The following is a 54,891-nucleotide window of genomic DNA, read 5'->3' as shown; positions in this document are numbered from 1 at the left end:
CGATCGATCCGAAGGCGGCGGGCGAGATCCCGTCCACCAAGGGCTCGCTCGGCGGCTGACATCTCCGTCTTGCGGCGAACGCTGCTGGCGGCATCACTGAATTCTCGAGAACGGGGCATCACCATGCCTGTCTACACAGTTCACGCTCCCTCACCCGCCGGAGCCGATCTGCGCGCGACCGACAAGTTCGTGCTCGTGCGCGACGGCTTCCATTTCTGGGCGATGATCTTCGGTCCGTTCTGGCTGTTGTGGAATCGGCTGTGGCTGGCGCTGATCGGCTATCTGATCTTCGTGGTCGCGTTCAACACGGGGCTGTCGAGCCTCGGCGTCGGGCGCTCCTCGATCTTCTTCGCCGATTGCATCGTCGCGCTGCTGATGGGCCTCGAGGCCTCGAGCCTGCGCCGCTGGACCTTGTCGCGCGGCAAGTGGCGGCAGCTCGACGTCGTCGTCGCCGACGACAGCGATACTGCGGAGCGCCGCTTCTTCGAGCGCTGGAGTCAGAAGCAGAACGGCATCGTCAATGATCAATGGGCCATCGATCGCGGCGGTCCGCCGCCGACCCGGGGCGTGCCGGGCCAGCCATTCTCGAACCCGCCGCCGCTTCCGGCCGGCGGCATCATTGGATTGTTTCCAGAACCGGGAGGGTCAAGATGAGCGTCGCCATCATCGATTACGGTTCCGGCAATCTGCACTCCGCCGCCAAGGCATTCGAGCGCGCCGCGCGCAGCCTGGAGAGCCCGCAAAAGGTCTTCGTCACCAGCGACCCCGATCAGGCTTACGAGGCCGACCGCCTGGTGCTGCCGGGCGTCGGTGCCTTCGCCGATTGCCGGCGTGGACTGGATGCCGTCAACGGCATGGTCGAGGCGATCACCGAAGCGGTCCGCGTCAAGGCGCGGCCGTTCTTCGGCATCTGCGTCGGCATGCAGCTGATGGCGAGCCGCGGCAAGGAACACGTCATCACCGAAGGCCTGAACTGGATCGGCGGCGACGTCGAGAAGATCACGCCGCGCGATGAAAGCCTGAAGATCCCGCACATGGGCTGGAATACGCTGGAGGTGCTCAAGGAGCATCCGGTGCTGGACAAGCTGCCGCTCGGCCCGAAGGGCCAGCACGCTTACTTCGTGCACTCCTATCATCTCAATCCCGCCAGCGAGGCGGACGTGCTCGCGCGCGCCGATTACGGCGGGCCCGTCACCGCGATCGTCGCGAAGGACACCGCCATCGGCACGCAGTTTCACCCCGAGAAGAGCCAGCGTTTCGGCTTGGCCCTGATCTCGAACTTCTTGCGATGGAAACCGTGATTCTCTTTCCCGCGATCGACCTCAAGAATGGCCAGTGCGTGCGCCTCGAGCAAGGCGACATGGCGCGCGCGACGGTGTTCAACCTCAATCCGGCTGCGCAGGCGCAGAGCTTTGCCGAGCAGGGTTTTGAATATCTCCACGTCGTCGACCTCGACGGCGCCTTTGCCGGCAAGCCGGTGAATGCCGACGCCGTCGAGGCGATGCTGAAGACGATCAAGATTCCGGTACAACTCGGCGGCGGCATCCGCGATCTCAAGACGGTCGAAGCCTGGCTCGACAAGGGCATCACCCGCGTCATCATCGGCACCGCCGCGGTGCGTGATCCTGAATTGGTGAAGTCTGCGGCGAAGAAGTTTCCCGGCCGCGTCGCGGTCGGGCTTGATGCGCGCGACGGCAAGGTCGCGGTTGAAGGCTGGGCCGAGACGTCGCAGGTCACGGCGCTGGAGATCGCAGAGCGGTTCGAGGATGCCGGCGTTGCCGCCATCATCTTCACCGATATCGCGCGCGACGGCCTGCTCAAGGGCTTGAACCTGGAGGCGACCATCGCGCTGGCCGATGCCATCTCCATTCCGGTGATCGCCTCCGGCGGCCTCGCCTCGATCGAGGACGTGAAAGCCATGCTGACGCCACGCGCGAAAAAGCTGGCCGGCGCGATCGCGGGCCGCGCGCTTTACGACGGCCGGCTCGATCCGGCTGCGGCCCTCACCTTGATCCGCGACGCGCGCAGGAGCTGACCCATGTTCAAGGTACGCGTGATCCCCTGCCTCGACGTCAAGGACGGCCGCGTCGTCAAGGGCGTCAACTTCGTCGATCTCAGGGATGCCGGCGATCCCGTGGAAGCCGCGATCGCCTATGACGCCGCCGGCGCCGACGAGCTCACCTTCCTCGACATTACCGCGACCCACGAGAACCGCGGCATCATGCTGGACGTGGTCCGGCGCACGGCGGAAGCCTGCTTCATGCCTGTCACCGTCGGCGGCGGCGTGCGCGAGGTGGGCGACATCAAGACGCTGCTGCGCGCCGGCGCCGACAAGGTGTCGATCAACAGCGCCGCGGTGTCGCGGCGCGAGTTCGTCAAGGAAGCTGCCGAAAAATTCGGCGAGCAGTGCGTGGTGGTCGCGATCGACGCCAAGCGCGTCAAGCGTCCGGGCGGTGACCGCTGGGAGATCTTCACCCATGGCGGCCGCAACTCGACCGGCATCGACGCGATCGAATATGCCCAGGAGGTCGTTTCGCTCGGCGCCGGCGAGATCCTGCTGACCTCGATGGACCGCGACGGCACGAGGCAGGGATTCGACATTCCGCTGACCCGCGCGATCGCCGACAGCGTTCCCGTTCCCGTGATCGCCTCGGGCGGCGTCGGCAATCTCGACCATCTCGTCGACGGTATTCGCGACGGGCACGCCACCGCCGTGCTGGCCGCCTCGATCTTCCATTTCGGGGAATTCACCATTCGCGAGGCCAAGGAGCACATGGCGCGGCGCGGGCTGCCGATGCGCCTGGATGCCTGACGACTCCGGTCCGTAACGATGCTACATTGGCGGATAGCGATGGCCGCCATGGTCCAATCTGTCGCCAAGCGTGTTTCCGAGTGTGTCCGATGCCGCGTTTCACGATCCATGATCTGGCCGAAACCATCGACGCCCGCGCGGCGGCCGGCGGCGAAGCGTCCTATACCCGCAAGCTGCTCGACAAAGGCCCCGAGCATTGCGCCAAGAAGTTCGGCGAGGAAGCAGTCGAAACCGTAATCGCTGCAGTCGAAAACGATCGCGCGCATCTGATCGCTGAAAGTGCCGACCTGCTCTATCATTTCCTTGTGCTGCTGAAGGCGCGCGGCATAAAGCTGGAAGAGGTCGAGGCCGCGCTGGACAAGCGGACCTCGATGTCGGGGCTGGAAGAGAAGGCGTCGCGCAAGGGCGGCTAAAGCATGATCCGGACCCGAAGGGCCGCGCTAGCGCAAAGTGCGAAGCGGTTTTCCGGAAAGATCATGCGTCAACAACAAACTAAAGCGCGATGACGAAATCTCATCGCGCTTTGGGCAAGGGCGAACAGATCGCAACGGAAAGGCGGCGTCATGGATATCCGCGCACCCGAGCAGCAGTACAATCCCTACCGCATCTATACGCGCGAGCAATGGGCGCGACTGCGCGACGATACGCCGATGACGCTGGAGCCGGGCGAGTTCGACCGGTTGCGCTCGCTGCACGACCGCCTCGACCTGCAGGAGGTCGAGGACATCTACCTGCCACTGTCGCGCCTGTTGTCGATCTACGTCGATGCGATGCAGCGGCTGTATTACGCGGAGCGCCAGTTCCTCAACATCCGCGACCGCAAGGTGCCCTATATCATCGGCGTCGCCGGTTCGGTCGCGGTCGGGAAATCCACCACGGCCCGCGTGCTCCAGGCGCTCTTGGCGCGCTGGTCGCCGCGGCCGAAGGTCGAGCTGATCACGACGGACGGATTCCTCTATCCCAACGCGGTGCTCGAGCGTCAGGGCCTCATGCAGAAGAAGGGGTTCCCGGAGAGCTATGACCTGCCGCTGCTGCTCAGCTTCCTCTCCGACATCAAGTCCGGCCGCGGCCACGTGCGGGCGCCGGTCTATTCACATCTGACCTACGACATCGTGCCGGGCCAGTGGGCCGAGGTCGACCAGCCAGACATCCTGATCGTCGAAGGCGTCAACGTGCTGCAGACCGGCAAGCTGCCGCGCGACGGCAAGGCGGTGCCCGTGGTCTCCGACTTCTTCGATTTCTCGGTCTATATCGACGCCGACGAAGCGGCGCTGCGGCAATGGTACATCAAGCGCTTTCTGGCGCTGCGCGATACCGCATTCACCAATCCGAAATCCTACTTCAACCGCTACGCGCTTTTGTCGGACGAGGAGGCCACCGCCACCGCGGTCGCGATCTGGGAACGCACCAACCTCGCCAATCTCGAGGATAACATCCTGCCGACCCGCCCCCGCGCGACGCTGATCCTGAAGAAGGGGGCCGACCACACGGTGGAGAGCGTTGCGCTCAGGCGGCTGTAGCAGAGCCGGGCAACTGAGCCGGTCGCAAATTTCTGAGCTGAGTACCTTTTGATGCAGACTAACTAAGGGTATTCCGTTATGGCCTTCCAAACGTGAGGGGCCATGGTTGATCGTCTCAGAAGCGCAGCAGAGCATCTTGAAGCGCCGACATGTCCGGACTGCCACGTCGAGATGAGGTGGTATCGCTCGGAATTGCTCGCGGACGAGCCGGACCCGGTCATCGCCCATCTTTTTGTGTGCCCGCACTGCAAGCGCGCCGCCCGGACAGACACGGTCTTCAAGGGCGCCCAGGGACCGCCCGGTCGACTTTCGGCGCCGCGATTCTTCGCACACGCGGCATAACGTCGTTGCCGATCTCGAGCTTGCTCCCCGGCGATGTCGCAGGGCATTGCCAGCGCTGCAAATGCGTACTTAGGCGGCGGTACAACAGTACCATCATGGGAACCAGTATGTTGCTCATCCGTTGAGCCATTCCGCCGTCCACTCGCCCCTGAGGATCCGAATGAATCGAACACCGCTTGACGAGCTCGACGACGGTCGTCGTCTCGAGTTGCTCGTCAACGCGATCGTCGATTACGCCATCTTCATGCTCGATACCGACGGAATCGTGCGGAGCTGGAACGCAGGCGCCGAGCGTCTCAAGGGCTATTCCGCAGCCGAAATCGTCGGCCAGTCATTCTCAGGGTTCTACACCCCGGAGGATCGTGCCGCGGGCCTGCCCGAGAAAGCGCTGGCGACGGCGCGTGAAAGCGGGCGCTTCCATTCCGAGGGCTGGCGGGTGCGCAAGGACGGCAGTCGGTTCTGGGCCCTCGTCGTCCTCGACGCGATCAGGGACGAGCAGGGTCGCCTGATCGGCTTTGCCAAGGTGACGCGGGACATCACCGAGCGGCAGCAAGCGCACGCCGAACTGCTCGAGAGCGAGCGACGCTATCGCCGGTTGATCGAGGCCGTGATCGACTATGCCATTTTCCAGCTCGATCCGCACGGCAACGTCGCGACCTGGAATCCAGGAGCTCAGCGCATCAAAGGCTATGCTCCGGATGAGATCATCGGGCAGCACTTCAGCCGGTTCTACACGCCGGAAGATCTCGCAAGCGGAGTCGCCAAACGGGCATTGGCGGAAGCTCGCGAGCACGGCCGCTTCGAAGCCGAAGGCTGGCGGTTACGAAAGGATGGAACGCGCTTCTGGGCGTCCGTCATCATCGATCGAATCGTGGGAGAGGCAGGCGAGATCATCGGTTTCGCCAAGGTCACGCGCGATCTCACCGAACGCAAGCGCGCGCAGGACGAGCTCAAGCAGGTTCAGGAGCAACTGCTTGCCTCGCAGAAGCTCGAGGCCGTCGGGCAGCTGAGCGGCGGCATCGCGCATGATTTCAACAACCTCCTCATGATCGTGCTGGGCAACATCGAGACCGCGGAGCGCAATGCCCGCCAATTGGCCGGCAGCGGCAATCTCCAGCGTGCTCTCGGCCACGCCAAGCGTGGTGCCCAGAGAGCTGCGGCGCTGACCAGCCGCTTGCTTGCCTTCTCGCGCCGCCAGGCTCTTGATCCGAAGCCGATCAACGTCAACAACTTCCTAAACGGCGTGCAGGACTTCCTGCAGCGCACACTCGGCGAGCGGGTCGAAGTTGAAACCGTCGGCAGCGCCGGCCTGTGGCAGATCGAGGCCGACGCAAACCATCTGGAGTCGGCGATCATCAATCTCGCCATCAACGCGCGCGACGCCATGCCGGACGGCGGCAAGCTCACTGTCGAGGCCGTGAACGTCTCGGCCGACGATGACTACAGCCGCATCAATCCCGAGCTGTCGCCAGGTCAGTACGTCGCGATTTGTGTGACCGACACGGGAATCGGAATGTCGAGCGAGGTGCTCGATCACGCGTTCGAGCCCTTCTTCACGACGAAAGAGCCGGGGCATGGCACGGGGCTCGGTCTCAGCCAGGTCTACGGCTTCGTCAAGCAATCCGGCGGGCACGTGAAGATCTACAGCGAGGTCGGTCACGGCACCAGCATCAAGATGTATTTCCCCCGCTACCTCGGCACGAGCCAAGCGGCTGCCAACGAGCCGGAGGGCGTGCTGCCCGAAGGCGAGAAGGTGGAGACGATTCTCGTTGTCGAGGATGATTCCGACCTCAGGACCTATGTGTGCGATGTCCTGCGCGACCTCAATTACCGCGTCCTGTCCGCACCGAGCGCTCAAGGCGCTCTGACCATTCTGCTCCAGGAGGAGCCGAGAGTGGATCTGCTTCTGACCGACGTCGTCATGCCCGGAATCAATGGTCGCGAGCTCGGAAGACGGGCGCAGCAGATTCGGCCGGGACTGAAGACTCTCTACATGACGGGATACTCCAGGAACGCCGTGGTCCATCAGGGCCGACTGGATGAAGGCGTCGATGTTCTCGAAAAGCCCGTTTCGCAGGCGAAGCTGGCGCTGCGTGTGCGCGAGATCCTGGACCGGCCGGCCAAGGGATGACGGTTACTTTCGGACCTCATCTCGCGCCTCCCCGACGACGAAGATGTGCCACGTCGTCAGAAACATCGCGGCGACGAGCGGGCCGATGACGAAGCCGTTCGCTCCGAACGTCGCTAGGCCGCCCAGGGTGGCAAGCAGCACGACATAGCTCGGCATCTGGATCGACTGGCCGACCAGGATCGGGCGGAGAAAATTATCGGCAAGGCCGATCACGAAGGTGCCGAAAGCGAGCAGGATGAGTCCCTTCGTGACCGAACCTGCAACAAGCAGGTAAAGCGCAACCGGAACCCAGACCAGCGCGGAGCCGAGCACCGGCAGCAGCGAGAGCAGCGCCATGAGGGCGCCGGCCAATAGCGGCGCCGTCAGGCCGAGCAGCCAGAAGATGAGCCCGCCGAGCGCCCCCTGAATCAAGGCGACGAGAACGATCCCCTTGATCGTTCCACGAACCGCCAGGGTGAAGACATCGAGAATTTCGGCGGTGTGGCTCGGGCGCAGCGGGAGCGCCTCGCGAATGCGGGCATTGAGCTCGTCGCCGTCGCGCAGCAGGAAGAACAGCAGGTACAGCATCACGAGCAGGCTTGCGACGAACTCCAGCGTCACCTGACCGATGTTGATCGCGTGGCCGGCCAGCTGCTGCCCGGCAGGGACGACCAGACCCGACAGGCGTTCCCTCAGGGACGAAAGGTCGATGCTGGCGAGTCGGTCCCCGAGCGATGCGGCCCAGGCAGGCAGCGCGGATTTCAGCTGTTGCAGGGGATGAGTGAGGCTGATCTCCCCGCTCTGAACGCTCTTGTACAGCTCTCCGCCCTGGTCGATGAGCGAAGCGATCACGATCGCCACGGGGATCAGGACCATGACGATCACCACGACGACGGTGATGAGGGCAGCAAGGTTGTGCTTTTCGGGCAGGGATTCCAGGACCCGTCGATAGAACGGGGCGAAGATGATGGCCAGCAGCGTGGCCCACAACACGGCACCGGAGAACGGCCACAGCACCCAGGCGAAGGCAAGGGAGATCGCGCCGAGCAGGATGAGGAATGAACGGTCTTCCGATGTTCTCACGTGTTCGCCAGCTCTTCATTCGTTCGCCAGACGTCGTCCGTAGCACAACATCGTGGCGGAGCGGCAGTCCGGGCCGGTTTTCCGGTCCCTCATTTGCCCGCTTTCGCGATCCAATCCGCAAGCTTGATGCGCCCTGCGAAGGTGGCCGGGCCCGAGCTGCCGGCCTTGTAGACGAAGGATTCGCCTTCCCCGACGTCGCCGGCCTCCTTGCCGAAGGCATCGGCGATGTTGGTCTTGTGGGTGACCAGGAATGTGTTGGTGCCGGCGTTCGGCGGCGCATCGACGAGCTGGCGCACGGCCTGCCCGGCCCTGGCATTGGCGCCGGTCGGGTTCGCCATTCCCGATGCGCTGGCGTTGCTGCTGTCGGTCAGCGCGTCGACCGGCTTGACCTCGCGGCCGGAGATCAGCTTGCCGGCCTCGACCGCGCGGTTGAGCCGGCTGGTGTAGACGTCGCCGATCGGGATCGCGAGGTCCTTGATCGCCGTCCCGATCTGGCGCGCCGCCTCCCTGCCCTTCTCGCTGAGCTGACGCTGGGCGCTCATGTCGTCGAACTTGAAGGGATAGACGTCCTTCTGGCTGTCGTCGGTGGCGGTGTGACGGAAGATAAGGACGTAGCCGCCCTGCTTGAGCGACGAGATGAGGTCCGGTGTATCGGCTGCTGCGTGCCGGAAGCTTCCGGCGAGGAGGACAATGAGGGCGAGGCGGCAAAGCACGTTCATGCGCAAGATCCTCTGTTGCAAATGCCCCTGAGGGATCGTGACGCGCAACGCGCGCAATTTCAATTGCGATCGCCGGATGCGATCAGGTTCCCGTGAGATCCGGAACCGTCGGGTGCCTGGACGCGGCGAGACCCGCCAGCGCCTCCTCGAGCTTCTCACGGTCGAGCGGCTTGATCAGAAATCCGTTCATGCCCGCCTCGGAGCAGGCATAACGATCCTCCACCAGCGTGTTGGCGGTGAGCGCCAGGATCGGCGTGTGGGAACCGCCCAGCACGGCCTCGTGCGCGCGGATGCGCTTGCTCGCCTCGATGCCGTCGAGCTGCGGCATCTGGATGTCCATCAGCACGAGATCATAGGGAGTGCCGGCCGATGAGGCGGCGAGCCAGGATTCCAGCGCGGCCTCGCCGTGGACGGCGATGACGACGCGGTGGCCGAGCTTGGCCAGCAGCGAGCGCATCAGCAAGGCGTTGATCTCGTTGTCCTCGGCAACCAGGATCGACAGGCCTTTCGCCGGCGCGGGGCCGGCGGACGCCGCCGGCGGCTCCGGCGCGAGATCGGGCGAGGCGACCTCCGGAGTCAGGGCAAGGCGCGCGGCGAGCGAGGCCGCGCGCAGCGGCCTCACCAGGAAGCCGGTGAAGGCGGGCGACAGCTTCTCGTGCCGCGAGCTCGACGTCAGCAGCACGAGGCGCTGCAACGCATGCGCGCGGGCGGCGTCACCGAGCCGGTCGGCCACGGCAGGACCGATCGCGCGATCGATCAGCACCGCGTGCCAGGAGCGTTCCGGCAGCAACGCCTCGGCAACCGCCGCATCCGCAACCAGGCAGGTCTGGCCGCCCCAGCGCTCGAGGCGCCGCGCGATGAGCGAGGCTTCGATGCCGTCGGCGACGAGCAGCATCGACTTGCCCGTGAGGTCGGGGCTTGGAAATGGCGTCTGTCCAGCGCCGCCTTGCGACGGCGGAAGCGGCACGGCCACCTCGAAGGTCGAGCCCTTGCCCGGCTCGCTTGAGAGCGTGATCCGGCCGCCCATGCGCTTGACGATGCGCTCGCTGATCGCAAGGCCGAGCCCGGTGCCGCCATAGGTGCGGGCGACGCGCTCGTCGGCCTGCTCGAACTCCCGGAAGATGCGCTGCTGGGCCTCGGCTGCGATGCCGATGCCGGTGTCGCGGATCAGGAAGCTGATCTCGTTCGGCCAGATGCCGGGCTCGACGATCAGCGCCGCGCCGCCACTGCTGGTGAACTTGATGGCGTTGCCGGCGAGATTGAGCAGCACCTGGCGCAGCCGGGCGGCGTCGCCGACCACTTCGAGCGGCAGGCGCTCGTCGACATAGGCGGCGATCTCGAGCGACTTCGCCTGCGCGCGCGGCGCGAGCAGCTCGGTGATTTCCTCGACCAGCGTCGAGAGCGCGAAGGGACGCTGATCGAGGTCGAGCTTGCCGGCCTCGATCTTGGAATAGTCGAGCAGCTCCTCGATCAGCGCCATCAAGGCCTCGCCCGAGGTCTTCACCGCCTTGGCATAGGTCGCCTGCTCCGGCGTCAGATTGGTGTCGAGCAGCAGGCCGCCCATGCCGATGATGCCGTTCAGGGGCGTGCGGATCTCGTGTGAGGCCATCGCCAGGAAGCGCGACTTGGCGCGGTTGGCGGCGTCGGCCTGGTCGCGGGCGTCGGACAAGGCGCGTTCGGTCTCGGTGCGGTCGGTGACGTCGCGTCCGACGCTCTGCAATTCGGCGGGCTGGCCGGCATCGAGGCGGACATAGCCCTCGCGCCAGGCAATCCAGCGCGCGCCGAGCGGCGTTGCGATCTTCTGGTCGTGGATGCGCGTGCCGTTGCTCTCGCGGGCGCTGTCGCCCTGCTCCAGCACGTCGAAATCGAAGCGCGTGCCGACCAGCGCGCTGCGCGCCTGTCCTGCGAGCGTGCAATAGGCCTCGTTGGCGAAGGTGATGCGGCCGTCGGTGTCGCGCAGCACGATGAGGTCGCCCTGCTGCTCGAACAGGCTGCGGGCGCGCTCTTCCGCCTCCTTCAGCTCCCAATTGCGGTCGATCAGTGTCTCGTTATGCGCGGCGAGCTTGCGCAGCCGCTTGCCCACGAAGCGCAGGCGCATGCTCAGCGTCGCAAGGCCGAGGCAGGCGAGCGCGAACAGGAAGCTGGCGCCGATCGCGAAGGCGTGGGGATCGTAGCCGGAATTGTCGGACCGGCTGCCGGACACGAAACCATAGGCGCCGCCGAACGTCGCCGAGAAGATCATGAAGGAGCGGATCGCGAAGGCGAGCCTCGGATGCCGCCGCCTGAAGCGACGCATGCGCACCTTGATCCGGAACGTCCGACCCATTGCAACCGACCCTTGGCAACCGACCCTTGCCTGAAACCCCGCCGCCGCGTGCGACGATGGCCCGCCGACCTTGCGAACAGCTTGCGGCTGCGGCCCCGCCTCCGAACAGGGTTGACGAGGTGTTAACGGGTCAAAGCATGATCCGGACCCGAAGGGCCGCGTTAGCGAAAAGTGTGCAGCGGTTTTCCCTCGCGACAAACGCGGAACGCGTTTGCGCGGAGATCATGCTCAAGACCAAAGCTCTAAAGCGAAGCCGCCTGGAAGCGGTTATGGCCGCCGCGAGCGCCGACGATCAGCGCCGCCGCCTCTCGCGGCGAGAACGTCCTCGAGCGCACAAAGATGCGGTAATCCGCCGGTCCTTCGCTGGAGAGATAGACCACCTCGCCACCGTCGACCGGCTGCGCAGCGATCGAAACGAGGCGCGTCGACGGATTGGCCCGGCAGGAGTCCGGCTCGGAGTCGAGGCCGTCGTCGACCACCGCGAAATCCGCAGCGTCGGCATCATCGGTGATCTGGACCCGCACCGTGGCCCGCGCGGGATCGTCGGTGAAGGCGACATGCACGCCTGCGGTCCAGAACAGCGAGGTGAGCTCGACCGATGTGTCGCCCAGCGCGATGCAGGGATGCGACACCGATCCGATCTCGGCGCGGGCGAACACCGCAGCCGCGAGCAGGGGAACAACCGAGGTCAGGACCTTGAAACGCAACATGACACTCTCTACTCGCCGGGCCCAGGGAACCCATAACCGAAACGCGTCGGGCCTTATGGTTTGCAGAGCGTAAAGGAAAGTCGTTACCGCCGGGTTGATGCGACGGCGCGCTCACGCCAATTGGCGCACATCCTCCGCGAGTGCGCGGTAGGACAGGGCTTCGGCAAGGTGCAGCCGGCCGATCTTGTCGGCATGATCGAGATCGGCCAGCGTGCGCGCCACGCGCAGCACGCGGTGATAGCCACGCGCCGACAGGCGCATCGTCTCGGCGGCGTCGCGCAGCAGTTTCTGACCCTGCGCATCCGGCTTTGCGATCTCCTCCAGCACGGAGGCGGGCGCCTCGGCATTGGTGCGGATGTGGGGCAGGCCCGTCTCGGCATAGCGCGCCAGCTGGATGTCGCGCGCCGCCGCCACGCGGGCGGCGACCTCGGCCGATCCCTCCGCCGGCGGCGGCAGGATCAAATCGGCGGCGGTCACCGCCGGCACTTCGATGCGCAGGTCGATGCGGTCCATCAGCGGACCGGAGATGCGCGCCTGGTAATCGCCGGTGCAGCGGTCGATGCGGCCGCGCTTGCAGGCATAACCGGGCTCGAACGCATTGCCGCAGCGGCAGGGATTCATCGCCGCGACCAGCATGAAGCGGGCAGGGTAGGTGACGCGATGATTGGCGCGCGACACCGCGACCTCGCCGTTCTCCAGCGGCTGGCGCAGCGAATCCAGCACGCGCGGATCGAATTCCGGTAGTTCGTCGAGGAACAGCACGCCCTGATGCGCCAGCGAGATCTCGCCGGGCTTGGCGCGCGCGCCGCCGCCGGTCAGGGCTGCCATGCTGGCGGAATGATGCGGCGAGCGGAACGGGCGCCGCGCCGTCAGCGCGCCGCCTTCGATCTCGCCGGCGACGGAGGCGATCATCGAGACCTCGAGCAGTTCGCCCGGCGACAGCGGCGGCAGGATCGAGGGCAGGCGCGCGGCCAGCATCGATTTGCCCGCGCCCGGCGCGCCGATCATGAGCAGGTGATGTCCGCCAGCGGCCGCGATCTCCAGCGCGCGCTTGGCGCTTTCCTGGCCCTTGATGTCGCGCAAATCGAGGGTCGAGGCGGCGGCCTCGTGCACCTTCGGCGTCGGCCGCGACAGCACCTGCGTGCCCTTGAAATGGTTGGCGATCTGGATCAGCGAGTGCGCTGCAACGATCTGGATGTCCGGGCTCGCCCAGGCCGCTTCGGAGCCGCAAGCCGCCGGGCAGATCAGCCCTTCCTCGCGCATATTGGCGCCGATCGCGGCGGGAAGGACGCCGGCCACGGGCGCGATCGAGCCGTCGAGGCCGAGCTCGCCGAGCACGGTGAAGCCGGTCAGCGCGTCCGGCGGGATCGCGCCGATCGCCGCCATCAGCCCGAGCGCGATCGGCAGGTCGTAATGGCTGCCCTCCTTCGGGACGTCGGCCGGGGCCAGATTGACGATGATCCGCCGCGCCGGCAGTGCCAGGCCCGAGGCGATCAGCGCCGAGCGCACCCGCTCGCGCGCCTCCGACACCGCCTTGTCCGGCAGGCCGACGATGGCAAAGGCCGGCAGGCCGGGCGCGACCTGCACCTGCACGTCGACCGCGCGGGCCTCGATCCCCTCGAAGGCGACGGTGGAAACCCGCTGAACCATGCCGAACCAGCCTGCCCTATCCTGCAATTAGGGGTAGCAGAGCGCGGCGGCTTTCGCAAGAACAATACAGGAACAATCACTCTGGCGCCCGGTCAAACCCTAACCAGGCGTAAACGGGAAGCCGACACTACGTCTCGAATGCCGCCTGCTCTCCTCAGCACATCCCAACGAATGTCCGCTACTCCTAGGTCTGCGGGATGGGCCGTGGTCTAACGGGTGAACAGTTCAAATGCTTGCAAATCGCCGGAGAAGCGAACGTCGGGTGTGCAGCCGTCTCGCCAAGATCCATTTTGGCGCGGGCTCGCTGCCGCGGGATTGCACGATCACGGATATTTCGGATGGCGGCGTGAAAGTGGTGGCGGAATTTCTGGAAGTGCCGCCGCAATTCACCATCATCTTCGCGCCTGATTATTCCCGCCAATGCCGCCTGCGCTGGCGCATCGGCTGCGAATTCGGCGCCGAGTTCGTCGATTGAGACGCGAAGGTTCGCCTCCTTAACGGGACTTTAGCGTTAATCGGTAAGCATCTCTGATCAGTTGTCGAGTGATCAGAGTATGTCCAAGCGTCCGTTCCTCGCCCTTCCTGCGGCGGGATATCTGTGTTCCGCCGTCCTGATCCTCGCCCTCGGGGGCTGCCAGACGGCCGGCATCGAGGACGTCACCGGCGCGCTCGGCGGCAAGCGGGAGAACGCCGCCAAAGCCGACAGCAAGGCCGACGCCACGCCGGAGATGGACGCGCTTCGCGAGCGTTATCGCGCCAAGCCCGGCGATCCCGCAATTGCTCTCGAATACGGCAAGGCGCTGCGTGGCAGTGGCCAGCGCGCGCAGGCGGTCGCGGTGCTCGAGCAGGCCGTGCTTGCCCGTCCCGGCAACAAGGCGCTGCTCGCCGGCTACGGCCGCGCACTCGCCGACAACGGCAATTTCCAGCAGGCCTTCGACGTCCTCGGCCGGGCGCATTCGCCCGAGGATCCCGATTGGCGCATCTTGTCGGCGCAGGGCGCGGTGCTCGATCAGCTCGGCCGCAACGAGGAAGCCCAGCAATATTACGCCGCGGCGTTGAAGATCGTGCCGAACGAGCCGACCGTGCTCTCCAATCTTGGCCTGTCCTATATGCTGCAAAATAACCTGTCGAAGGCCGAGCAGGTGCTCGGCCGCGCCTATCAGCGCAATCAGAACGATGCGCGGGTCCGCGCCAATCTGGCGCTCGTGCTGGGATTGCAGGGTCGCGAGGCCGAGGCCGAAATCCTCGTGAAGGCGGATTTGCCGCCGGACCAGGCCGCGGCCAAGGTCGCGGCGCTGAAGCAGCTCTTGGCGAAGAAGCAGCAGCGGGCGGACAAGTAATCCGCCCGTTCTGCTGTGGCGCCTACGACGCCTTGCGATGCGGGGCCGAGCTCCGTCCGGACTTGCCCTTCAGCTTCTTCAAGAGCGGTTCGAGCAGCGAGCGCTTCGGCTTCTTCACCTCGCCGCGGCCGGCGAGGCGGTTGGCCATGTTCTGGAACAGAACGGTGGTGCGGTGGGTCCTGGAGACCTCCGCGATCATCTGGCCGTTATTGGCCGCGGTCGAGAACAGTTTCGAATCGAACGGGATCACCGCGATCGGCTGGCTCTCCATGGTCTTGGCGAAGGCCTTGACCTCGATCTCCGCGCGCTTAGCCATGCCGACCTGGTTGATGCAGTACAGCGGCGGCCGGTCGTTCGGTCGCGCCGCCTTGAGCACGCTCAGCATGTTCTTGGTGTTGCGCAAGTTGGCGAGATCGGGCTCGGCCACGATCACGATGTCGTCGGCATTCACCAGCGCGCGGCGGGTCCAGCCGGACCATTGATGCGGGACGTCGAGCACGATGCAGGGCGTCGTCATGCGCAGCGTGTCGAACACCGCGTCGAAAGCCTCGGCACCGAAATCGTAGACGCGGTCGAGCGTGGCGGGCGCCGCCAGGAGGCTGAGGCGATCGGTGCATTTGGCGAGCAGGCGCTCCATCAGCGCCGTGTCCGGCCGGTCCTGCGACAGCACCGCATTGGCGATGCCCTGCACCGGGTCCTGGTTGTAGTCGAGGCCCGCGGTGCCGAAGGCGAGGTCGAGATCGATCACGACGGAATCGAGCGAGAGGTCGCGGGCGATGGTCCAGGCCAGATTGTGTGCGACGGTGGACGCGCCGACGCCGCCCTTGGCGCCGACCACCGCGATGACGCGGCCGGTGATGATGGCCTCGGAGGCCGAGAACAGGCTGCAGATCGAGCGGACCACGTCGAGCGTCTCGACCGGTCCCACCACGTAATCGTTGACGCCGCGGCGCACCAGCTCGCGATAGGGCGCGGTGTCGTTGGGGTTGCCGATCACGACGACGCGGGTGCCGGGATCGCAGACGCCGGCGAGGTCGTCCAGTCCCTCGAGGATATCGCGCGTGCCATCGGACTCGATGACGATCACGTTCGGCGTCGGCATCGATTCATAGGCTTCGATCGCGGCGGCAAGCCCGCCGTCCTTGGCACTGAGATGGGCCTTGGCGAGCCGGCGATCCTGGCCGGCCGCCGTCACCGCGTTGAGCGTCTGCTCGGTCTCGCAAAAGGCTTGCACCGAAATGCGAGGAACCGGCGCGATGTGTTCCTCGGGATGCTGCGGATCGTCCGCGTCTTCGTCATGGATGGCTGTCATCTGCCGGTGTCGCTGAGTTTGGCCTTGTCGGCTTCGGGATAGGTGGTCGCCGTCGTCGTGCCCTTGCGATAGCGCTCGAACGCGATGTCGCGCCGTGCGGTATAGGCGGGCGTCTCGGCGCGCGGTTGCTCGAGGTCGGCCGGGTTGTCGATCATCGCCGCGAGATTGCGCTGGCTCGCGCAGCCCAGATTGAAATAGGGCCGGTTCTCGGTGTAGCCGGCATTGAGGATGTTGGGCCCGACGTCCTCGGGCCACAGCCCGCAGGGGCCGGCCACCGCAGTGATCTTCGAATAGCTCAAGCGGATGGTCGGCAGCAGCCCGGGATCATCGGGGCGATAGGGCCGCTGGACGATGGCGCGCGACGGCACGCCGCCGGACGTGAGCACCGAGCGGATCTCCTGATAGCTCGCAGCAGCCGCGCGCGAATTGGCGGTGTCGACGGGCACGTCGACGACGACCGAGCCGCTGCCTTCGCGCATCCAGTCCCGCGCGATGCCCGCGACATCCGCATGCTGCGCAGCCGAGAGGCCGCCTCGGCTCTTGCCGACGAAGATCACGATCGACTTCTTGCCTTCCTGCACCGCGATCGGATGGCGCTGGCGATAATCGGTCGGCACCGTCTGGGTGACGATCTCGGTGGTGTTGCAGGCGCCGAGCATGACGGACAGCCCCGCCAGTGCCAGCGCGATTTTCGAGCTGCGACGTCGATCGGCCGATAGTGTCGTCATCGCATGGTCCCCTCTTGCCCCGTGTCTTGCCCGGTCCCCGAACCGTCCGTCTCAGTCGATGATGAAGCCGAAATCATCCGGCGTGCCGGCGACCGGATCGACACGGCTCGCGATGCCGTAGAGGCGGTTGACCCGGCCGAGCAGCGCCCTCTGCGCGTCCGAGGCCGGCGCGAAGCCGTCGTCGGGTCGCGACAATTCCTTCTGGGCGACCGCGCGCACCACATAGGGCGTCACAATCACCATCAGCTCGGTCTCGTTGTTGACGAAGTCCTGGCTGCGGAACAGCGCGCCGATGATCGGCACCTGATCGACACCGGGCAGTCCGTTGATCGCCTGCTTGGTCTGCTGCTGGATCAGGCCGGCCATCGCCATCGAGCCGCCGGAGGGAATTTCCAGGGTGGTTTCGGCGCGGCGGGTCTGGATCGATGGAATGGTGATCGAGTTGCTGGTGGTCGAGGACACCGACTGCGTCAACGTGATCGAGTTGGTGTTCGACAGCTCCGAGACCTCGGTCATCACGCGCAGGCTGATACGGCCTTCGCTGAGCACGACCGGGGTGAAGTTCAGGGAGATGCCGAACTTCTTGTAGGTGACCTGGGTGGTGCAGACGTGAGTGACCGGATCGCAGGCATAGCCCCCGGGAATCGGGAATTCGCCGCCGGCGACGAACGTGGCGGATTCGCCCGAGATCGCGGTCAGGCTCGGCTCGGCCAGCGTGCGCATGACGCCGGCGCTCTCCATCGCCCGCATGGTGGCGTTGACGGTGGCGACGCCCTTGGCGAGCCCGGTGACGCCGAGCCCGTTGCTGCCGACGATCGGCCCGCCCGATACCGAGAACGGGTTTGAATTGTTGAAATTCACCACCGCGGTGCCGGCGTTCAGGCTGGCGCTGAGATCGACGCCGAGCTGCTTGACGATGTCGCGGCGGACCTCGCCGACCACGACCTTGAGCATGACCTGGTCGCGGCCGCGCACGACGATGTTGTTGACGACCTTGTCCGCGCCGCCGACCAGCTTTGCGGCGACGTCGCCGGCCTGCTGGGCCTCGACCGGGCTCGACACCGAGCCGGTCAGCATCACGCTGTCGCCGACGCCTTCGATCTGCACGCCCGGCAGCGACTGGCGCAGCGCCGCACGCATGCCGTTGAGGTCGCGCTTCACCGCGATGTCATAGGAAGCGACCTGCTGGCCGTCGGCGGCGAAGAACACGACGTTGGTCTGGCCGACCTGGCCGCCGATGATATAGGCGCGCTGGGCCGAGCGGATCACCGCATTGGCGATCTTGGGATCGGCCACCAGCACGTCCTTGACCTCGCGCGGCAGGTCGATGACGACGGACTTGCCGATGCCGAGCGACAGAAAGCGCGACCGCGCCGACGGGATCGTCGCGACCGACGATACGCTGAGATCCGAGGCCTGCAGCGGCGCCTGGTCCCCGACCGGCACCTCCGCGGCACTGAGGACGCCGGGCGCCGCGAGCAGCCCCAGCATCAACATCGTCCCCGTCAGGCTTGAGCGCGTGCGCTTCCCCCGAATGCGCAGGCCCGTCCGATCGCCCCCGTCCTTCATGCTGTCCCCATTACCTCTGTGACGTCAGTTGCCGTGCCTGGACGCCATAACGGATCACGTTCACGCCGCCCGGGCGCTTGATCGCCTGGTCCTCGGGCGTGCCGTCGACTGCGTTGGCATCGACGATGCTGCGCAGCGCGAGTGTCAGAGTGCCGCCCTGGCGGGCGGCCGAAAGAGTGGCGATCTGGTCGGGCCGGAGCTCGAGCGTGACGGTCTTGCCGACCACCGCGTTCTGGCCCTCCTTTTCCTTCGGGGCCTGGTCGATCGCGAGCACGCGGATATTGGTGAGAATGACCTCGGACAGGACGAGGTCGTTGCCGCCGGTCGGGCCATTGCTGTTGCCGCCGTCCGGATTCTTCAGCCGGCGGGTCAGGACGATGTCGACGCGGTCATTCGGCAGGATGAAGCCGCCGGCGCCGGTTTCGGCCGAAATCTCGGTGGAGACCGCGCGCATCCCGGACGGCAGGATCGCGGCCATGAAGCCGGAGCCCTCGGCCTTGACCAGCTTCTGCTCGCGGATCGGCTCGCCCTGCATCAACGGCACGCGCGCGATCGAGCCTGCGATCTGGGTCGGTGCATCGGGCCTGCCGTCGCGGCGGATGAAGGCGCTGCTGGCGGTGGCCGCGGGCCAGGCCTGCCATTGCAGATCCCCGGGCTTCACGGCCTGGCCGAGCTGGATGTCGTTCTTGGCGACCAGCACCTCGACCGTCGGCAGCTTCTCGGCGACGGGCAGGGTGGCCGCGGGCGGATTCTGATAGCCGCTCGCCAGATACGCAGCGACGCCGCCGGCGCCGAGAGCGATGACGAGAACGACAATGCGTGCGGTATTCATACGCTTCTACTCTTACGCGGGGCACTCGAACCGCACCTGGCGTGTTCCCCCGTCTCGATGAGTAGGCAGCAAAAGTATAAGGGGTGTTGCGAGGCCGAACGCGATCGCCGGCCGCGATGCTGGTTTTCGGCAGATGGTGAACGTGGCGTTATCGGGCCGGCCAGCGGCCCCGTAGTTTCACCTATGGCGAAGGGCGCGTTCGAGCGACGCGCGCGGCGTCATGGTGAATACGTCGTTAGCGCGCGAGGCTACGCGCTGAGCTCTATTTCTTCCGCTTCGCTTCGATCACGTCCCAGATCTTCGCGGCGACATCCGGGCCGCCGAGCCGTGCGATGGCGCGGATGCCGGTCGGCGAGGTCACGTTGATCTCGGTGAGATTGCCGTTGATGACGTCGATGCCGACGAACAACAGGCCGCGCTCGCGCAGCGCCGGTCCGATCGTGGCGCAGATCTCGCGCTCGCGCGGGGTGAGATCGGTCTCCTGCGCCGCGCCGCCGCGCACCATGTTGGAGCGGAGGTCGTCGGCGGCCGGCACGCGGTTCACCGCGCCGGCGAACTCGCCGTCGACGAGGATGATGCGCTTGTCGCCGTGCTTCACCTCGGGGATGAATTGCTGGATCACCCAGGGCTCCCGGAACGTCACCGAGAACATGTCGAACAGCGAGCCGAAATTCATGTCCTGCGGCATCACGCGGAACACCGCCGCGCCGCCATGGCCGTGCAGCGGCTTCATGACGACCGCGCCGTGCCTGTCGCGGAACGCGTTGATCTCGTCGAGGTCGCGCGAGATCAGCGTCGGCGGCATCAGCTGCGGAAAATTCATCACGAACAGCTTTTCCGGCGCGTTGCGCACCGAGGCGGGATCGTTGACGACCAGCGTCTTCGGATGGATGCGCTCGAGGAAATGCGTCGAGGTGATGTAGGCGAGGTCGAACGGCGGATCCTGGCGCAACAGCACCACGTCGAAGCCGTTCAGCGCCTCGCGCTTGGGCTCGCCGAGGGTGAAATGGTCGCCGGGCTCGTCGCGCACGGTCAGGAGCTGAACCGGCGCGACTAGTTCCTCGCCGACCATCGAAAGCTTGTCGGGCGTGTAATAGGACAGGCCATGGCCGCGCTTCTGCGCCTCCAGGAGCAGCGCGAAGGTGGAATCGCCCTTGATGTTGATGCGGGCGATGGGGTCCATCTGGACGGCGACGTTCAGTTTCATGGGCTGCCTTTCAGGTCGAGGCGTCGAATGCCGCCAACACATGGCGCGGAAGCGAGCGCGGCGCAATCAGCATGGCGTCGAATCGCAATTCGAATTCGGCATGCTCGGGATGCGCTGCGAGCCAGCCTTGCGCGGCGTCGATGATGCGCTGCTGCTGGCGCGGTGTCACGGCGAATGCGGCCTCGTCCAGCGTGGCGCGGGCCTTGACCTCGACGAAGGCGATCAGGTTGCGGCGCCGCGCCACGATGTCGATCTCGCCATGCGGCGTGCGGTAACGCTTGGCGAGAATGCGATAGCCCTTTGCCATGAGATAGGCGGCGGCGCGGCTCTCCGCGGAAATACCGGTCTGGAACGCCGCCACGCGCTCGGGCGATGCGACCTTCGGTTCCGCAGGAATCTCACTCTTCGCCATCGCCGCCCCGCGAATCCTTTGCGAGCGCGAGCGCGCGGGCATAGACCTCGCGGCGCGGCCGGCCCGAGAGCGCGACCGCATGCGCCACGGCATCCTTGACGCTGTGCGCGGCGAGCTGCTCGCGCAACAGATTATCGAGCGCGTCCGACGTCAGAACCTCGGCGTCATCAGCGGGCGGCGCGATCACCAGCACGAATTCGCCGCGCGTCTCCAGCGCTGCGGCCTCGCGCGCCAGCTCGCCCAGCGTTGCGCGCGAAATCTCCTCATGCAACTTGGTCAGCTCGCGGCAGATCGCGGCCTCGCGCGGTCCCATGATCTCGGCGAGATCGGCCAGCGTATCCTGCACGCGGTTGCCGGATTCGAACATCACCAGCGTCGCGTCGATGCGGGCGAGCTCGGCGAGACGGCTGCGCCGCGCAATCGATTTCGCCGGCAGGAAGCCTTCGAAGAAGAAGCGATCGGTCGGCAGTGCGGCGACCGACAGCGCGGCCAGCACCGAGGACGGGCCGGGCAGCGCATATACCGCATGGCCGGCGGCGCAGACCTCGCGCACCAGCTTGAAGCCGGGATCGGAGATCAGCGGCGTGCCGGCGTCCGACACCAGCGCGACCGAGCCGCCCTGTCCGAGAGCTTCGAGGATCTTTGGCCGCGCGGCCTCGGCATTGTGCTCGTGATATGGCTTGAGCTGCGCCGTGATCGCATAGCGCTCGGTCAGGCGGCGGGTGATGCGGGTGTCCTCGCAGGCGATGACGTCGACGCCGGCGAGCGTCTGCAGCGCCCGCAGGGTGATGTCGCCGAGATTGCCGATCGGGGTGGCGACCAGATGAAGTCCCGGCGCGGCCTTCGGCGCCGCGAGCCGATGGGCATCGATGGAGAAACCGCGCGGGGCGGCGTCTTGAGCTTCAGGCGTATTTATCGGGGCCGGCTTTGCGCGCATAATGGAGTCAACTTAGGCACGATCGCTAGGGCTGGGAACCGGCTCGCCGAAAAAGATCGTGCCCAAAGATCGTATCCAGGTGAGGGGCGAGGAACGGACGGGAATGTGATCGGTCGAGATCGCGCCGGGAGGGAGTAAGGGCCCTCGCGCCATATTCGCGACGGAAACGCCGCCTTGATGAGTGAATGAGTGACGGCGAAAAGCTGCCAGGACAGGATTGCGGCCGCGTTAAACGGTTGTTATCCTTTTGTTTTGGTTAACTATTTGCCGACAAACTGCCTGAATCCGCGGCCCCCGTCGCGGAAAGCAATGTCGTGATCGGCCGGCGAACGGCAGGTCAGAAGAGAAGCTGCCATGGTCGGCCCGCGTCATCCAAAGTCTCACCTTCCGGAGCCCCGATCGCCAGGGGCGACCCGGCGGACTGCGCTCGGCCTGTTGCTCGGTGCGCCCGTGCTGTCGGCCTGCGCCGGCGTGCAGCAAAGCCTCAGCCAGTTTTCCAACCCGTTCTCGAGTTCCGCACCGCCGGCCCAGCCGGCAGGTCCGCAGCAGCAGGCGACGACCGCCGGCACCGGCGGCGTGAAGGTCGGTCTGATCCTGCCGCTCTCGGCCGCCGGCAATGCCGGGCTCGCAGCGCAATCGATGCGCAATGCCGCCGAAATGGCGCTGGCCGAGTTCCAGAACCCGAACATCCAGCTCCTGATCAAGGACGACAATGGCAGCCCCCAAGGCGCGCAGGCCGGCGCGCAGCAGGCGGTCGACGAGGGCGCCGAGATCATTTTGGGACCGTTGTTCGCACAATCGGTGCCGGCGGTGGCGCAGGTCGCGCGCACACGCGGCATTTCCGTCATCGCCTTCTCGACCGATTCCAGCATCGCCGGCCGCGGCGTCTATCTGCTCTCGTTCCTGCCGGAGTCCGATGTCAACCGCATCGTCGAATATTCCGCCGGCATCGGCAAGCGATCCGTCGCCGTGCTGGTGCCCGACAACGCCTATGGCAATGTCGTCGAGGCCGCGGTGAAGGCGGCGGTGCCGCGGCGCGGCGGGCGCATCGTCGCGTTCGAGAGATACGGCGCCGATCGCGCCACGCCCGCGCGCACCGTGGCGCAGCAGCTCGGCAGCGCGGATGCGCTGTTCATTGCCGATGACGGCGATGCCGTCGTGACGGTCGCGGATGCCATGACGGCCGCGGGCGCGAACCTGCGCAACATCCAGCTGCTCGGCACCGGCCTGTGGGACAATCCGCGCGTCTATGCCAGCGCCGCGCTCCAGGGCGGCCTTTACGCCGCGCCCGACCCGGCCGGCTTCCGCGCCTTCTCCGGCCGCTACCGCACGAAGTACGGCGCGGAGCCGATCCGCACCGCAACGCTCGCCTATGATGCGGTCGCCCTCGTCGCCGCGCTGGCGCGCACGCAAGGCGGCCAGCGCTTCTCCTCCGACGTGCTCACCAACCCTTCCGGCTTTGCCGGCATCGACGGCCTGTTCCGCTTCCGCGCGGATGGCACGAACGAGCGCGGCCTTGCCGTGATGAAGGTGACGCAAGGCGGCGGCGTCGCAGTGGCGGGCTCGCCGAAGAGTTTTGGGGCGTAGTTCAGGACAGGTGGGCAAGGCAGCTCCCGGCGGATCGGCCCGGCCGACCAGCCTACACCCAAACCGACTGGTCTCCGAACGCCAGAAGGGTACAGGGTGGGCAAAGCGAAGCGTGCCTACGCATTGTCTGCGATCGAGAGAGATGGTGGGCACGGCGCAAGTGCGCCTTTGCCCACCCTACAAGATCTCGCTACGCCGCCAGATCCGCGACCACGGCATCCAGCACCGGAAAACCGCTGCTGGTCACGCGCAACCGTCCCGTTGCATCCACCGTGATCGCGCCTTCCTCGCGCAGGAGCGCGATGCGGCGGGGGTCGAGTGGACGGCCGGCGAGGGCCCTGTAGCGCTCGGGATCGATGCCTTCGGCAAGACGCAATCCCATCAGCAAAAATTCGTCGGCGCGCTCCTCGCTATTGAGGAGCTCGTCGCTGACGATGCCGTCGCCGTTGGTCTCGACGCGCATCAGCCAGGCTTCGGGCCGCTTCTCGGTGGCGGTGGCGTGCCTGGTCCCGTCGATGTCGAGGCGGCCATGTGCGCCGGGGCCGATGCCGGCATATTCCTCGCCGCGCCAGTACACCAGATTGTGCCGGCACTCGGCGCCGCGCCGCGCGTGATTGGAGATCTCGTAGGCGGGCAGCCCGAGCTTGTCGCAGGTCTCCTGCGTCACGTCGTAGAGCGCGCGCGCGAGCGCTTCGTCCGGCGTCTTCAGCTTGCCGGCCTGGTGCAGGCCGAAGAACGGCGTGCCTTCCTCGATCGTCAATTGATACAGCGACAGATGCTCGGCCGCCTCATCGATGGCGTGCCGCAGCTCGCTCGCCCACATCGCCGGCGTCTGGTCGGGGCGGGCGTAGATCAGGTCGAACGAATAGCGGTCGAAGGCGCTACGCGCGATGGCGACGGCATCGAGCGCTTCGCGCGCGCTGTGCATGCGGCCGAGCGCTTTGAGCGAGGCATCGTCGAGGGCCTGCACGCCGAGCGAGACGCGGTTGACGCCGGCGCTGCGATAGCCGGCAAAGCGCGTGGCTTCGACGCTGGTCGGGTTCGCTTCCAGCGTCACCTCGACGTCGCCGGCGACGGTCCAGTGCTTGCCGATCGCATCTAACACCGCGCCCACGGTGGCAGGCTGCATCAGCGAGGGTGTGCCGCCGCCGAGGAAGATCGAGGTGACCTCGCGACCGGGCGCGCGCTCGGCAGTCGTTGCGATCTCGCGCGCGAAAGCCGAAGCAAACCTCGCCTCGTCGATCGCGGCGTGGCGGACATGGCTGTTGAAGTCGCAATAAGGGCACTTCGACAGGCAGAACGGCCAGTGCACGTAGACGCCGAACGCATCCTTGTCAGCGCGGCTCAAGGCAGATCTCCGCCAGTTTCCGGAAAGCGCGGGCGCGGTGCGACAGGCCGAGGCCGAGCGGCGGCAGGCCGTGCTTCTCGATGCTGGTCATCTCGCCGAAGGTGCGGCTGTGGCCGTCCGGCAGGAACATCGGGTCGTAGCCGAAGCCGGCGGTGCCGCGCGGCGGCCAGACCAGCGTCCCGTCGACGCGCGCCTCGACCTCTTCGAGATGATTGTCGGGCCAGGCGACGCAGAGCGCGGAGACGAAGTGGGCCTTGCGCTGGTCCGGCGTGGTGGCGCCGCGCTCCTGCAGCAGCCGCTCGATCTGCGCCATCGCCGCGTTGAAATCCTTGGACGGACCGGCCCAGCGCGCGCTGTAGATGCCGGGCGCACCGTCGAGCGCGTCGACCACGATGCCGGAATCGTCGGCGAAGGCGGGAAGCTTGGCTGCTTGCGCCGCCGCGATCGCCTTGATCGCTGCGTTGCTGCGGAAATCGCTGCCGGTTTCCTCGGGCTCGGGGAGGCCGAGCTCGCCGGCCGATACCGCCTCGATCCCGTACGGCGCGAGCAGTTCCCGCATCTCGGCGAGCTTGCCGGGATTGTGGGTGGCGATGACAAGCTTGTCGGTGATTCGGCGGTGCATGGGCCTATTGACTACGCCACGGCCAGTTTCTGCAAGTCCACCAGGCGCGCGATGCCCTTCTGCGCCAGGGCGATCAGCTTCAGGAACTCGTCCTGCGTGAACGGCTCGCGTTCCGCGGTGCCCTGCACCTCGATGATGCGGCCATCGCCCGTCATGACGAAATTGGCGTCGGTCTCGGCTTCCGAATCCTCGGCATAGTCGAGATCGAGCACCGGCGTGCCGTTGTAGATGCCGCAGGAGATCGCGGCGACGTTGTCGCGCAGCACGTTGGTCTTCACCATGTTGCGCGCCTTCATCCAGTTGAGACAGTCGGCGAGCGCGACCCAGGCGCCGGTGATCGAGGCGGTGCGGGTGCCGCCGTCGGCCTGGAGCACGTCGCAATCGACCGTGATCTGGCGCTCGCCGAGCGCTTCGAGGTCGACGATGGTGCGAAGCGAGCGGCCGATCAGCCGCTGGATCTCCACGGTGCGGCCGCTCTGCTTGCCGGCGGAAGCCTCGCGGCGGGTGCGTTCGGAGGTCGCGCGCGGCAGCATGCCGTATTCGGCGGTGACCCAGCCGCGGCCCTGGCCCTTCAGCCACGGCGGCAGGCGGTCCTCCAGCGTGGCGGTAACAAGCACATGGGTGTCGCCGAATTTCACCAGGCAGGAGCCTTCCGCATATTTGACCACGCCGCGTTCCAGCGTCACGGGGCGCAATTCGTCGGGCGCACGGCGGCTTGGCCGCATGGGAAATCTCCAAAACTCACGGGAAAAAGGCTGCTCGCGGTGCTTGTAGGTGGGGCGGGGGTGGGCGGCAAGGGCTTATTCACCGCCTGGCCGGCGGCCTGCAAACACCACGCTTGTCAGAAGCCACCCGGATGGACAAATTATAAGTATCTGAGAGGAGTTACCGTCTGTGGCCCATCACGATCCGATCCATCTGATCGCGCCGCGCGCAGGCCTTGCCCAGCTCAACGAGCGTTCCCGCGACATCTTTCGTCAAATTGTCGAAAGCTATCTCGCGACCGGTGAGCCGGTCGGCTCGCGCAACATTTCCCGGCTGATCGCCATGCCGCTGTCGCCGGCCTCGGTCCGCAACGTTATGGCCGACCTGGAACAGCTCGGCCTGATCTATGCCCCGCACACCTCCGCCGGCCGGCTGCCGACGGAACTGGGCCTGCGCTTTTTCGTCGACGCCCTGATGCAGGTCGGCGACCTCAACGAGGCCGAGCGCGCCGCGATCCAGAGCCAGCTCTCCTCCGTCGGCGAGGCGCAGTCGGTCGAGGCGGCACTGGACCAGGCCTTGATGCGGCTCTCCGGCCTGACCCGGGCCGCCGCCGTCGTGCTGACGCCGAAGTCCAATGCGCGGCTGAAGCACATCGAATTCGTCCGCCTGGAACCGGAAAAAGCGCTGGTCATCCTGGTCGGTGAGGACGGCCAGGTCGAAAACCGCGTGCTCACGCTGCCGCCCGGAGTTCCCTCCTCGGCGCTGACCGAGGCCGGCAATTTCCTCAATGCGCGGATTCGCGGCCGCACCCTGGCCGAGGCGCGGCTCGAGCTCGAGACCGCGCTCGGCGAGGCCCGTGCCGAGCTCGATCAGCTGACACAGAAAGTGATCTCGGCCGGCATCGCCAGCTGGTCCGGCGGCGAGAGCGACGACCGCCAGCTCATCGTCCGCGGCCATGCCAATCTGCTCGAAGATCTGCACGCGCTGGAGGATCTGGAGCGGGTTCGGCTGTTGTTCGACGATCTCGAGACCAAGCGCGGCGTGATCGACCTGCTCGGCCGGGCCGAGACCGCCGAAGGCGTGCGTATCTTCATCGGCAGCGAAAACAAGCTGTTCTCGCTGTCGGGGTCGTCCACCATCATCTCGCCCTATCGGGATGCCGCCGGCCACATCGTCGGAGTCCTCGGCGTGATCGGCCCGACGCGGCTGAATTACGCCCGCGTGATCCCGACCGTGGACTACGCCGCCCGCATCGTCAGCCGCCTTTTGGGGGGCTGACCGGCCTTTCCGCCGATCACGGGCGCTTGATTTTCGTGGGTTTAAGCACGATATCCGGGCCAACATCCCTGAAACGAGTTCGAGATCAGAGCCGATGACCGAGCAAGACCGGCAACCCCAAGACACGACTGCTGCGACCGGCGAGCCCGTGGTGTCGAAACCCTACATCATGCCCGACGATCCCGAGCCCGGCTCGGTCGAGACGTTGCAGAAGGAAGCGGCTGAAGCGCGCGACCGCATGCTGCGGACGCTGGCCGAGATGGAGAATCTGCGCAAGCGGACCACCAAGGAAGTCGCTGACGCCCGCCTCTACGGCATCACCGGCTTTGCCCGCGATGTGCTCGACATCGCCGACAATCTCCAGCGCGCGCTCGATGCCGTTCCGCCCGAGGCGCGTGCCGCGGCCGATCCCGGCCTGACCGCGTTGATCGAGGGCGTCGAGCTCACCGAGCGTTCGCTGCACAGCGCGCTGGAAAAGCACGGCGTGAAGAAGCTCGATCCGCAGGGCCAGAAGTTCGATCCGAACTTCCATCAGGCGATGTACGAAGTGCCGGATGCGTCGGTGCCCACGGGGACCGTGGTGCAGGTCATGCAGGCCGGCTACACCATCGGCGAGCGCGTGCTGCGCCCGGCGCTGGTCGGCGTCGCCAAGGGCGGCGCGAAGGCAGCACCGGCGGCGAACAACAACGAGTCGAGCAGCGCGGCGAACTGAGTCAAGACCCTCATGGTGAGGAGCCGCGCCTTTGCGCGGCGTCTCGAACCATGCAGGCCCGGCTGTTGCAGCGTGGCTTTCATCCTTCGAGACGCGCGAAGAAGCGCGCTCCTCAGGATGAGGGTCGTGCAATATTGCGCGCCGCCTTACGCGCTCGCCGCGATATCACCCGACTGAATCCGCTTCACGCCGGCCTTGGCCATATCGGCCCAGGCCTTTGCCAGCGAGCCCTGCGTGTCGATGCCGCGGCAGGCGTCTTCCACCACATAGACTTCGAAGCCGGCCTTGCGAGCGTCGAGAGCGGTCCAGGCGACGCAGAAATCCGTCGCGAGGCCAGCGACGAAGACGCGCTTGATCTTGCGGCCCCTGAGGTAGCCGGCGAGCCCGGTCGAGGTCTTGCCGTCGGCTTCGAGGAAGGCCGAATAGCTGTCGACGTCCTTGTGAAAGCCCTTGCGGATGATGAGCTCGGCGTGCGGGATCGACAGATCCTTCGACAGTGCGGCGCCATCGGTGCCCTGCACGCAATGGTCCGGCCACAGCACCTGCTTGCCGTAGGGAAGATCGACCGTCTCGAACGGCTTCTTGCCGGCATGAACCGACGCAAACGAAACGTGGCCCGGCGTGTGCCAGTCCTGCGTCATCACCACGTTCGCAAATGCCTTCGCCATCTTGTTGATGACGGGCACCACCTGCTCGCCTTCCTTCACCGCGAGGCTGCCGCCGGGCAGGAAGCAGTTCTGCACGTCGATCACGAGCAGCGCGGATGCATCGTCCGGCTTGATCGATGTGGCCGCGAACAGCGCGGCTGGCGCCAGCGTCGCAAGCGCCGTCGTTCCGAGCATTGCCAAGACTTGTCGCCGAACCAGCATGTCTACCTCCCCTCCAGGATGATCCAACGGGAGGAAGCCTAGTTCCGTTCGTATACGAACAGAAGCCTGAAAATGCAGCCGGGCTTGATGAGCGGTTGGGCTCTCGCGGCGTGTTCGGTGCACCTCTTCCGCTTGCGGGAGATGTCGACGCGAAGCGGCGGGTGAGGGTTCTCTCCTCTTGGGGGTTCTCGCCCGCGGAGGCACCCTCTCCCAACCCTCCCCCGCAGGCGGGGGAGGGAGCGCACCTCGCGCGTGACGGGCGCTATCCCTTCGGCTGAATCCCGTCGCGTACGGCGCGGAAGCGGGTGAAGGCGGCTTGCCACTGGTCGCGCGGGGCGCTGGCGATGATGCGCAGCGAGGCGCCGCCGGTCGAGAAGCGGATCCACTGCACCACGGTGACGGGGGTCTTGTCCTTGCCGCTGACGCCGTCGATCCTGGTCTCGAAACCCTGCTGGCCGTTGATGCGGATCGGCTCGGACATGGTGATGCGGGACTCGCGCACGCCGGGAATCTGGCGCGCCGCCTCCTGGGCGAAGCGGGCGCGGTCGTCGGCGGCTTGCGGGGTGGCGCCGATCAGGCCGAGGATCATGAACGGCCTCGACTCGTAGCCAACGCTCTCGTCGCCGTCGGCCAGGATGATGCTGGAGCCCGGCGCCAGCGTCCGGACGTCCTTGAAGTCCGCGAGATCGGTGATCTTGAACGGCAGCAGCGCGATCTGCTCTTCGGCCGACACCTGCCTGCGGGTGGTGGCGCTGGCAAACATCTGCCGTACCGCCTCGTCGGTGTAGATCTTGGTCGCATTCTCCGGGATCTGCACCGCGACATAGCCGGAGAAGCCGGCGCCGGGCACGATCATCGAGTAGCGCTTCACCGGCGTATCGCCGGCCTTGCCGTTTTCGGTGGTGAAATAGGCAAGACCCGCGGGGGTCTCGACCTTGTCCTGCTTGACGCCGCCGGTCCCGCCGGGATTGGCATTGAAGGCGCTCACGACCTCGCCATAGGCCGCCGGCGGCAGCTCGGTGACCAGCACCTTGACGCTGCCGTCCTCGCTCTCGAAGCCCGGAAAGGTCTTGGCCGTGCTGAGGCCGATCAGCGGCACCATGCCGAGACGCAAGCCGGGCGGAAACACGGCATCGGCGGCGAAGGCCGGCAGCGCGGAGGCGGCGAGGAGGGCGAGCGCGGCGAGGGGGCGGATCAGCTTCATGGCCACTCTGATTGGTTCACATTGAGGCCGTTCGATGGTCGGCCACCGGGCCGCTTTGTCGCGCGAAGCAGCTGCGCCGGCCGTGCGGTTGGCCCGCCTTTTAGCCGGTTTGGCCTCGCCGCAACAGGGCGGGCGGACCCGCGGGTGCGGGGGCTTGCCGAAGCCCGGACCTGTTAATAATTCCTCACCCGCAAGGGCGGTTGAGCCCGGATATCATCTTCCAAAACCCGATGTTTTAGCGGCAGAAACGTAGCTTCGGTCCTTGCGGGCCCCTCCCCCCCTCCTATATGAGCCTCAATCATCGCAATATCGCGGATGTTTGATCTTAGGGGGTTTCGGTTCGGGTGCCTCTTGGGCCCAGCCAACCTGCCGCAAAAAGAAGGATATCAGGACCATGGGAAAGGTCATTGGGATCGACCTCGGCACCACGAATTCGTGCGTGGCCGTGATGGATGGCAAGAACGCCAAAGTCATCGAGAATTCCGAAGGCATGCGCACGACGCCTTCGATCGTCGCCGTCACGGATGACGGCGAGCGCCTCGTCGGCCAGCCGGCCAAGCGCCAGGCCGTCACCAATCCCGAGCGCACCTTCTTCGCAGTGAAGCGCCTGATCGGCCGCCGCTACGACGACCCGATGGTCGAGAAGGACAAGAAGCTCGTTCCCTACAAGATCGTGAAGGCTTCCAACGGCGACGCCTGGGTCGAGGCCGACGGCCAGACCTACTCGCCCTCGCAGGTCTCGGCGTTCATCCTGCAGAAGATGAAGGAGACCGCGGAAGCCCATCTCGGCCAGAAGGTCGACCAGGCCGTCATCACCGTTCCCGCCTACTTCAACGACGCCCAGCGCCAGGCGACCAAGGACGCCGGCAAGATCGCGGGCCTCGAAGTGCTGCGCATCATCAACGAGCCGACCGCGGCCGCGCTCGCCTATGGCCTCGACAAGACCAAGGCCGGCACCATCGCCGTGTACGACCTCGGCGGCGGCACGTTCGATATCTCCATTCTCGAAATCGGCGACGGCGTGTTCGAGGTGAAGTCGACCAACGGCGACACCTTCCTCGGCGGCGAAGATTTCGACATGCGCCTGGTCGGTTATCTCGCCGACGAATTCCAGAAGGAGCAGGGCATCAACCTGCGCAACGACAAGCTCGCGTTGCAGCGCCTGAAGGAAGCCGCTGAAAAGGCCAAGATCGAGCTGTCCTCGACGACGCAGACCGAGATCAACCTGCCCTTCATCACCGCGGACCAGACCGGCCCGAAGCATCTGACGATGAAGCTCACCCGCGCCAAGTTCGAGGCGCTGGTCGACGACCTCATCCAGAAGACCGTCGAGCCCTGCCGCAAGGCGCTGAAGGACGCCGGCGTCACCGCCGGTGAGATCGGCGAAGTCGTGCTGGTCGGCGGCATGTCGCGGATGCCGAAGGTCCAGGAAGTCGTGAAGCAGCTGTTCGGCAAGGAGCCGCACAAGGGCGTCAACCCGGACGAGGTCGTGGCGATCGGTGCCGCGATCCAGGCCGGCGTGCTCCAGGGCGACGTCAAGGACGTGCTGCTGCTCGACGTGACCCCGCTGTCGCTGGGCATCGAGACGCTGGGCGGCGTGTTCACCCGCATCATCGACCGCAACACCACGATCCCGACCAAGAAGAGCCAGGTGTTCTCGACGGCTGAAGACAACCAGAATGCCGTCACCATCCGCGTCTTCCAGGGCGAGCGTGAAATGGCGGCCGACAACAAGATGCTCGGCCAGTTCGACCTGATGGGCATTCCGCCGGCGCCGCGCGGCATGCCGCAGATCGAGGTGACCTTCGACATCGACGCCAACGGCATCGTCAACGTGTCGGCCAAGGACAAGGCCACCGGCAAGGAGCAGCAGATCCGCATCCAGGCCTCGGGCGGCCTGTCGGAAGCCGACATCGAGAAGATGGTCAAGGACGCCGAGGCCAATGCCGAGGCGGACAAGAAGCGCCGCGAGGCCGTCACCGCCAAGAACGAGGCGGATGGCCTGGTGCATTCGACCGAGAAGGCTCTGGCCGAGCACGGCTCGAAGGTCGCCGAGAGCGAGCGCCGCGCCATCGAGGATGCCGTCAGCGACCTCAAGGAAGCGCTGAAGGGCGACGATGCCGAGGCGATCAAGGCCAAGACCCAGACGCTGGCGCAGGCTTCGATGAAGCTCGGCGAGGCCATGTACAAGCAGCAGGCCGAGGCCGACGCCAAGAAGGACGCGGCCAAGGACGACGTCGTCGACGCGGAATTCACCGAGGTCGACGACGACAAGAACAACAAGAAGTCCGCTTAAGCCCCGAGAGGGTGACGATGCGGACGGCTTGGACCCCACACGCGCTACCGGCCTCCTCCCTCGCGGGGGAGGCCGTCGTGTCGGGGCGGGCGGGCCAGGACTCCTTTCAGGACTCCTTCAAAGGCGGCCTCGTTACGATCGATCAATTCCCAGCCGTTATTCTCAACGCTGCGAGGCTGCCCTCTGCCGCAAGGCAGAAGGGCGCTTATATCGCCGCATGTCAGCGTTGTTCCGCGCCAACTTGAATCGCGATTGGATAGACCGAGCTCATCATGTCCACGTCCACCAAGCGCTGCTATTACGAGACCCTCGAAGTCGAACGCGATGCCGACGAAGGCAAGCTGAAGTCGTCGTTCCGCAAGCTGGCGATGAAATTCCATCCCGACCGCAATCCCGGGGATGAGACCAGCGAAGTCAAGTTCAAGGAAATCAACGAGGCTTACGAGGTCCTGAAGGACAAGGACAAGCGTGCCGCCTACGATCGTTACGGCCACGCCGCGTTCGAGCAGGGCGGCGGCTTCGGCGGCGGCGCTGGGTTCGGCGCGGGCTTCGCCTCCTCTTTCTCCGACATCTTCGAGGATCTGTTCGGCATGGCCGGACAGCGCGGCCGCGGCGGCCGCGAGCGCGGCGCCGACCTGCGCTACAACATGGAAATCACGCTCGAGGAAGCCTTCGGCGGCAAGACCGCGCAGATCGAGATTCCGGTCTCGGTGACCTGCGAGGCCTGCTCGGGCATTGGTGCCAAGGCCGGCACCAAGCCGAAGACCTGCTCGACCTGCGGGGGGCAGGGGCGCGTGCGGCAGTCGCAAGGCTTTTTCACGCTGGAGCGGACCTGCCCGGGCTGTCAGGGCCGCGGCCAGATGATCGAGGACGCCTGCCCGTCCTGCGCGGGACAAGGGCGGGTCACCCGCGAGCGGACGCTCTCGGTCAACATTCCGCAAGGCGTCGAGGACGGCACACGGATCAGGCTCGCCGGCGAAGGCGAGGCTGGCGTGCGCGGCGGGCCGCCTGGCGACCTCTACATCTTCCTCTCGCTGGCCCAGCACCAGTTCTTCCAGCGCGACGGCGCGGACCTGCATTGCCGCGTGCCGATCTCGATGGTGACCGCCGCGCTCGGCGGCGAATTCGAGGTCCCGACCATCGACAAGGCCAAGACCAAGGTGAAGGTGCCCGCCGGCACCCAGTCGGGCCGCCGATTCCGCATTGCATCAAAGGGTATGCCGGTGCTGCGGTCGCGCCAGATGGGGGACATGTACGTTCAGGTCATGGTCGAGACCCCGCAGAACCTGACCAAGAAGCAGCAGGAACTGCTGGCCGAGTTCGAAAAGCTCTCCTCCGGCAACACCCAGCCCGAAGCCGAGGGTTTCTTCGCCAAGGTCAAGGATTTCTTCGGCAATCGGGCGAATTGACTCGTCTTGACCGTATCGCCTTCGGCCTATACGTCTTTATGACCATTTTCTGACACGCCGCGGTCCCGCGGTCCCGTCCGGTCCCGACATGCCCTTGCCATCGTCCGCGCGTGCGTTGAAGAAGCCTCGTCTCGACGACGAGGTGCGCTTTCTCAGATCGTGGATCGAAAAGCCCCTGCACATGGGCGCAGTGATGCCGTCCGGCAAGCTGCTGGCGCGGACCATGGCTCATTACGTCGATCCCGATTCCGACGCACCGGTGGTCGAGCTCGGACCCGGCACCGGCGCCATCACCTCCGCGTTGATCGAGCGCGGCGTCGACCAGAAGCGTCTCGTTCTCGTCGAATACAATCCCGGCTTCTGCGCGCTGCTGCGCGACCGCTACCCGCAAGCCAAGGTGGTGCAGGGCGATGCCTATCGCCTGCGCGACACGCTCTGGAACGTCCTGAGTGCGCCGGCCAGCGCGGTGGTGTCCGGCCTGCCGCTCGTCACGAAACCGATGCTGACGCGGCTGCGGCTCATTCGTGACGCCTTCACCGCGCTCGCGCCCGGTGCGCCCTTCATCCAGTTCACCTATGCGGTGGTGCCGCCGATCCCGAAATCGCTGCCCGGCGTGTCCACAGAGGCGTCGGAACGGATCTGGATGAACCTTCCGCCGGCCCGCGTCTGGGTGTATCGCAAGCATTAATTCCGCCGGCTCCTCCTTTGCTCGGCGGGCTCGTTTCGCCGAACGCGTGGGATTGGATGCCAGCTCCCAAGATCCTGATTATTCCCGGCTCGCTGCGCACCGGCTCGCACAATGCGAAGCTGGCGGCGGTGGCGGCCTACGAATTTGTTCAGGCCGGCGTCGACGTCACCCGCATCTCGCTCGCCGATTTTCCGTTGCCGATCTATGACGGCGATCTCCAGGCCAAATCCGGCGTGCCCAAGCACGCGATCAATCTCAAGCGCATGATCGGTGCGCATCACGGCGTCCTCATCGTCTCGCCCGAATACAACGCCTCGGTGCCGCCGCTCCTGAAGAATGCGATCGACTGGGTCAGCCGCGTGCACGAGCTGCACGAGGCGCGCGGCGAGGTGTTCCGCAACCGCGTCTTCGCGCTTGCCGGCGCGTCCCAGAGCCGGTTAGGTGCCGCCCGTGCACTGCAGGCGCTGCGGCTGATCCTCTCCGCCTGCCACGCCAATGTGATTGCCAGCCAGCTCACCCTCGCTTTTGCCGACCAGGCCTATGACGATATGGACAGGCTGAAGAACGAGGGCGATATCGCCGCGCTGAAGGAGCTGGTGTCGCAATTGATCGACGTTTCCCAACGCATGATGTGAGGTGACATGACGCCAGCCGAGATCGCCCCAAAGGACCGCCTGATCGTTGCGCTCGATCTGCCGAGCGTTGATGCCGCGGAGGCGATGATCGCGAAGCTCGGCGACAGCGTCACGTTCTACAAGATCGGCTATCAGCTCGCTTATGCCGGCGGCCTGCCCTTGATCGCCAAGCTCGCCGACAGCGGCAAGAAGGTTTTCGCCGATCTCAAGATGCACGACATCGGCAACACGGTTGCGCGGGGCACCGAGAGTGTTGCGAAGCTCGGCGCGACCTTCGTCACTGTGCATGCTTATCCGCAGACCATGAAGGGGGCCGTCGAAGGCCGCGGCAGCGCCAGCCTGAAGATCCTCGCCGTCACGGTGCTGACCTCCTACAACGACGACGATCTGCATGCGGCCGGTTATCGGCTCAGCGTGTCGGAGCTGGTCGAGGCGCGTGCGCAGCAGGCGCAGGTGCTCGGCGTCGACGGCCTCGTATCCTCGCCGGAGGAAGTCGGGGCGTTGCGCAAGATCGTCGGCCACCAGATGCACCTCGTCACCCCCGGCATCCGGCCGGCAGGTTCGGCGACCGGTGACCAGAAGCGGATCATGACGCCGGGGCGTGCGATCACGGCTGGCGCCGATTATCTCGTCGTTGGGCGGCCGGTGCTGGAAGCCGCCGACCCCAAGGCAGTCGCGGAGGCGATCCATGTCGAGATCGCGCAGGCGCTCGGTTAACAACCAACAACAGGGAGAAGAAGAATGGCAAAGGGCTACTGGATCGGGCGCGTCGACGTGAACAATGACGAGGGCTACAAGCCCTACGCGATCGCCAACGGTCCGATCTTCAAGAAATGGGGCGGCCGCTTCGTCGTCCGCGCCGGCAAGTTCACCGCCGTCGAAGGCGCCAGCCGCAACCGCAACGTCGTGATCGAATTCCCCGATTACGAGACCGCGCTCGCCTGCTACAACTCGCCGGAATACCAGGCCAACATCAAGGTGCGCCAGCCGCACTCGGTCGCCGACCTCATCATCATCGAAGGGTACGACGGCCCGCAGCCGCAGGACGGCTAGGCTTTCTTTCTTACCCTCCCCCTCCAGGCCCTCCAGGGGAGGGTGAAGGCACGCGTCGCGCGCGTTGGCCTCGGTTGCCGGAACTGCCTCCCCCCGCTACAACGGCCTCCGGAGAGGATCACACCATGGCCGACATGCGGTTGATTGTTGCGGGAGCCGGCGGCCGGATGGGCCGGGCGCTGGTGCGGGCAATTGCCGACAGCGATGGCGCGGTGCTGGCCGGCGCGCTGGAGGCGCCGGGCTCGGAGCTGCTCGGCAAGGATGCCGGCGTGCTCGCAGGCCTGCCGGCTAACGATATCAAGCTCTCCGCCGATCTCTGGGCGATGTCGAAGGAGGCCGACGGCATCCTCGATTTCACGGTGCCGGCGGCGACCATCGCCAATGTCGCGATCGCCGCCGAGCGCGGCCTCGTGCACGTCATCGGCACCACCGGCCTGTCTGGCTCGGACAATGCCGTGATCAAGAGCGTCACCAACCGCGCGGTGGTGGTGCAGTCGGGCAACATGAGTCTCGGCGTCAATCTGCTCGCCGCCGTGGTCAAGCGCGTTGCCAAGGCGCTCGACCAGAGTTTTGACATCGAGATCGTCGAGACCCATCACCGCATGAAGGTCGATGCGCCCTCGGGCACCGCGCTGATGCTGGGCCAGGCCGCAGCGAGCGGCCGCGGCGTCACCCTGGATGATCATTCCGAACGTGGCCGTGACGGCATCACCGGCGCCCGTCGGCCGGGCCATATCGGTTTCGCCTCCTTGCGCGGCGGCACCGTGGCCGGCGACCACAGCGTGACCTTCCTCGGCCCGTTCGAGCGCCTGACGCTGTCGCATCAGGCCGAGGACCGCATGCTGTTCGCCCATGGTGCGCTCAAGGCGGCGCTGTGGGCGCACGGCAAGAAGCCGGGGCTTTACTCAATGGCCGACGTGCTCGGCTTGTCTGATATCTGAACTGAACAACACGGAATGCAGTGATGAGTGAACGTCTTCTCGTGCTCGTGCGCCACGGCCAGAGCGAATGGAATCTGAAGAACCTGTTCACGGGCTGGAAGGACCCCGACCTCACCGAGCTCGGCGTGAACGAAGCCAGGGAAGCCGGCCGCAAGCTGAAGGCTCAGGGCCTGGTGTTCGACGTCGCCTTCACCTCGGTGCTGACGCGCGCGCAGCACACGCTGGATCTCATCCTCGGCGAGCTCGGCCAGGAGGGTCTGCCGACCTCGAAGAACCTCGCACTCAACGAGCGGGACTACGGCGATCTCTCCGGTCTCAACAAGGACGACGCCCGCAAGAAATGGGGCGAGGAGCAGGTGCTGATCTGGCGCCGCTCCTACGACGTGCCGCCGCCCGGCGGCGAAAGCCTGAAGGACACGCTGGCGCGCGCGCTGCCGTACTACGTGCAGGAGATCCTGCCCGGCGTGCTCAACGGCAAGCGCACGCTGGTTGCCGCCCACGGCAACTCGCTGCGCGCGCTGATCATGGTGCTGGAGAAGCTCTCGCCGGAGGGCATTTTGAAGCGCGAGCTCGCCACCGGCGTGCCGATCATCTACCGGCTGAATGCGGATTCGACCGTGGCCTCGAAGCTGGATCTGGCGAGCTGAGTTTCGCCACCCTACGGCAGTGTGCTTGTTGCGTCTACTGCAGCCCCAGCTGTCCGGCCTCCCAGCCCAGCATCGCCTGCTTGCGGGTGATGCCCCAGTGGTAGCCGGTCAGCGTGCCGCTCTTGCCGAGCGCGCGGTGGCAGGGCACGACGAACGAGACCGGGTTCTTGCCGACCGCCGCGCCGACGGCGCGCGAGGCCTTCGGATTGTTGATGTTGCAGGCGATGTCGGAATAGGACACCGCGCGCCCCATCGGAATCCTCAAGAGCGTCTCCCACACCCGCACTTCGAAATCGGTGCCGATCAGCACCACGCGCAGCGGCTGGTCCGGCCGCCATAGTCTTGGATCGAAAACGCGCGCTGCGAGCGGCGCAGTGCCGTCGTGATCTTCCACATAGGTGGCGTTTGGCCAGCGCCGCGTCATGTCGGCGAGCGCGACCTTCTCCTCGCCGTGATCGGCGAAGGCGAGGCCCGACAGGCCGCGATCGGTGGCGATCACGATCGCGGTGCCGAACGGCGAGGGATGGAAGCCGTGGCGCAGGGTGAGCCCCGCGCCGCCGTTCTTCCATTCGCCCGGCGACATCGCTTCATGGGTGACGAAGAGATCGTGCAGCCGGCCCGGTCCCGACAGGCCGGAGTCGAGCGCCGCGTCGAGGATGCTGGCGGAATCCCTGAGCAGGTTCTTGGCGTGGTCGAGGGTGAGCGCCTGCATGAAGGCCTTCGGCGTGATCGAAGCCCAGCGGCGGAACAGATGGTGCAGCTCATCCGGCGTCACGCCTGCGGCATCCGCCATCGCCTCGATGGTCGGCTGCGCGCGCCAGTTCGCCGAGATGAAGGCGATCGCCCGCCGCACCGAATCATAGTCGCGCAGCGCGGCGTTCTGGGTGCCTGGCCTCGCCAGGCGCTGGTCATGTATCGCAAGGGTCATCATGAGCGGAAATGTAGGGGAGGGGGCGGCGCGAGACCACCCGATTTCCGACTTTGCTCAGGTCACCGGATGATAGGTCGGGCCCCGCCGCACGGCGTTGAGAGCTGCGACCAAGGCCTTGTAAAAACTTGCTTTTTCTTCCGGTCCGAGAAAGCCTGCGATGAGGAGGCGGCGGCCGCGGGAGATCAGATAGAGGTGCTCGATGCCGTATTCCTCGTCGACCTCCTGGTCGAGCCGGACCCAGAGCGGATTGAAGGTCCATTCGGCAATCTGGCCACGATGGCTGACGCGCCGCACCCGCAATTCCGACGGCGTCACCACGATCTCCTCGCTGGCTCGTGCCGCGCGAAAATTGACCTTGAAGGCCCACCAGATCACGAGCACGTCGAGACCGAAGAAACCGAACACCGGCCAGGCGCCCATCATCAGGAAAGCGAGGCCCGTGACGAAGCTGATTGCGCTCAGGAACAGCATCACGGCGAGAAAGCCGGTGCGGTTCAGCGAGCGGTGCGGCGTCAGCAGCGCGGAGAAGATCTGAGGCTCATCCTCGCTCTCAGACCGCGACCGCGCAATTTCGTTGCCTGTGCTCATCGTCCATCAGTATATCCCGATCATGGCGAAAATCACCCGCAAGCCGGTCCCGCGCAAAACGGCCGTGCCGAAGAAAAAGGCAAAACCGGACGCGACCAAGCCGAAAGCGCCCGCGAAGAAATCGCTCAAAGCCACGAAGCCGTGGACGCCGGCCGAGGTCCACGAGGTCTTCAGCCGCTTCCGCAAGGCCAATCCGGAGCCCAAGGGCGAGCTCGAGCACGTCAACCCGTTCACGCTCCTGGTCGCCGTGGTGCTGTCGGCGCAGGCGACCGATGCAGGCGTCAACAAGGCGACGCGCGCGCTGTTCGAGGTTGCCGACACCCCGAAGAAGATGGTCGATCTCGGCGAGGAGCGCTTGCGCGACTACATCAAGACGATCGGCCTCTACCGCACCAAGGCCAGGAACGTGATCGCGCTGTCGGCCAAGCTGCTCAATGAATTCGGCGGCGAGGTGCCGCGCACGCGGGCCGAGATCGAGTCGCTGCCCGGCGCAGGTCGCAAGACCGCGAACGTCGTGCTCAACATGGCCTTCGGCGAGCACACCATGGCAGTCGACACCCATGTCTTCCGCGTCGGCAATCGCACGGGGCTAGCGCCCGGCAAGACGCCGCTCGAGGTCGAGCTTGGCCTCGAAAAGGTGATCCCCGCCGAGTTCATGCTGCACGCGCATCATTGGCTGATCCTGCACGGCCGCTATACCTGCCTCGCCCGCAAGCCGCGTTGCGAGGTCTGCCTGATCAACGACCTCTGCCGCTGGCCGGAGAAGACGGTGTGAGCAACACTCAAGTCATTCCGGGGCGCCTCGAAGAGGCGAACCCGGAATCTCGCGATTCCGGGTCTGGTCCTTCGGACCATCCCGGACTGACGGCGGAAATTGGAGCGCTGTCGTGAGTCAACAAGAACAAGTAACGTCGCCGCCTTCCCCGATACCAAAGCCGAGTCAGCGGCCGGCCACGCCGCTCTGGAGCCGCTTCGCCATCCCGCTATTCGCGGTTTTCGTCGCGCTCGCCTTTGTCGCACTGGCGACGCTGCGCTTCGACGAATGGGTCGGCAACGCGGCGATCCAGACCACCAACGACGCCTATGTCCGCGCCGAGCTCACACGGCTTTCGAGCCGCGTCGCGGGCGAAGTGCTGACCGTCGCCGTGACCGACTTCCAGCGCGTGAAGGCCGGCGACCTCCTGATCCAGATCGATCCCGCCGACTATGATGCGCAAGTCGCGCAGGCCGAAGCCAATGTCGCCGCGGCGCAGGCTACGCTTGACAATCTGGCCAACCAGATCGAGCTTCAATACGCAACGATCGCGCAGGCGCAGGCGGCGCGGCTCTCGGCCGAAGCCATGGAGGTCGAGGCGCGGCAGGAGCAGGAGCGTCAGCAATCGCTGTCGCAGACCGAATCCGGCACGCGGCAGCGCTTCGAGCAGGCCGTCGCGGCTTACGCCAAGGCGCAGGCCGACGTACGCGCCAGCCGCGCCGTGATCGCAGCCCAGCAGCACCAGCTCGAGGTGCTGCAAGGCACGCGGAAGCAGCGCGCCGCCGACGTTGCGGCGGCCAAGGCGACGCTGGCTGGCGCCAAGCTCAAGCTCGGCTACACCAAGATCACGGCGCCGTTCGACGGCGTCGTCGGCGAACGCCAGGTGCAGCCCGGCGACTACGTCAATATCGGCACCAACCTCATCAACGTGGTGCCGCTGCCGAAGGTCTATGTCGTCGCCAACTACAAGGAGACCCAGCTCACGCACGTGGCGCCGGGGCAGCCGGTCGAGATCACCGTCGACAGTTTCCCGCGCGAAACGCTGCGCGGCAGGGTCGAGCGCATCGCGCCCGCAACTGGCGCGCAGGTCGCCCTACTGCCGCCTGACAATGCGACCGGCAATTTCACCAAGGTGGTGCAGCGCATTCCCGTGCGGATTGAGTTCGACGAAGGCCAACCGCTGCTGGCGCGCCTGGTGCCGGGCATGTCGGTCGTCACCCGTATCGATATCAGGGCCGGTCATGGAAGATGATGACAGCGACCGCGGACCGCTTTCCCGCGGCGGCGTCGCGCCGCAGCCGCTGTTTGCCGTCGCAGCCGTGCTGCTCGGCTCGTTCCTCGCCAATTTCGACAGCCGGCTAATCACGGTCGGCCTGCCCGATCTGCGCGGCGCGTTCTCGCTCTCCTTCGACGAGGGCGCCTGGCTCTCCACCGCCGGGATCGGTTCGCAGATCTTCATCGCGCCCGCGGTGGCCTGGCTCGCCACCGTGTTTGGCCTGCGTCGTGTGCTCGGTATCCCGAGCCTCGTCTACGCGGCAGTGTCGCTGATTGTCCCGTTCGCGCGCGACTATCCGACATTGCTGCTCCTCAGCGTCGTGCATGGCCTGCTGCTCGGCACCTTCGTGCCGGCGACGCTGATGATCGTGTTCCGCAATCTGCCGATCCGCTGGTGGCTGCCGGCGATCTCGATCTATGCGATCCGCGTCGGCTTCGCTCTGGACACCTCGACCTCGCTGGTCGGCTTCTATGTCGACCATCTCGGCTGGCAATGGCTGTACTGGCAGGGTGTCGTGATCGCGCCGCTGATGGGTCTGATGGTGTATTGGGGCACGCCCAGCGAGCCGGTGAATCGTGCGCTGCTGCGCGAGGCCGATTGGGGCGGCATGCTGCTGCTCGGTGCCTCCGTGTCGATGATCTATGCCGGGCTCGACCAGGGCAACCGGCTGGACTGGCTTGGCAACGGCACGGTGACGGCGCTGCTCGCCGGCGGCGCGGCTTTGTTCGTGGCCTTCCTCGTCAACGAGTCGCAGGTCAGACAGCCCTGGGCTCATGTCAACGTGCTGTTCTCGCGCAACATCGGATTGGGGCTGGTCCTGATCCTGCTCTACACGCTGACCAGCCTCTCCAATGCATCCCTGGTGCCGAACTTCCTCGCCACGGTCGGCCAGCTCAGGCCGGAGCAGAGCGGCCTGTTGCTGCTCACCCATGGCGCGCTGCCGATGCTCGGGCTGGTGCCGCTGTCGATCTGGCTGCTCAGGCATTTCGATGCGCGCGCCGTGCTGGTTGTCGGATTTGCCTGCTTTGCCGCGGCCAATCTCTGGGGCACGCAGCTCACCCACGACTGGGCGCGCGAGGATTTCGTCGGCATCGTGCTGCTGCAGGCGATGGGCCAATCGCTGACCCTGCTGCCGCTCATCATAACGCTGCTGTCCAATTCCGATCCGAGCCGCGCGACGTCGTTCGCCGCCTATATCCAGATCATGCGTCTCGGCGGCGCCGAAATCGGCGTGGCATTGATGGGGACGTGGCTGCGCGTCCGCGAGCAGGTCCACTCTTTCTATCTCGGCCAGAATCTTGGCGTCGGCGACGTCGATGTCGTGCGCATCCTGAAGCAGCTTGCCGACCACTTCGCCGCCCATGGCACGGGATCGGCGCAGGCGCGCGCGGTCGGCACGCTCGCGGGCTTTGTGCAGCGCGAGGCCAATGTGCTCGCCTATATCGACGGATTCTGGCTGTGCTTCTGGCTCGCGGTGGCCGCACTCGGCGCCGTCGCCCTGATCACCCGCGCGCCGCCCGGCCCGTTCACGCCGGCGCCGTTCGGCTTCGCCAAGATGCTGTTGCGGAAGTGCGGGATGCGCGTGGCCTGAGCTTAGGTCACCGCACCTGCCGCGCCGGCTCGATCAGCTCGGGCCGCGGGCCTGACAGGCGCTTGTGCATGTGGACCATGAAGGCCATGGCGAAGATCGGCGTCGCCAGATTGGCGATCGGGATCGAGACGAAGGCGGCGATGAACAGGCCGGCGGTGAAGATGGTGGCGGCATTGTCGCGGCGCATCGCCTTGGCTTCCTCCCGCGGGCGGAAGCGCATGGCGGCGAGCTCGAAATATTCGCGGCCGAGCAGCCAGGCGGCGGCGAGGAAGAAGATCAGGAAACCGGCGCCGGCGAACAGCACCAGGGGCAGCGCGGCGAGATAGACCAGGATGGTCAGGAGCGCGGTCTTGATGCCCTCGAGCATCGCCTGGCTGAACGGCAGCGCGGTGCCCGGCCGCTCGGCGGGATAGTGCTCGCGCTCGACGATGTCGGCGACGTCGTCGACGAACAGGCTCGCCACCAGCGAAGTGATCGCCGGCATCAGGAAGATGCCGCCGAACACGACGCCGAGGCCCGCCGCGATCGAGACGATCCAGGAGAGAACCTCGATCGACGAATGCCAGCCCGGGCCGAGCAGGCCTTCCAGCCACACCGCGCCGGAGGTCGCAAACCAGCTCAAGAGCCGCTGCAAGCCGATCGCCAGCACGATGATCAGCACCAGCGCAAGCCCGATCGACCGCCACAGGATCGAGCGCATCGGCGGCGAGATCATTTGCGACAGCGCCTTGATGGCGGCATCCAGCATGGAGGACCCTCTGAGGTAAACGACCTGCGAGAAGTAGACACCGAATGCGGCTTCGGCAAGGGCGGCTTTCCTACCCTCCCCTGGAGGGTGTTCAGACCGGGGACATGGTGGACGGGTGTTCGGAGACATCGTGGACACTTTCGACAGCAAAGCAAGGAGGCTGTCGGATGCCGTTCCGCGAGGTGTCTCGGATGGACGCGAGGTTGGAGTTTGTGATGTTGGCCTCGGAAGAGGGCAGCAATGTTCGGCAGCTGTGCCGTCGCTTCGGGATCAGCCCGACGACGGGCTACAAGTGGCTGGAGCGTTGGCGGCTGGACGGGGCGGCTGGACTTGTGGAGCAGCCGCGGCGCCCACAGACGTCGCCCGCGCGCAGCGCCGCGGCGATCGAGGCGGCCGTGCTTTCGGTGAGAGCCGAGCATCCGGCTTGGGGCGGACGGAAGATTGCCAGGCGGCTGAAGGATCTGGGACAGGAAGCCGTTCCGGCGCCTTCGACGGTCACGGCGATCCTGAGGCGACATGGGGTGGAACTTGGCAAATTCGGCGGCGGTTCGCCTGCCTTGATCCGTTTCGAACGATCGCGACCAAACGAGTTGTGGCAAATGGACTTCAAGGGCCACGTGGCCATGCACACTGGCCGACTTCATCCACTGACCGTGCTCGACGATCACTCGCGCTTCTCGGTTGCACTTGCGGCGTGCACCAACGAACGCACCGAGACGGTTCAGGAGCATCTCATCGCGGCTTTCCGCCGCTACGGCTTGCCCGAGAGGATGATCACCGACAACGGCTCGCCCTGGGGCGACGGACCGGGCAGCCCGTTCACCCCGCTCGGGGTCTGGCTGATCGAGCATGGCATCAAGATCAGCCATTCGCGGCCCTATCATCCGCAAACCATGGGCAAGGACGAACGCTTCCACCGCAGCCTGAAGGCCGAAGTCCTGTCCGGCCCGCCCTTCGCCGATCTCGCTGCTGCCGAACATGCCTTCGAGCGCTGGCGCACCATCTACAACACCCAACGGCCGCACGAGGCGCTCGAACTCGCTGTCCCTGCCAGCCGCTATCAACCCAGCCCGCGTGACTATGTCGAGACCATCGCTCCCTTCGAATACGCTCCGGGCGACGAGGTGCGCCGGATCCAGCAAGGCGGTCACGTCAGCTTCCGCGGTCGCAAAATCAAAGTCCCGAAGGCCTTCTACGGGAAGGCCCTCGCGTTTCGGCCAACGGCTCAGGACGGCGTCTTCAGCGTCGTCTTCAGAACCCAGACAATTGCTACCGTCGACATCCGGCCTCTCGACGGAAGCACAGAAAGTGTCCACGATGTCTCCGAACACCCGTCCACCATGTCCCCGGTCTGAACACAGGGGAGGGTAAGATCTGGCCTAATCATGCCGGTGCTTGCGCGCCTTCGCCTGTTTGCCGTCGCCGGTCGGGATCATCACCACGCGGCCGTAGCGTACGCCGCGTTCGGCGATGATGTGGTCGGCGAAATGCCTGACCTCGGAGGCGGCGCCGCGCAGCGCCGTCATCTCCATGCAATTGTCGTCGTCGAGGTGGACATGCAGCGTCGCCAGCGCGAGGTCGTGATGGCCGTGGAATTCCTGCACCAGCCGTTTCGACAGATCGCGCGCCGCGTGGTCATAGACGTAGACGAGACCGGCGACGCATTGGCCGGTCTGCGCGGTGTCCTCCGCGCTCTGCTGCAGGCCGGCGCGCGCGAGGTCGCGGATGATCTCGGAGCGGTTCTGGTAGCCGCGCGCCTCCGCCGCCGCATCGATCTCCGCCAGGAGATCGTCCTCGATCGTGATCGTAATCCGCTGCATCAGGTGCTCTCCGCGCATATCGCCGAATGGACCCGTTTTACACGGATTTGGCGCCGCTCACAGCCGCGTCGCACGCAGCCGCAGCGCGTTGCCGACGACGCTGACCGAGGACAGCGCCATCGCGGCCGCCGCGATGATCGGGGAGAGCAGCAGGCCGAACGCCGGATAGAGGACGCCGGCGGCGATCGGAATCCCGGCGGCGTTGTAGATGAAGGCGAAGAACAGGTTCTGCCGGATGTTGCTCATCGTCGCCTGCGACAGTTTTCGCGCCCGGACGATGCCGACGAGATCGCCCTTGAGCAGCGTCACGCCGGCGCTCTCCATCGCAACGTCGGTGCCTGTGCCCATGGCGATGCCGACCTCGGCCGCCGCCAGCGCCGGCGCATCATTGACACCGTCGCCGGCCATGGCGACGCTGCGGCCAGCCTTCTGCAGCTTGGTCACCACTGCGCTCTTCTGGTCCGGCAGCACCTCCGCCTCGACCTCGGCGATGCCGAGCCGGCGCGCCACGGCCTCGGCCGTGGTGCGGTTGTCGCCGGTCAGCATGATCACCTTGATGCCCTCCGCCGCGAGCGCCTTCAGCGCCTCCGGCGTCGAGGCCTTGACCGGATCGGCGATCGCGAACAGGCCGGCCAGCCGGCCGTCGACGGCCATGTTGATCACGGTGGCGCCGTCGCCGCGCAGCCGCTCGGCCTCCGCGTCGAGCGGTGAGGTGTCGATACCGATCGACGTCAAGTATTTTGCATTGCCGAGGACGATCGTCCTGCCGTCGACCTTGCCGGTCGCGCCCTTGCCGGTCGGCGAATCGAACTGCTCGACCTGGCCCAGGGTGAGCTGCTTCTCCTTGGCCGCGCGCACGACGGCGTCGGCCAGCGGATGCTCGCTGGCACGCTCGACGGTGGCCGCCAGCCGAAGGATGTCGTCTTCCGCGAAGCCGGACGCCGGCACGATCGAGACCAGCTTGGGCTTGCCCTCGGTCAGCGTGCCGGTCTTGTCGACAACCAGCGTGTCGATCTTCTCCATCCGCTCCAGCGCCTCGGCGTTCTTGATCAGCACGCCGCCCTGCGCGCCGCGGCCGACGCCGACCATGATCGACATCGGGGTGGCGAGGCCCAGCGCACAGGGGCAGGCGATGATCAGCACGCTGACGGCGGCGACGAGGCCGAAGGCGAGCCGCGGCTCCGGTCCGAACCAGGCCCAGGCGGCAAAGGCGGCGATGGCGACGACGATCACCGCGGGCACGAACCAGCCGGCGACCTGGTCGGCCAGGCGCTGGATCGGCGCGCGCGAGCGCTGCGCGTCCGCGACCATTTGCACGATCTGCGACAGCAGCGTCTCGCGCCCGACCTTGTCGGCGCGCATGATGAAGCTGCCGGACTGGTTCAGCGTGCCGGCGATGACTTTTGCACCTGCCTCCTTGGTGACCGGCATGGATTCGCCCGTCACCAGCGATTCATCGAGCGACGAGCGCCCCTCCAGGATGACGCCGTCGACCGGCACCTTCTCGCCGGGACGGACGCGCAGGTGATCGCCGGCGTGGAGCGTGTCGATCTCGACCTCGTGCTCGCTGCCATCGGCGTCGACGCGGCGCGCGGTCTTCGGGGCGAGCTGCAGCAGCGCCTTGATCGCGCCCGAGGTCGCATCGCGGGCGCGCAGCTCCAGCACCTGGCCGAGCAGCACCAGCACGGTGATGACGGCGGCCGCCTCGAAATAGACCGCGACCGCGCCTTCATGGCCGCGGAAATTGGCGGGGAATATCTGCGGCGTCACCGTGCCGAGCACGCTGTAGACATAGGCAACGCCGGTGCCCATTGCGATCAGCGTGAACATGTTGAGATTGCGCGTCAGCAGCGACTGCCAGCCGCGGACGAAGAACGGCCAGCCGGCCCACAGCACCACGGGTGTTGCGAAGACGAGCTGGATCCAGTTCGACAGCGTGGGATCGATCCAGCTGTGGGGGCCTGCGAGATGGCCGCCCATCTCCAGCACGATCGGCGGCAGCGACAGCACGCCGCCGATCCAGAACCGCCGCGTCATGTCGGCGAGCTCCGGATTGGGACCGGTCTCCAGGCTCGCGACCTCGGGCTCCAGCGCCATGCCGCAGATCGGGCACGTGCCCGGCCCGACCTGGCGGATCTGCGGATGCATCGGACAGGTGTAGATCGTGCCGGCGGGCAGTTCCGGTTCGCGCGCCTTCTCCTTGGCAAGATACTTGGCGGGATCGGCGGCGAACTTGGTGCGGCAGCCGGCCGAGCAGAAATGGAAGGTCTCGCCGTGATGCTCGAAGCGGTGCTTCGAGGTCGCGGGATCGACGGTCATGCCGCAGACGGGATCTTTGACCTTGATTGCGGCGTCGCCATGATGATGGTCGTGGCCGGCAAGACCGTGGCCGCCGCAGCACGAGGACGCCTCGGGCTTGGCCGCGGGCGCGGCAGCTTTCGAGGAACAGCCGCATCCGGAATGCGTTGCCGCGCCGTGACGATGCTCGTGCTCGTTGTTGTTGATTGCCATGTTCCGGCCTTTGTGCCTGGTCTTGTAACCTATACCCGGTAGGGGTATATAGGCCCCATGCGCAAGGACATCAAGGCATCCGTCGGAAAACGTCTCGGCCGGATCGAGGGCCAGGTTCGTGGTCTCTCGAAAATGGTAGAGGAAGACCGCTACTGCATCGACATCGTGACGCAAATCGCGGCGGTGCGCGCCGCGTTGCGCCGGGTCGAGGAAGAGGTCCTGAAGGATCACGTTGCCCATTGTGTCGAGCACGCCATCGCGAGCGGCGACAAGGCCGACCAGCGCGCCAAGATCGCGGAGCTGATGGCGGTGATCGGGCGGGCGGAGCGGTAGCACGGGCTCTCTCTGCCTTCGTCATTGCGTCGTCGCTCCTCGCAATGACGGTGGAGAAGAGCGTGCCCACCATCCGTCAGTGATCGCACGAGAACGTGGGCACGGCGCTGCGCGCCTTTGCCCACTTTACGCGACGACGAACCTACGCCGCCATCTCCCGCGCCCGCGCGCGATAGATCGCGAGTTCGCTGAGCTGCACGAAATGTTCGGAGAAGGCCGCGCCGGCTTGCGCGCTCACTTCTTCAGCCGGAATCTCAACCGGCGTCTCTTCGTCAATCGCCTCAGGAACGAGCGGCGGCGCCACGAGCGTTTCTGGAAACACACTGAAAGTGCCCGCTACCTCCTCGAGCGGCTTCTGCTTGTCGGCCCAGTGCAGGGCGGTGTAGTCGAATCCGTTGACGATGGTGGGCTTGACCACCTCGAAATAGGGCGAGATGTCGAAGTCGCGAGGCATGTAGAGCGAGGAATCGCGGATGTGCAGGATCTCGCGCCGCGCGGCGCGGCTGCCGGCCTTGGTGATCTTCGGCAGGATCGGGTAGCGCACGGCGTCGAAGGCCTGCGCTATCAGCGCCGAGCAGATGATCTTGGTCGGGTCGCCCGAGCCGATCGCGATCATGCGCCGGCGCCAGCGCTGCGGCACCGGCAGCGGAAACAGGTAGCGCATGAGGTCGACGATGTTCTTGGTGTCGTAGCCGAAGCCGATGCGGTTGATCGCATAGCGGCAGACCGTGGTGCGGTCCTCATAGGACAGCCCGACCGGGCGGCAGAGGCGGGTGTGATAGGGGAAATATTTCGACAGCGGCGCCGAGGTGACGCCTTCGCCGATATTGGCCTCGATCAGAACATGCGGCTCGCCGCTCGGCTCCTCTGCCCCCTCGATCGGACCGACATAGAGCGCGGCATGCGACCAGGTCGACTGCGTCAGGTACTTGATGATGCCGGATATGCGGTTGTTGCCCTCGACCAGCAGCACGTCGCCGGGCTCGATGATGCCGCGCAGATGCTCCGGGTCGCTCGGCGTGAACGGCTCGTAGCCCGGCACCTCCTTCGAGAGGTACGCGGCAATCACCTTGCCGACAGAATCCAGGACCGTCCCCATCTCAACCCCCCACGGCCTTTTCCGGCCGTCTTTTTCCCTTCTCTATCATGGTCGAAACGTGTTGCAATTCGGTTCATCACTCTGTGAGATCAAGCATGATTGATTCACCATGATGGTTGCTGCGCAACATCGGATACGGCAAGGTTCGCGGGCTGTTCCCGTTTGCTGCAAGTCCCCGGAAACCATGACATGACAATCACGCGCCGCGGCTTCCTTTCGGCGTCGGCGGCCCTTGCGGCGATGCCGGTGCTGCGCGCATCCGCCGCGCCCCTGCCGCGCGAGGCCGACATCGTCGTGATCGGTGCGGGGGCTGCGGGAATTGCCGCGGCGCGGCGTATCCTGGCAACGGGCCGCAAGGTCGTCGTGTTGGAAGCCGCATCGCAAGTCGGCGGCCGCTGTATTACCGACAGCACGACCTTCGACACGCCGTTCGACCGCGGCGCGCGCTGGATGCACAATCCCGACACCAACCCGATGATCCGGCTGGCGCGCAGCGCCGGGCTGGACGTGCTGCCGGCGCCCTCGGGCCAGAAGATGCGCATCGGCCGCCGCAATGCCCGCGCGGGCGAGACCGAGCAATTCCTGGCCGCCCTGGTGCGCGCCAACCGCGCCATCGACGAGGCCGGGCGGGGCAAGCTCGATACCTCCTGCGCGTCCGTGCTGCCGAAGGATCTCGGTGACTGGGCCGGCGCGGCCGAGTTCATGCTGGGCGCGAGCTTCGCCGGCAAGGACCTGAAGGAGCTGTCCGCGATCGACAAGGGACGCGCGCAGGACCGCAACGCGGCGATCGCCTGCCGGCAGGGTCTGGGCACGCTGATCGCCAGGCTCGCGGAGCAGGCGCCGGTGGCGCTGTCCACGGCGGCGAGCCGTATCGCCTGGAGCAACCGCGACGTCAGCGTCGAGACGCAGTCCGGCAAGATCGCGGCGCGCGCCGCCATCGTCACGGTCTCGACCAACGTGCTGACATCGGGCGTGATCAAGTTCGCCCCCGACATTCCCAAGCGGACGCTGGATGCGGCATCGAAGCTCAGTCTCGGCAGCTACGATCGCATCGTGCTGCAGCTGCCGGGCAATCCGCTCGGCCTGTCGCGCGACGACATCCTCGTCGAGCAGAGCAATTCAACCCGCACGGCGCTGATGCTCGCCAATATCGGCGGCTCCTCGCTGTGCTCGATCGACGTCGGCGGCTCCTTCGGCCGCGATCTCTCGGAGCAGGGCGAGAAGGCCATGGTGGCTTTCGCCAGGGAGTGGATCACAAAGCTGTTCGGCAGCGAGGCCGCGTCCGCCGTGCAAAAGACCAGCGCCACGCGCTGGAATGCAGCGCCCCACGTGATGGGCGCGATGTCGGCCGCCTCGCCCGGCGGTCAGCTCTCGCGAAAGACCTTGGCCGAGCCGATCGGCAATCTGTTCCTCGCTGGCGAAGCCACCCACGAGACGCTCTGGGGCACCGTCGACGGCGCCTGGGAAAGCGGCGAACGCGCCGCCGATGCCGCGCTGCGCAAGATCGGCGCGCTGAAGGACGAGCCGGCCGACGTGCCGACGCAGTCGACCAAGAAGCGCAGGGCCCCGCGGCAGTAGTTACCGCAACACCCCATCCAATGCCGGCAGCCCAAAGACCACCGCCATTGTGATCAGCGCGTAGCAGATGCCGCGAAACACCTTCTCGCTCGCGCGGCCGAACAGCGAGGCGCCGAAGGCGACGCCGAGGCCGTAGACCGGGCCGACGATCAGCGACAGCACCAGCGATTCGCGGCTGATCAGGCCAGTCGCCGCGTAGCTGATCATCGAGAAGAAATCCGAGGCGCCGAAGAACAGCACGATGTTGGCGCGCGCGACGATCGGCGCGATCGGACGGCCGAGCCAGTAACCGACGATCGGCGGGCCGCCGGTCTGCGCGAGCCCGCTGCAGAAGCCGGAGAGGCCGCCGATGCCGACCGACAGAAAGGCGTGGTCCTTGCCGCGATAGCGCCAGCCCGACAGCAACAGCAGCAACAGCGCGGCGACGAAGCAGGAGATGATCCAGCGCGTGGTGACGGGTTCGAGCACGCTGAGGAAATAGGTGCCGATGGGGACGCCGATCAGCGCGCCCAGCACGATCACGGCCGTGGCCTTGCGGTCGGCCTTCCGCCAGGCGTCCGGCAGCAGCGGTGCGGCCGCGGCGAAGTCGATGACGAGAAGCAGGGCTGCAACGAGCCGCGGCGCCGCGATGCTGCTCGCCAGCGGCATGAAGATCAGCGCGGAGCCGAAGCCGGAGAAGCCGCGTGCGGTGCCCGAAACGAAAGCGACGGCGCAGAGCGCCGCCGCAATGGTAAGGCTGACGTCGTTCGGGAGAAGGTCGGTGAGACTCATCCCCGCAATGTGCCGCCGGTTTTCTTGGTGACCTCCGCCACGAGCTTCGCCGCCACAGCCTCGATCTCCTGATCGGTCAGTGTTTTCTCGCGGGGCTGAAGCGTGACCGCGATCGCGATCGACTTCTTGGCCTCGTCGATGCCCTTGCCCTCGTAGACGTCGAAGACATTGACGCCGGTGATCAGCTTCTTGTCGACACCCAGCGCAGCGCGGACGATGTCGCCGGCCTTGACGGCGCGATCTACGATGAACGCGAAGTCACGCGTAACAGGCTGGAACGCCGAGAGCTCGATCAAGGGTTTTGCGCGCGTCGGCTTCTTCTTCGCCTCGGGGATGCGGTCGAGGATCATCTCGAACACGACAAGCGGCCCGTCGGCGCCGAGTGCCTCGAGCGCCCTGGGGTGCACTTCGCCGAAATGGCCGAGCACGTTCTGCGGCCCGATCTGGATCGTGCCGGAGCGGCCCGGATGCAGCCAGCCGGGCCCACCCGCCACGATCTGCAGCGCCTGCATCGGCGCGCCGGCGGCCGCCAGCACCGCCAGCGCATCGGCCTTGGCGTCGAACACATCGGCCTGCGCCGAGCCGGTCCAGTGCCGTCCCAGGCCTTCGGACGAAGCAAGGCCGCGGCGCACGCCGCTCGCCGCCATGAACTGGTCCTGCGGGCGATCGCCCTTGAAGACCTGGCCGACCTCGAACAGCGCGACATCGCCGAAGCCGCGATCGGCATTGGCCTGCGCCGCCGCGATCAGGCCGGCGAGCAGGGTCGGGCGCATGTCGGAGAGATCCGAGGCGATCGGGTTGGCCACCTCGAGCTCGCGCTGTCCGCCGCCGAACAATTCGGCCGCAGGCTTGGCGATGAACGACCAGGTCACGGCTTCGACCATGCCACGGCTCGCGAGCGCGCGCCTGGCGCGGCGGGTGCGCAGCTGCAGCGGCGTCAGCACCGGCTTGCGCGGCTCGTCGCCGCGCTCGAACGGTGTCATCGGCACCTTGTCGACGCCGAAGATGCGGACGACTTCCTCGACGATGTCGGCCTTGCCGTGCACGTCGGAGCGCCACGACGGCACTGCGATCTTCACCACCGGGCCGGGACCCGCCATCATGAAGCCGAGATGGGTCAGGATGCGCTTCATCTCGACCTGCGGCACCTCGATGCCGGAGAGGCGCTTGACCTCGGTGAGCGGGAATTCGATCAGGCGATCATCGCCAAAGGTCTTGCCGACCACGAATGTCTCGGACGGCGTGCCGCCGCACATCTCCATCACCAGCTTGGTCGCGAGCTCGATGCCGGGCACCATGAAGGCCGGATCGACGCCGCGCTCGAAGCGGTAGCGCGCGTCCGAATTGATGCCGAGCTTGCGGCCGGTCTGGGCGATGTTGATCTCGTTCCACAGCGCCGATTCGATCAGCACGTCGGTCGTGTTCTCGTCGCAGCCCGAGGCCTCGCCGCCCATGATGCCGGCGAGCGATTCGACGCCGTGCTCGTCGGCGATCACGCAAATGGCGGGATCGAGATTGTAGGTGCGGCCGTCGAGCGCCAACAGGCTCTCGCCGTCGCGCGCGCGGCGCACGACGAGATTGCCCTTCACCTTCCTGGCGTCGAACACGTGCAGCGGGCGCGCACGGTCGTAGGTCATGAAGTTGGTGATGTCGACCAGCGCGTTGATCGGACGCAGGCCGATCGCGGTCAGCCGCTTCTGCAGCCATTCCGGCGACGGTCCGTTCTTGACGCCGCGCACGAGGCGGAGCGCAAAACCCGGGCAGAGCGTTGCATCCTCGACCGTGACCTTCACGGGGCAGGGGAATTCGCCCTTGATCGGCTTGATGGTCGGATCCTTGAACTTGCCCATGTCGGCGGCGGCGAGGTCGCGCGCGATGCCGTGCACGCCGGTGCAGTCCTGCCGGTTCGGCGTCAGATTGATCTCGATCACGGGATCGCCGAGGCCGGCCCACTCGGCGTAAGCAGCGCCGATCGGCGCGTCCGCCGGCAATTCCATGATGCCGTCATGGTCGTTGGAGATCTGGAGCTCGGCCGCCGAGCACAGCATGCCGCGGCTCTCGACGCCGCGGATGGTGCCGATTCCGAGCGTGATGTCCTTGCCGGGAATGTAGGTGCCGGGCGGCGAGAACACGCTGACGAGACCCGTCCGCGCATTCGGCGCCCCGCACACGACCTGCACGGGCGCACCGCCGTCGCCGGTGTCGACCATGCAGACCCGCAGGCGATCCGCGTTCGGATGCTGCTCGGCCGAGATCACCTTCGCGATGGTGAAAGGCTTCAGCGCCTTCGCCTTGTCCTCGATGTTCTCGACCTCGAGCCCGATCATGGTGAGCTTGTCGGCGAGCCGCTCAAGCGGCTCGTCGGTCTCGAGATGGTCCTTCAGCCAGGAGAGGGTGAATTTCATGAGCTCAGCCCTCCCGCGAGCGTTGGCACTTCGAGCGGCTTGAAGCCGTAATGGGACAGCCAGCGGACGTCGCTGTCGAACAGCTGGCGCAGGTCGGCGATGCCGTATTTCAGCATGGCGATGCGGTCGATGCCCATGCCCCAGGCGAAGCCCTGGTACTCGTCGGGATCGATGCCGCAGGCGCGCAGCACGTTCGGATGCACCATGCCGCAGCCGAGGATCTCGAGCCAGTCCTCGCCCTCGCCGAAGCGGATCTCGCCCTTGTCGCGGCGGCACTGGATGTCGACTTCCAGCGACGGCTCGGTGAACGGGAAGAACGACGGGCGGAAGCGCATGTTGATGTGGTCGACCTCGAAGAACGCCTTGCAGAACTCGTGCAGGATCCATTTGAGGTGGCCGAGATGCGAGGTCTTGTCGATGACGAGGCCCTCGACCTGGTGGAATTGCGGCGTGTGGGTCGCGTCCGAATCGATGCGATAGGTGCGGCCCGGGCAGATCACGCGGATCGGCGGCTTCTGGCTCAGCATGGTGCGCACCTGCACCGGCGAGGTGTGGGTTCGCAGCAGCATGCGCGAGCCGTCCTCCTTCGGATGGAAGAAGAACGTGTCGTGCATCTCGCGCGCCGGATGGCCTTCCGGAAAATTCAGCTTGGTAAAGTTGTAGTCGTCGGTCTCGATGTCGGGGCCTTCGGCCACCGAGAAGCCCATGTCGGCGAAGATCGTGGTGAGCTCGTCCCAGACCTGGCTCAGCGGATGGATGCGGCCGGCCTCAGCCGGCGCATCGCGCAGCGGCAGGGTGACGTCGACGGTCTCGGACGCCAGCCGCGCATCGAGCGCCGCCGACTTCAGCACGTCGCGCCGAGCGGCGAGCGCCTGGGTGACCT

Annotated in this window: 53 protein-coding genes (2 of these 53 only partly in view); 27 read left to right on the top strand and 26 right to left on the bottom strand. The window is 66.2% G+C overall.

The window, feature by feature from the left end; translation table 11 throughout:
• The 8 genes from hisB to BDOA9_RS05990 form a co-directional block, all read left to right on the top strand.
• Nucleotides 1-59 carry the final stretch of an imidazoleglycerol-phosphate dehydratase HisB gene (hisB, locus tag BDOA9_RS06025; RefSeq protein WP_025033046.1) on the top strand. The gene continues 535 nt to the left of window position 1, outside the view, so only the last 59 of its 594 coding nucleotides appear in the window; its start codon lies off the left edge, out of view; it ends in the stop codon at nucleotides 57-59.
• Nucleotides 60-123: 64 nt separating this feature from the next.
• On the top strand, nucleotides 124-654 hold the full coding sequence (locus BDOA9_RS06020; RefSeq protein ID WP_025033045.1) for a DUF2628 domain-containing protein: 531 nt from the start codon (nucleotides 124-126) through the stop codon (nucleotides 652-654).
• On the top strand, nucleotides 651-1,301 hold the full coding sequence (gene hisH, locus BDOA9_RS06015; protein WP_025033044.1) for an imidazole glycerol phosphate synthase subunit HisH: 651 nt from the start codon (nucleotides 651-653) through the stop codon (nucleotides 1,299-1,301). Before BDOA9_RS06020 ends, hisH begins: the two co-directional genes overlap by 4 nt.
• Entirely contained in the window at nucleotides 1,298-2,035 is a 738-nt protein-coding gene (gene hisA, locus BDOA9_RS06010) for a 1-(5-phosphoribosyl)-5-[(5-phosphoribosylamino)methylideneamino]imidazole-4-carboxamide isomerase (protein ID WP_025033043.1), read from the top strand. The genes hisH and hisA overlap by 4 nt, the downstream gene beginning before the upstream one ends.
• 3 nt (nucleotides 2,036-2,038) lie before the next feature.
• Nucleotides 2,039-2,812 (top strand): imidazole glycerol phosphate synthase subunit HisF, encoded by a 774-nt coding sequence (gene hisF / locus BDOA9_RS06005; RefSeq protein WP_025033042.1) that lies wholly within the window; start codon nucleotides 2,039-2,041, stop codon nucleotides 2,810-2,812.
• 89 nt (nucleotides 2,813-2,901) lie between these two features.
• Nucleotides 2,902-3,225 (top strand): phosphoribosyl-ATP diphosphatase, encoded by a 324-nt coding sequence (locus BDOA9_RS06000; protein ID WP_025033041.1) that lies wholly within the window; start codon nucleotides 2,902-2,904, stop codon nucleotides 3,223-3,225.
• A 150-nt stretch (nucleotides 3,226-3,375) separates the two neighbouring features.
• A complete protein-coding gene (coaA, locus tag BDOA9_RS05995) occupies nucleotides 3,376-4,332 on the top strand; it encodes a type I pantothenate kinase (protein WP_025033040.1) in 957 nt (318 codons plus the stop codon).
• Nucleotides 4,333-4,834: 502 nt separating this feature from the next.
• Nucleotides 4,835-6,805, top strand: coding sequence for a hybrid sensor histidine kinase/response regulator (locus BDOA9_RS05990; RefSeq protein ID WP_042335545.1), 1,971 nt, complete (start codon nucleotides 4,835-4,837; stop codon nucleotides 6,803-6,805).
• A 3-nt stretch (nucleotides 6,806-6,808) separates the two neighbouring features.
• Here the strand turns inward: BDOA9_RS05990 and BDOA9_RS05985 are convergent, their stop codons facing one another.
• The 5 genes from BDOA9_RS05985 to BDOA9_RS05965 form a co-directional block, all read right to left on the bottom strand.
• Nucleotides 6,809-7,777 carry an AI-2E family transporter gene (locus BDOA9_RS05985; RefSeq protein ID WP_340162404.1) on the bottom strand — a complete coding sequence of 323 codons (969 nt, stop codon included), beginning with the start codon at nucleotides 7,775-7,777 and terminating at the stop codon, nucleotides 6,809-6,811.
• Between the two features lie 179 nt (nucleotides 7,778-7,956).
• Nucleotides 7,957-8,586 carry a histidine phosphatase family protein gene (locus BDOA9_RS05980; protein ID WP_025033037.1) on the bottom strand — a complete coding sequence of 210 codons (630 nt, stop codon included), beginning with the start codon at nucleotides 8,584-8,586 and terminating at the stop codon, nucleotides 7,957-7,959.
• A gap of 82 nt (nucleotides 8,587-8,668) precedes the next feature.
• Nucleotides 8,669-10,912 (bottom strand): PAS domain-containing hybrid sensor histidine kinase/response regulator, encoded by a 2,244-nt coding sequence (locus BDOA9_RS05975; RefSeq protein ID WP_025033036.1) that lies wholly within the window; start codon nucleotides 10,910-10,912, stop codon nucleotides 8,669-8,671.
• A 242-nt stretch (nucleotides 10,913-11,154) separates the two neighbouring features.
• Nucleotides 11,155-11,622, bottom strand: a complete 468-nt coding sequence (locus BDOA9_RS05970; protein WP_025033035.1) for a hypothetical protein — start codon at nucleotides 11,620-11,622, stop codon at nucleotides 11,155-11,157.
• Between the two features lie 111 nt (nucleotides 11,623-11,733).
• On the bottom strand, nucleotides 11,734-13,272 hold the full coding sequence (locus BDOA9_RS05965) for a YifB family Mg chelatase-like AAA ATPase (RefSeq protein WP_025033034.1): 1,539 nt from the start codon (nucleotides 13,270-13,272) through the stop codon (nucleotides 11,734-11,736).
• Nucleotides 13,273-13,501: 229 nt separating this feature from the next.
• Between BDOA9_RS05965 and BDOA9_RS05960 the strand changes: the two genes are divergently transcribed.
• A complete protein-coding gene (locus BDOA9_RS05960) occupies nucleotides 13,502-13,747 on the top strand; it encodes a PilZ domain-containing protein (RefSeq protein ID WP_018644993.1) in 246 nt (81 codons plus the stop codon).
• Between the two features lie 79 nt (nucleotides 13,748-13,826).
• Nucleotides 13,827-14,612, top strand: a complete 786-nt coding sequence (locus BDOA9_RS05955; protein WP_025033033.1) for a tetratricopeptide repeat protein — start codon at nucleotides 13,827-13,829, stop codon at nucleotides 14,610-14,612.
• A gap of 22 nt (nucleotides 14,613-14,634) precedes the next feature.
• On the opposite strand, the gene BDOA9_RS05950 is transcribed toward BDOA9_RS05955, so the two are convergent.
• From BDOA9_RS05950 to rsmI, 7 genes are all read right to left on the bottom strand, one after another.
• On the bottom strand, nucleotides 14,635-15,924 hold the full coding sequence (locus BDOA9_RS05950) for an AAA family ATPase (RefSeq protein ID WP_025033032.1): 1,290 nt from the start codon (nucleotides 15,922-15,924) through the stop codon (nucleotides 14,635-14,637).
• A complete protein-coding gene (locus BDOA9_RS05945) occupies nucleotides 15,921-16,652 on the bottom strand; it encodes a CpaD family pilus assembly protein (RefSeq protein ID WP_025033031.1) in 732 nt (243 codons plus the stop codon). Before BDOA9_RS05945 ends, BDOA9_RS05950 begins: the two co-directional genes overlap by 4 nt.
• 51 nt (nucleotides 16,653-16,703) lie before the next feature.
• Nucleotides 16,704-18,221, bottom strand: coding sequence for a type II and III secretion system protein family protein (locus BDOA9_RS05940; protein WP_025033030.1), 1,518 nt, complete (start codon nucleotides 18,219-18,221; stop codon nucleotides 16,704-16,706).
• 10 nt (nucleotides 18,222-18,231) lie between these two features.
• Complete coding sequence (gene cpaB, locus BDOA9_RS05935; RefSeq protein WP_025033029.1) at nucleotides 18,232-19,053, bottom strand: Flp pilus assembly protein CpaB; 822 nt, start codon at nucleotides 19,051-19,053, stop codon at nucleotides 18,232-18,234.
• Nucleotides 19,054-19,315: 262 nt separating this feature from the next.
• Nucleotides 19,316-20,260, bottom strand: a complete 945-nt coding sequence (gene gshB / locus BDOA9_RS05930) for a glutathione synthase (RefSeq protein WP_025033028.1) — start codon at nucleotides 20,258-20,260, stop codon at nucleotides 19,316-19,318.
• 10 nt (nucleotides 20,261-20,270) lie between these two features.
• Entirely contained in the window at nucleotides 20,271-20,672 is a 402-nt protein-coding gene (locus tag BDOA9_RS05925) for a YraN family protein (RefSeq protein ID WP_025033027.1), read from the bottom strand.
• Complete coding sequence (gene rsmI, locus BDOA9_RS05920) at nucleotides 20,659-21,609, bottom strand: 16S rRNA (cytidine(1402)-2'-O)-methyltransferase (protein ID WP_025033026.1); 951 nt, start codon at nucleotides 21,607-21,609, stop codon at nucleotides 20,659-20,661. Before rsmI ends, BDOA9_RS05925 begins: the two co-directional genes overlap by 14 nt.
• A 354-nt stretch (nucleotides 21,610-21,963) precedes the next feature.
• Here rsmI and BDOA9_RS05915 point away from each other — a divergent pair, with 354 nt between their 5' ends.
• Nucleotides 21,964-23,196, top strand: coding sequence for a penicillin-binding protein activator (locus BDOA9_RS05915; RefSeq protein WP_025033025.1), 1,233 nt, complete (start codon nucleotides 21,964-21,966; stop codon nucleotides 23,194-23,196).
• A 190-nt stretch (nucleotides 23,197-23,386) separates the two neighbouring features.
• Here BDOA9_RS05915 and hemW read toward each other — a convergent pair whose 3' ends face one another.
• Genes hemW through rph form a run of 3 tightly spaced genes read right to left on the bottom strand, consistent with a single transcriptional unit; the run spans nucleotide 23,387 to nucleotide 25,891 of the window.
• A complete protein-coding gene (hemW, locus tag BDOA9_RS05910) occupies nucleotides 23,387-24,544 on the bottom strand; it encodes a radical SAM family heme chaperone HemW (RefSeq protein WP_025033024.1) in 1,158 nt (385 codons plus the stop codon).
• Complete coding sequence (gene rdgB, locus BDOA9_RS05905; RefSeq protein ID WP_025033023.1) at nucleotides 24,531-25,166, bottom strand: RdgB/HAM1 family non-canonical purine NTP pyrophosphatase; 636 nt, start codon at nucleotides 25,164-25,166, stop codon at nucleotides 24,531-24,533. Before rdgB ends, hemW begins: the two co-directional genes overlap by 14 nt.
• 11 nt (nucleotides 25,167-25,177) lie before the next feature.
• Nucleotides 25,178-25,891 carry a ribonuclease PH gene (rph, locus tag BDOA9_RS05900; RefSeq protein WP_025033022.1) on the bottom strand — a complete coding sequence of 238 codons (714 nt, stop codon included), beginning with the start codon at nucleotides 25,889-25,891 and terminating at the stop codon, nucleotides 25,178-25,180.
• Nucleotides 25,892-26,060: 169 nt separating this feature from the next.
• Here rph and hrcA point away from each other — a divergent pair, with 169 nt between their 5' ends.
• Nucleotides 26,061-27,149, top strand: coding sequence for a heat-inducible transcriptional repressor HrcA (hrcA, locus tag BDOA9_RS05895; RefSeq protein WP_025033021.1), 1,089 nt, complete (start codon nucleotides 26,061-26,063; stop codon nucleotides 27,147-27,149).
• Between the two features lie 94 nt (nucleotides 27,150-27,243).
• Complete coding sequence (gene grpE / locus BDOA9_RS05890) at nucleotides 27,244-27,861, top strand: nucleotide exchange factor GrpE (protein WP_025033020.1); 618 nt, start codon at nucleotides 27,244-27,246, stop codon at nucleotides 27,859-27,861.
• A gap of 146 nt (nucleotides 27,862-28,007) precedes the next feature.
• On the opposite strand, the gene pncA is transcribed toward grpE, so the two are convergent.
• Both pncA and BDOA9_RS05880 read right to left on the bottom strand, forming a co-directional pair.
• Nucleotides 28,008-28,730: a bifunctional nicotinamidase/pyrazinamidase gene (pncA, locus tag BDOA9_RS05885; protein ID WP_025033019.1), complete on the bottom strand. Its 723-nt coding sequence runs from the start codon at nucleotides 28,728-28,730 to the stop codon at nucleotides 28,008-28,010.
• Nucleotides 28,731-28,992: 262 nt separating this feature from the next.
• Nucleotides 28,993-29,934, bottom strand: a complete 942-nt coding sequence (locus BDOA9_RS05880) for a hypothetical protein (RefSeq protein WP_025033018.1) — start codon at nucleotides 29,932-29,934, stop codon at nucleotides 28,993-28,995.
• A 394-nt stretch (nucleotides 29,935-30,328) separates the two neighbouring features.
• On the opposite strand from BDOA9_RS05880, the gene dnaK reads away from it, so the two are divergent.
• From dnaK to BDOA9_RS05840, 8 genes are all read left to right on the top strand, one after another.
• Entirely contained in the window at nucleotides 30,329-32,230 is a 1,902-nt protein-coding gene (dnaK, locus tag BDOA9_RS05875; RefSeq protein WP_025033017.1) for a molecular chaperone DnaK, read from the top strand.
• A gap of 272 nt (nucleotides 32,231-32,502) precedes the next feature.
• Complete coding sequence (gene dnaJ, locus BDOA9_RS05870; RefSeq protein WP_025033016.1) at nucleotides 32,503-33,639, top strand: molecular chaperone DnaJ; 1,137 nt, start codon at nucleotides 32,503-32,505, stop codon at nucleotides 33,637-33,639.
• A gap of 88 nt (nucleotides 33,640-33,727) precedes the next feature.
• Nucleotides 33,728-34,327, top strand: coding sequence for a class I SAM-dependent methyltransferase (locus BDOA9_RS05865; RefSeq protein ID WP_025033015.1), 600 nt, complete (start codon nucleotides 33,728-33,730; stop codon nucleotides 34,325-34,327).
• A gap of 56 nt (nucleotides 34,328-34,383) precedes the next feature.
• A complete protein-coding gene (locus tag BDOA9_RS05860) occupies nucleotides 34,384-34,962 on the top strand; it encodes an NADPH-dependent FMN reductase (RefSeq protein WP_025033014.1) in 579 nt (192 codons plus the stop codon).
• A gap of 6 nt (nucleotides 34,963-34,968) precedes the next feature.
• Nucleotides 34,969-35,679 (top strand): orotidine-5'-phosphate decarboxylase, encoded by a 711-nt coding sequence (pyrF, locus tag BDOA9_RS05855; RefSeq protein ID WP_025033013.1) that lies wholly within the window; start codon nucleotides 34,969-34,971, stop codon nucleotides 35,677-35,679.
• A 24-nt stretch (nucleotides 35,680-35,703) separates the two neighbouring features.
• On the top strand, nucleotides 35,704-36,015 hold the full coding sequence (locus BDOA9_RS05850; protein WP_025033012.1) for a DUF1330 domain-containing protein: 312 nt from the start codon (nucleotides 35,704-35,706) through the stop codon (nucleotides 36,013-36,015).
• A gap of 125 nt (nucleotides 36,016-36,140) precedes the next feature.
• Nucleotides 36,141-36,956 (top strand): 4-hydroxy-tetrahydrodipicolinate reductase, encoded by an 816-nt coding sequence (gene dapB, locus BDOA9_RS05845; RefSeq protein WP_025033011.1) that lies wholly within the window; start codon nucleotides 36,141-36,143, stop codon nucleotides 36,954-36,956.
• A gap of 23 nt (nucleotides 36,957-36,979) precedes the next feature.
• Nucleotides 36,980-37,603 carry a 2,3-bisphosphoglycerate-dependent phosphoglycerate mutase gene (locus BDOA9_RS05840; RefSeq protein WP_025033010.1) on the top strand — a complete coding sequence of 208 codons (624 nt, stop codon included), beginning with the start codon at nucleotides 36,980-36,982 and terminating at the stop codon, nucleotides 37,601-37,603.
• Between the two features lie 34 nt (nucleotides 37,604-37,637).
• Here the strand turns inward: BDOA9_RS05840 and BDOA9_RS05835 are convergent, their stop codons facing one another.
• Nucleotides 37,638-38,534: a methylated-DNA--[protein]-cysteine S-methyltransferase gene (locus BDOA9_RS05835; protein ID WP_025033009.1), complete on the bottom strand. Its 897-nt coding sequence runs from the start codon at nucleotides 38,532-38,534 to the stop codon at nucleotides 37,638-37,640.
• 54 nt (nucleotides 38,535-38,588) lie between these two features.
• Nucleotides 38,589-39,122 carry a DUF2244 domain-containing protein gene (locus BDOA9_RS05830; RefSeq protein ID WP_025033008.1) on the bottom strand — a complete coding sequence of 178 codons (534 nt, stop codon included), beginning with the start codon at nucleotides 39,120-39,122 and terminating at the stop codon, nucleotides 38,589-38,591.
• 22 nt (nucleotides 39,123-39,144) lie between these two features.
• Here BDOA9_RS05830 and nth point away from each other — a divergent pair, with 22 nt between their 5' ends.
• The 3 genes from nth to BDOA9_RS05815 all read left to right on the top strand — a co-directional run bounded on the left by nth (nucleotide 39,145) and on the right by BDOA9_RS05815 (nucleotide 42,743).
• Complete coding sequence (gene nth, locus BDOA9_RS05825; protein WP_025033007.1) at nucleotides 39,145-39,897, top strand: endonuclease III; 753 nt, start codon at nucleotides 39,145-39,147, stop codon at nucleotides 39,895-39,897.
• Between the two features lie 112 nt (nucleotides 39,898-40,009).
• The gene (locus tag BDOA9_RS05820; protein ID WP_025033006.1) at nucleotides 40,010-41,128 is read left to right on the top strand and encodes an HlyD family secretion protein; all 1,119 of its coding nucleotides are present in this window, start codon (nucleotides 40,010-40,012) and stop codon (nucleotides 41,126-41,128) included.
• Nucleotides 41,118-42,743, top strand: a complete 1,626-nt coding sequence (locus BDOA9_RS05815) for an MFS transporter (RefSeq protein WP_025033005.1) — start codon at nucleotides 41,118-41,120, stop codon at nucleotides 42,741-42,743. Before BDOA9_RS05820 ends, BDOA9_RS05815 begins: the two co-directional genes overlap by 11 nt.
• A 7-nt stretch (nucleotides 42,744-42,750) precedes the next feature.
• Here the strand turns inward: BDOA9_RS05815 and BDOA9_RS05810 are convergent, their stop codons facing one another.
• Nucleotides 42,751-43,491, bottom strand: coding sequence for a sulfate transporter family protein (locus BDOA9_RS05810; RefSeq protein ID WP_025033004.1), 741 nt, complete (start codon nucleotides 43,489-43,491; stop codon nucleotides 42,751-42,753).
• Between the two features lie 167 nt (nucleotides 43,492-43,658).
• Here BDOA9_RS05810 and BDOA9_RS05805 point away from each other — a divergent pair, with 167 nt between their 5' ends.
• Complete coding sequence (locus BDOA9_RS05805; protein WP_025032165.1) at nucleotides 43,659-44,846, top strand: IS481 family transposase; 1,188 nt, start codon at nucleotides 43,659-43,661, stop codon at nucleotides 44,844-44,846.
• Nucleotides 44,847-44,870: 24 nt separating this feature from the next.
• Here BDOA9_RS05805 and nikR read toward each other — a convergent pair whose 3' ends face one another.
• Nucleotides 44,871-45,311 (bottom strand): nickel-responsive transcriptional regulator NikR, encoded by a 441-nt coding sequence (gene nikR / locus BDOA9_RS05800; RefSeq protein ID WP_025033003.1) that lies wholly within the window; start codon nucleotides 45,309-45,311, stop codon nucleotides 44,871-44,873.
• 57 nt (nucleotides 45,312-45,368) lie between these two features.
• The gene (locus tag BDOA9_RS05795) at nucleotides 45,369-47,822 is read right to left on the bottom strand and encodes a heavy metal translocating P-type ATPase (protein WP_152033146.1); all 2,454 of its coding nucleotides are present in this window, start codon (nucleotides 47,820-47,822) and stop codon (nucleotides 45,369-45,371) included.
• 57 nt (nucleotides 47,823-47,879) lie between these two features.
• Here BDOA9_RS05795 and BDOA9_RS05790 point away from each other — a divergent pair, with 57 nt between their 5' ends.
• Nucleotides 47,880-48,155 (top strand): metal-sensitive transcriptional regulator, encoded by a 276-nt coding sequence (locus tag BDOA9_RS05790; RefSeq protein WP_025033001.1) that lies wholly within the window; start codon nucleotides 47,880-47,882, stop codon nucleotides 48,153-48,155.
• 142 nt (nucleotides 48,156-48,297) lie between these two features.
• On the opposite strand, the gene BDOA9_RS05785 is transcribed toward BDOA9_RS05790, so the two are convergent.
• Nucleotides 48,298-49,254, bottom strand: a complete 957-nt coding sequence (locus BDOA9_RS05785; protein WP_025033000.1) for a YiiX/YebB-like N1pC/P60 family cysteine hydrolase — start codon at nucleotides 49,252-49,254, stop codon at nucleotides 48,298-48,300.
• Between the two features lie 189 nt (nucleotides 49,255-49,443).
• Here BDOA9_RS05785 and BDOA9_RS05780 point away from each other — a divergent pair, with 189 nt between their 5' ends.
• Nucleotides 49,444-50,832 (top strand): flavin monoamine oxidase family protein, encoded by a 1,389-nt coding sequence (locus BDOA9_RS05780; RefSeq protein ID WP_025032999.1) that lies wholly within the window; start codon nucleotides 49,444-49,446, stop codon nucleotides 50,830-50,832.
• Here the strand turns inward: BDOA9_RS05780 and BDOA9_RS05775 are convergent, their stop codons facing one another.
• The 3 genes in view from BDOA9_RS05775 to pheS are tightly spaced (each overlapping or abutting the next) and all read right to left on the bottom strand, a layout consistent with a single transcriptional unit that may run on beyond the window.
• Complete coding sequence (locus tag BDOA9_RS05775; protein WP_025032998.1) at nucleotides 50,833-51,603, bottom strand: sulfite exporter TauE/SafE family protein; 771 nt, start codon at nucleotides 51,601-51,603, stop codon at nucleotides 50,833-50,835.
• Entirely contained in the window at nucleotides 51,600-54,008 is a 2,409-nt protein-coding gene (pheT, locus tag BDOA9_RS05770) for a phenylalanine--tRNA ligase subunit beta (protein WP_025032997.1), read from the bottom strand. Before pheT ends, BDOA9_RS05775 begins: the two co-directional genes overlap by 4 nt.
• Nucleotides 54,005-54,891: the 3' portion of a phenylalanine--tRNA ligase subunit alpha gene (gene pheS / locus BDOA9_RS05765; RefSeq protein WP_025032996.1), read on the bottom strand. It continues 196 nt past the right edge of the window; only the last 887 of its 1,083 coding nucleotides appear in the window; its start codon lies off the right edge, out of view; it ends in the stop codon at nucleotides 54,005-54,007. Before pheS ends, pheT begins: the two co-directional genes overlap by 4 nt.

Origin of the sequence: Bradyrhizobium sp. DOA9 (assembly GCF_000617845.2) — a bacterium.
In the GTDB taxonomy this organism is placed as follows: Bacteria; Pseudomonadota; Alphaproteobacteria; order Rhizobiales; family Xanthobacteraceae; genus Bradyrhizobium.
The sequence above is the reverse complement of the archived record's forward strand: the minus strand, read 5'-3'. Positions and strand labels throughout refer to the sequence as shown.

What these genes read in the sequence shown, in the direction of transcription:
- rdgB (WP_025033023.1), bottom strand. Translation starts at nt 25,166, where the DNA reads ATGCACCGCCGAATCACCGACAAGCTTGTCATCGCCACCCACAATCCC.
- BDOA9_RS05990 (WP_042335545.1), top strand. Translation starts at nt 4,835, where the DNA reads ATGAATCGAACACCGCTTGACGAGCTCGACGACGGTCGTCGTCTCGAG.
- cpaB (WP_025033029.1), bottom strand. Translation starts at nt 19,053, where the DNA reads ATGAATACCGCACGCATTGTCGTTCTCGTCATCGCTCTCGGCGCCGGC.
- pheT (WP_025032997.1), bottom strand. Translation starts at nt 54,008, where the DNA reads ATGAAATTCACCCTCTCCTGGCTGAAGGACCATCTCGAGACCGACGAG.
- BDOA9_RS05865 (WP_025033015.1), top strand. Translation starts at nt 33,728, where the DNA reads ATGCCCTTGCCATCGTCCGCGCGTGCGTTGAAGAAGCCTCGTCTCGAC.
- rph (WP_025033022.1), bottom strand. Translation starts at nt 25,891, where the DNA reads ATGCGGCCAAGCCGCCGTGCGCCCGACGAATTGCGCCCCGTGACGCTG.
- BDOA9_RS06020 (WP_025033045.1), top strand. Translation starts at nt 124, where the DNA reads ATGCCTGTCTACACAGTTCACGCTCCCTCACCCGCCGGAGCCGATCTG.
- nikR (WP_025033003.1), bottom strand. Translation starts at nt 45,311, where the DNA reads ATGCAGCGGATTACGATCACGATCGAGGACGATCTCCTGGCGGAGATC.
- BDOA9_RS05785 (WP_025033000.1), bottom strand. Translation starts at nt 49,254, where the DNA reads ATGGGGACGGTCCTGGATTCTGTCGGCAAGGTGATTGCCGCGTACCTC.
- dnaK (WP_025033017.1), top strand. Translation starts at nt 30,329, where the DNA reads ATGGGAAAGGTCATTGGGATCGACCTCGGCACCACGAATTCGTGCGTG.
- BDOA9_RS05805 (WP_025032165.1), top strand. Translation starts at nt 43,659, where the DNA reads ATGCCGTTCCGCGAGGTGTCTCGGATGGACGCGAGGTTGGAGTTTGTG.
- BDOA9_RS05975 (WP_025033036.1), bottom strand. Translation starts at nt 10,912, where the DNA reads ATGGGTCGGACGTTCCGGATCAAGGTGCGCATGCGTCGCTTCAGGCGG.
- dapB (WP_025033011.1), top strand. Translation starts at nt 36,141, where the DNA reads ATGGCCGACATGCGGTTGATTGTTGCGGGAGCCGGCGGCCGGATGGGC.
- BDOA9_RS05780 (WP_025032999.1), top strand. Translation starts at nt 49,444, where the DNA reads ATGACAATCACGCGCCGCGGCTTCCTTTCGGCGTCGGCGGCCCTTGCG.
- BDOA9_RS05790 (WP_025033001.1), top strand. Translation starts at nt 47,880, where the DNA reads ATGCGCAAGGACATCAAGGCATCCGTCGGAAAACGTCTCGGCCGGATC.
- grpE (WP_025033020.1), top strand. Translation starts at nt 27,244, where the DNA reads ATGACCGAGCAAGACCGGCAACCCCAAGACACGACTGCTGCGACCGGC.
- hisF (WP_025033042.1), top strand. Translation starts at nt 2,039, where the DNA reads ATGTTCAAGGTACGCGTGATCCCCTGCCTCGACGTCAAGGACGGCCGC.
- BDOA9_RS05980 (WP_025033037.1), bottom strand. Translation starts at nt 8,586, where the DNA reads ATGAACGTGCTTTGCCGCCTCGCCCTCATTGTCCTCCTCGCCGGAAGC.
- pncA (WP_025033019.1), bottom strand. Translation starts at nt 28,730, where the DNA reads ATGCTGGTTCGGCGACAAGTCTTGGCAATGCTCGGAACGACGGCGCTT.
- BDOA9_RS05960 (WP_018644993.1), top strand. Translation starts at nt 13,502, where the DNA reads ATGCTTGCAAATCGCCGGAGAAGCGAACGTCGGGTGTGCAGCCGTCTC.
- coaA (WP_025033040.1), top strand. Translation starts at nt 3,376, where the DNA reads ATGGATATCCGCGCACCCGAGCAGCAGTACAATCCCTACCGCATCTAT.
- pyrF (WP_025033013.1), top strand. Translation starts at nt 34,969, where the DNA reads ATGACGCCAGCCGAGATCGCCCCAAAGGACCGCCTGATCGTTGCGCTC.
- BDOA9_RS05955 (WP_025033033.1), top strand. Translation starts at nt 13,827, where the DNA reads ATGTCCAAGCGTCCGTTCCTCGCCCTTCCTGCGGCGGGATATCTGTGT.
- hisH (WP_025033044.1), top strand. Translation starts at nt 651, where the DNA reads ATGAGCGTCGCCATCATCGATTACGGTTCCGGCAATCTGCACTCCGCC.
- gshB (WP_025033028.1), bottom strand. Translation starts at nt 20,260, where the DNA reads ATGAAACTGAACGTCGCCGTCCAGATGGACCCCATCGCCCGCATCAAC.
- nth (WP_025033007.1), top strand. Translation starts at nt 39,145, where the DNA reads ATGGCGAAAATCACCCGCAAGCCGGTCCCGCGCAAAACGGCCGTGCCG.
- BDOA9_RS05925 (WP_025033027.1), bottom strand. Translation starts at nt 20,672, where the DNA reads ATGGCGAAGAGTGAGATTCCTGCGGAACCGAAGGTCGCATCGCCCGAG.
- BDOA9_RS05840 (WP_025033010.1), top strand. Translation starts at nt 36,980, where the DNA reads ATGAGTGAACGTCTTCTCGTGCTCGTGCGCCACGGCCAGAGCGAATGG.
- BDOA9_RS05775 (WP_025032998.1), bottom strand. Translation starts at nt 51,603, where the DNA reads ATGAGTCTCACCGACCTTCTCCCGAACGACGTCAGCCTTACCATTGCG.
- BDOA9_RS05815 (WP_025033005.1), top strand. Translation starts at nt 41,118, where the DNA reads ATGGAAGATGATGACAGCGACCGCGGACCGCTTTCCCGCGGCGGCGTC.
- BDOA9_RS05880 (WP_025033018.1), bottom strand. Translation starts at nt 29,934, where the DNA reads ATGAAGCTGATCCGCCCCCTCGCCGCGCTCGCCCTCCTCGCCGCCTCC.
- BDOA9_RS05860 (WP_025033014.1), top strand. Translation starts at nt 34,384, where the DNA reads ATGCCAGCTCCCAAGATCCTGATTATTCCCGGCTCGCTGCGCACCGGC.
- BDOA9_RS05795 (WP_152033146.1), bottom strand. Translation starts at nt 47,822, where the DNA reads ATGGCAATCAACAACAACGAGCACGAGCATCGTCACGGCGCGGCAACG.
- BDOA9_RS05940 (WP_025033030.1), bottom strand. Translation starts at nt 18,221, where the DNA reads ATGAAGGACGGGGGCGATCGGACGGGCCTGCGCATTCGGGGGAAGCGC.
- BDOA9_RS05970 (WP_025033035.1), bottom strand. Translation starts at nt 11,622, where the DNA reads ATGTTGCGTTTCAAGGTCCTGACCTCGGTTGTTCCCCTGCTCGCGGCT.
- BDOA9_RS05950 (WP_025033032.1), bottom strand. Translation starts at nt 15,924, where the DNA reads ATGACAGCCATCCATGACGAAGACGCGGACGATCCGCAGCATCCCGAG.
- BDOA9_RS05915 (WP_025033025.1), top strand. Translation starts at nt 21,964, where the DNA reads ATGGTCGGCCCGCGTCATCCAAAGTCTCACCTTCCGGAGCCCCGATCG.
- BDOA9_RS05850 (WP_025033012.1), top strand. Translation starts at nt 35,704, where the DNA reads ATGGCAAAGGGCTACTGGATCGGGCGCGTCGACGTGAACAATGACGAG.
- BDOA9_RS05945 (WP_025033031.1), bottom strand. Translation starts at nt 16,652, where the DNA reads ATGACGACACTATCGGCCGATCGACGTCGCAGCTCGAAAATCGCGCTG.
- BDOA9_RS05835 (WP_025033009.1), bottom strand. Translation starts at nt 38,534, where the DNA reads ATGATGACCCTTGCGATACATGACCAGCGCCTGGCGAGGCCAGGCACC.
- BDOA9_RS05830 (WP_025033008.1), bottom strand. Translation starts at nt 39,122, where the DNA reads ATGAGCACAGGCAACGAAATTGCGCGGTCGCGGTCTGAGAGCGAGGAT.
- BDOA9_RS05965 (WP_025033034.1), bottom strand. Translation starts at nt 13,272, where the DNA reads ATGGTTCAGCGGGTTTCCACCGTCGCCTTCGAGGGGATCGAGGCCCGC.
- dnaJ (WP_025033016.1), top strand. Translation starts at nt 32,503, where the DNA reads ATGTCCACGTCCACCAAGCGCTGCTATTACGAGACCCTCGAAGTCGAA.
- BDOA9_RS05810 (WP_025033004.1), bottom strand. Translation starts at nt 43,491, where the DNA reads ATGCTGGATGCCGCCATCAAGGCGCTGTCGCAAATGATCTCGCCGCCG.
- BDOA9_RS06000 (WP_025033041.1), top strand. Translation starts at nt 2,902, where the DNA reads ATGCCGCGTTTCACGATCCATGATCTGGCCGAAACCATCGACGCCCGC.
- rsmI (WP_025033026.1), bottom strand. Translation starts at nt 21,609, where the DNA reads ATGCGCGCAAAGCCGGCCCCGATAAATACGCCTGAAGCTCAAGACGCC.